This is a genomic window from Streptomyces sp. CA-179760, from assembly GCF_050937045.1.
In the GTDB taxonomy this organism is placed as follows: Bacteria; Actinomycetota; Actinomycetes; order Streptomycetales; family Streptomycetaceae; genus Streptomyces.
Window position 1 is genome coordinate 1 of record NZ_JBNJLZ010000002.1, and the last position, 57671, is coordinate 57671.

The 57671-nt window shown below is 68.4% G+C and carries 44 protein-coding genes, 4 pseudogenes and 1 CRISPR repeat array (1 of these 49 running past the window's edge); of the genes and pseudogenes, 18 read left to right on the plus strand and 30 right to left on the minus strand.

Translation table 11 applies throughout. From position 1 onward, the window contains the following. Positions 1-566 precede the first annotated feature (566 nt). Positions 567-887: a hypothetical protein gene (locus ACQEV8_RS42400; RefSeq protein ID WP_432973528.1), complete on the plus strand. Its 321-nt coding sequence runs from the start codon at positions 567-569 to the stop codon at positions 885-887. Positions 888-2073: 1186 nt separating this feature from the next. Continuing rightward, on the plus strand, positions 2074-2283 hold the full coding sequence (locus tag ACQEV8_RS42405; RefSeq protein WP_432973531.1) for a helicase associated domain-containing protein: 210 nt from the start codon (positions 2074-2076) through the stop codon (positions 2281-2283). 792 nt (positions 2284-3075) lie between these two features. On the opposite strand, the gene ACQEV8_RS42410 is transcribed toward ACQEV8_RS42405, so the two are convergent. Both ACQEV8_RS42410 and ACQEV8_RS42415 read right to left on the minus strand, forming a co-directional pair. Next, the gene (locus ACQEV8_RS42410; protein ID WP_432973534.1) at positions 3076-3885 is read right to left on the minus strand and encodes a hypothetical protein; all 810 of its coding nucleotides are present in this window, start codon (positions 3883-3885) and stop codon (positions 3076-3078) included. Positions 3886-3919: 34 nt separating this feature from the next. After that, positions 3920-5056: a hypothetical protein gene (locus ACQEV8_RS42415; RefSeq protein ID WP_432973537.1), complete on the minus strand. Its 1137-nt coding sequence runs from the start codon at positions 5054-5056 to the stop codon at positions 3920-3922. Positions 5057-5442: 386 nt separating this feature from the next. On the opposite strand from ACQEV8_RS42415, the gene ACQEV8_RS42420 reads away from it, so the two are divergent. Together ACQEV8_RS42420 and ACQEV8_RS42425 are read left to right on the plus strand one after the other, a co-directional pair. After that, a complete protein-coding gene (locus ACQEV8_RS42420; RefSeq protein WP_432973540.1) occupies positions 5443-5796 on the plus strand; it encodes a competence protein CoiA family protein in 354 nt (117 codons plus the stop codon). 18 nt (positions 5797-5814) lie between these two features. Continuing rightward, entirely contained in the window at positions 5815-6627 is an 813-nt protein-coding gene (locus ACQEV8_RS42425; protein ID WP_432973543.1) for a hypothetical protein, read from the plus strand. Positions 6628-6735: 108 nt separating this feature from the next. On the opposite strand, the gene ACQEV8_RS42430 is transcribed toward ACQEV8_RS42425, so the two are convergent. The 3 genes and pseudogenes from ACQEV8_RS42430 to ACQEV8_RS42440 all read right to left on the minus strand — a co-directional run. Further along, positions 6736-7020, minus strand: a complete 285-nt coding sequence (locus ACQEV8_RS42430; RefSeq protein WP_381220067.1) for a hypothetical protein — start codon at positions 7018-7020, stop codon at positions 6736-6738. A 353-nt stretch (positions 7021-7373) separates the two neighbouring features. Then, positions 7374-7715 carry a hypothetical protein gene (locus ACQEV8_RS42435; protein ID WP_190195500.1) on the minus strand — a complete coding sequence of 114 codons (342 nt, stop codon included), beginning with the start codon at positions 7713-7715 and terminating at the stop codon, positions 7374-7376. Positions 7716-7773: 58 nt separating this feature from the next. Beyond that, positions 7774-7914 (minus strand): annotated as a pseudogene (locus ACQEV8_RS42440) (transposase); the annotation flags it as partial. A gap of 62 nt (positions 7915-7976) precedes the next feature. Between ACQEV8_RS42440 and ACQEV8_RS42445 the strand changes: the two are divergent. Next, positions 7977-8189, plus strand: a complete 213-nt coding sequence (locus tag ACQEV8_RS42445) for a hypothetical protein (protein WP_432973548.1) — start codon at positions 7977-7979, stop codon at positions 8187-8189. A 543-nt stretch (positions 8190-8732) separates the two neighbouring features. On the opposite strand, the gene ACQEV8_RS42450 is transcribed toward ACQEV8_RS42445, so the two are convergent. The 5 genes from ACQEV8_RS42450 to ACQEV8_RS42470 form a co-directional block, all read right to left on the minus strand. Next, the gene (locus tag ACQEV8_RS42450; protein WP_432973551.1) at positions 8733-9428 is read right to left on the minus strand and encodes a DUF6308 family protein; all 696 of its coding nucleotides are present in this window, start codon (positions 9426-9428) and stop codon (positions 8733-8735) included. A 328-nt stretch (positions 9429-9756) separates the two neighbouring features. Then, a complete protein-coding gene (locus tag ACQEV8_RS42455) occupies positions 9757-10857 on the minus strand; it encodes a patatin-like phospholipase family protein (protein WP_432973554.1) in 1101 nt (366 codons plus the stop codon). Continuing rightward, a complete protein-coding gene (locus tag ACQEV8_RS42460) occupies positions 10854-13397 on the minus strand; it encodes a ThiF family adenylyltransferase (RefSeq protein ID WP_432973557.1) in 2544 nt (847 codons plus the stop codon). The genes ACQEV8_RS42455 and ACQEV8_RS42460 overlap by 4 nt, the downstream gene beginning before the upstream one ends. Further along, positions 13394-14698 carry a hypothetical protein gene (locus ACQEV8_RS42465; RefSeq protein ID WP_432973560.1) on the minus strand — a complete coding sequence of 435 codons (1305 nt, stop codon included), beginning with the start codon at positions 14696-14698 and terminating at the stop codon, positions 13394-13396. Before ACQEV8_RS42465 ends, ACQEV8_RS42460 begins: the two co-directional genes overlap by 4 nt. A 69-nt stretch (positions 14699-14767) precedes the next feature. Beyond that, positions 14768-14965, minus strand: coding sequence for a hypothetical protein (locus ACQEV8_RS42470; RefSeq protein WP_432973563.1), 198 nt, complete (start codon positions 14963-14965; stop codon positions 14768-14770). 401 nt (positions 14966-15366) lie between these two features. Between ACQEV8_RS42470 and ACQEV8_RS42475 the strand changes: the two genes are divergently transcribed. Genes ACQEV8_RS42475 through ACQEV8_RS42485 form a run of 3 tightly spaced genes read left to right on the plus strand, consistent with a single transcriptional unit; the run spans position 15367 to position 19266 of the window. Beyond that, complete coding sequence (locus tag ACQEV8_RS42475) at positions 15367-15744, plus strand: hypothetical protein (protein WP_432973566.1); 378 nt, start codon at positions 15367-15369, stop codon at positions 15742-15744. Between the two features lie 46 nt (positions 15745-15790). Further along, positions 15791-16936 (plus strand): helix-turn-helix domain-containing protein, encoded by a 1146-nt coding sequence (locus ACQEV8_RS42480; protein WP_432973569.1) that lies wholly within the window; start codon positions 15791-15793, stop codon positions 16934-16936. Further along, positions 16933-19266: a hypothetical protein gene (locus tag ACQEV8_RS42485; RefSeq protein WP_432973572.1), complete on the plus strand. Its 2334-nt coding sequence runs from the start codon at positions 16933-16935 to the stop codon at positions 19264-19266. The genes ACQEV8_RS42480 and ACQEV8_RS42485 overlap by 4 nt, the downstream gene beginning before the upstream one ends. A gap of 215 nt (positions 19267-19481) precedes the next feature. On the opposite strand, the gene ACQEV8_RS42490 is transcribed toward ACQEV8_RS42485, so the two are convergent. The 3 genes from ACQEV8_RS42490 to ACQEV8_RS42500 all read right to left on the minus strand — a co-directional run bounded on the left by ACQEV8_RS42490 (position 19482) and on the right by ACQEV8_RS42500 (position 25163). Next, positions 19482-22664, minus strand: a complete 3183-nt coding sequence (locus ACQEV8_RS42490; protein ID WP_432973575.1) for a WD40 repeat domain-containing protein — start codon at positions 22662-22664, stop codon at positions 19482-19484. 65 nt (positions 22665-22729) lie between these two features. Further along, positions 22730-23713 (minus strand): hypothetical protein, encoded by a 984-nt coding sequence (locus ACQEV8_RS42495; protein WP_432973578.1) that lies wholly within the window; start codon positions 23711-23713, stop codon positions 22730-22732. Beyond that, complete coding sequence (locus ACQEV8_RS42500; protein WP_432973581.1) at positions 23703-25163, minus strand: lipase/acyltransferase domain-containing protein; 1461 nt, start codon at positions 25161-25163, stop codon at positions 23703-23705. Before ACQEV8_RS42500 ends, ACQEV8_RS42495 begins: the two co-directional genes overlap by 11 nt. A gap of 168 nt (positions 25164-25331) precedes the next feature. On the opposite strand from ACQEV8_RS42500, the pseudogene ACQEV8_RS42505 reads away from it, so the two are divergent. Beyond that, positions 25332-25697: pseudogene (locus tag ACQEV8_RS42505) on the plus strand (helicase); the annotation flags it as partial. 419 nt (positions 25698-26116) lie between these two features. Here the strand turns inward: ACQEV8_RS42505 and ACQEV8_RS42510 are convergent. The 4 genes from ACQEV8_RS42510 to ACQEV8_RS42525 all read right to left on the minus strand — a co-directional run bounded on the left by ACQEV8_RS42510 (position 26117) and on the right by ACQEV8_RS42525 (position 30723). Continuing rightward, positions 26117-27040: a hypothetical protein gene (locus tag ACQEV8_RS42510; RefSeq protein ID WP_432973584.1), complete on the minus strand. Its 924-nt coding sequence runs from the start codon at positions 27038-27040 to the stop codon at positions 26117-26119. Between the two features lie 135 nt (positions 27041-27175). Next, positions 27176-27733 (minus strand): telomere-protecting terminal protein Tpg, encoded by a 558-nt coding sequence (tpg, locus tag ACQEV8_RS42515; RefSeq protein ID WP_432973587.1) that lies wholly within the window; start codon positions 27731-27733, stop codon positions 27176-27178. A 12-nt stretch (positions 27734-27745) separates the two neighbouring features. Further along, complete coding sequence (gene tap, locus ACQEV8_RS42520; protein ID WP_432973590.1) at positions 27746-29977, minus strand: telomere-associated protein Tap; 2232 nt, start codon at positions 29975-29977, stop codon at positions 27746-27748. 74 nt (positions 29978-30051) lie between these two features. Then, positions 30052-30723 (minus strand): hypothetical protein, encoded by a 672-nt coding sequence (locus tag ACQEV8_RS42525; protein WP_432973593.1) that lies wholly within the window; start codon positions 30721-30723, stop codon positions 30052-30054. A gap of 521 nt (positions 30724-31244) precedes the next feature. Between ACQEV8_RS42525 and ACQEV8_RS42530 the strand changes: the two genes are divergently transcribed. The 4 genes and pseudogenes from ACQEV8_RS42530 to ACQEV8_RS42545 all read left to right on the plus strand — a co-directional run bounded on the left by ACQEV8_RS42530 (position 31245) and on the right by ACQEV8_RS42545 (position 34912). Next, positions 31245-31508 carry a helix-turn-helix transcriptional regulator gene (locus ACQEV8_RS42530; RefSeq protein ID WP_058846732.1) on the plus strand — a complete coding sequence of 88 codons (264 nt, stop codon included), beginning with the start codon at positions 31245-31247 and terminating at the stop codon, positions 31506-31508. Between the two features lie 161 nt (positions 31509-31669). Continuing rightward, positions 31670-32563: a DUF6083 domain-containing protein gene (locus ACQEV8_RS42535; RefSeq protein WP_432973598.1), complete on the plus strand. Its 894-nt coding sequence runs from the start codon at positions 31670-31672 to the stop codon at positions 32561-32563. Between the two features lie 584 nt (positions 32564-33147). Then, positions 33148-34616 (plus strand): annotated as a pseudogene (locus tag ACQEV8_RS42540) (UvrD-helicase domain-containing protein). A gap of 86 nt (positions 34617-34702) precedes the next feature. Beyond that, on the plus strand, positions 34703-34912 hold the full coding sequence (locus ACQEV8_RS42545; protein WP_432973601.1) for a hypothetical protein: 210 nt from the start codon (positions 34703-34705) through the stop codon (positions 34910-34912). Between the two features lie 471 nt (positions 34913-35383). Here ACQEV8_RS42545 and ACQEV8_RS42550 read toward each other — a convergent pair whose 3' ends face one another. Next, a complete protein-coding gene (locus ACQEV8_RS42550) occupies positions 35384-35707 on the minus strand; it encodes a hypothetical protein (RefSeq protein ID WP_432973604.1) in 324 nt (107 codons plus the stop codon). A 447-nt stretch (positions 35708-36154) separates the two neighbouring features. Between ACQEV8_RS42550 and ACQEV8_RS42555 the strand changes: the two genes are divergently transcribed. Continuing rightward, positions 36155-37708: a zinc-ribbon domain-containing protein gene (locus ACQEV8_RS42555; RefSeq protein WP_432973607.1), complete on the plus strand. Its 1554-nt coding sequence runs from the start codon at positions 36155-36157 to the stop codon at positions 37706-37708. Between the two features lie 16 nt (positions 37709-37724). Continuing rightward, a complete protein-coding gene (locus tag ACQEV8_RS42560; RefSeq protein WP_432973610.1) occupies positions 37725-38030 on the plus strand; it encodes a hypothetical protein in 306 nt (101 codons plus the stop codon). Positions 38031-38154: 124 nt separating this feature from the next. Here the strand turns inward: ACQEV8_RS42560 and ACQEV8_RS42565 are convergent, their stop codons facing one another. Further along, entirely contained in the window at positions 38155-39024 is an 870-nt protein-coding gene (locus ACQEV8_RS42565) for an AAA family ATPase (RefSeq protein ID WP_432973613.1), read from the minus strand. Between the two features lie 514 nt (positions 39025-39538). Between ACQEV8_RS42565 and ACQEV8_RS42570 the strand changes: the two genes are divergently transcribed. Further along, positions 39539-40387, plus strand: a complete 849-nt coding sequence (locus tag ACQEV8_RS42570) for a hypothetical protein (RefSeq protein WP_432973616.1) — start codon at positions 39539-39541, stop codon at positions 40385-40387. On the opposite strand, the gene ACQEV8_RS42575 is transcribed toward ACQEV8_RS42570, so the two are convergent. From ACQEV8_RS42575 to ACQEV8_RS42615, 9 genes and pseudogenes are all read right to left on the minus strand, one after another. Then, on the minus strand, positions 40384-40605 hold the full coding sequence (locus tag ACQEV8_RS42575; protein WP_432973619.1) for a hypothetical protein: 222 nt from the start codon (positions 40603-40605) through the stop codon (positions 40384-40386). The genes ACQEV8_RS42570 and ACQEV8_RS42575 overlap by 4 nt on opposite strands. 46 nt (positions 40606-40651) lie before the next feature. After that, the gene (gene cas6e / locus ACQEV8_RS42580; protein WP_432973622.1) at positions 40652-41362 is read right to left on the minus strand and encodes a type I-E CRISPR-associated protein Cas6/Cse3/CasE; all 711 of its coding nucleotides are present in this window, start codon (positions 41360-41362) and stop codon (positions 40652-40654) included. Continuing rightward, positions 41359-42150 carry a type I-E CRISPR-associated protein Cas5/CasD gene (gene cas5e, locus ACQEV8_RS42585; RefSeq protein WP_432973625.1) on the minus strand — a complete coding sequence of 264 codons (792 nt, stop codon included), beginning with the start codon at positions 42148-42150 and terminating at the stop codon, positions 41359-41361. Before cas5e ends, cas6e begins: the two co-directional genes overlap by 4 nt. Continuing rightward, positions 42147-43340 (minus strand): type I-E CRISPR-associated protein Cas7/Cse4/CasC, encoded by a 1194-nt coding sequence (cas7e, locus tag ACQEV8_RS42590; protein ID WP_432973628.1) that lies wholly within the window; start codon positions 43338-43340, stop codon positions 42147-42149. The genes cas5e and cas7e overlap by 4 nt, the downstream gene beginning before the upstream one ends. A 1-nt stretch (position 43341) precedes the next feature. Next, on the minus strand, positions 43342-44004 hold the full coding sequence (locus ACQEV8_RS42595; RefSeq protein ID WP_432973631.1) for a type I-E CRISPR-associated protein Cse2/CasB: 663 nt from the start codon (positions 44002-44004) through the stop codon (positions 43342-43344). A 63-nt stretch (positions 44005-44067) separates the two neighbouring features. Beyond that, a complete protein-coding gene (casA, locus tag ACQEV8_RS42600; protein WP_432973634.1) occupies positions 44068-45666 on the minus strand; it encodes a type I-E CRISPR-associated protein Cse1/CasA in 1599 nt (532 codons plus the stop codon). 736 nt (positions 45667-46402) lie between these two features. Beyond that, on the minus strand, positions 46403-49264 hold the full coding sequence (locus tag ACQEV8_RS42605) for a CRISPR-associated endonuclease Cas3'' (protein ID WP_432973637.1): 2862 nt from the start codon (positions 49262-49264) through the stop codon (positions 46403-46405). Positions 49265-50128: 864 nt separating this feature from the next. Continuing rightward, complete coding sequence (locus ACQEV8_RS42610) at positions 50129-51826, minus strand: zinc-ribbon domain-containing protein (protein ID WP_432973640.1); 1698 nt, start codon at positions 51824-51826, stop codon at positions 50129-50131. A 217-nt stretch (positions 51827-52043) separates the two neighbouring features. Further along, positions 52044-52879: pseudogene (locus ACQEV8_RS42615) on the minus strand (IS5 family transposase). 295 nt (positions 52880-53174) lie between these two features. Then, positions 53175-53446: a CRISPR direct-repeat array (repeat unit 28 nt; unit sequence GTCTTCCCCACACGCGTGGGGGTCTGTC). Positions 53447-53929: 483 nt separating this feature from the next. Here ACQEV8_RS42615 and ACQEV8_RS42620 point away from each other — a divergent pair. Both ACQEV8_RS42620 and ACQEV8_RS42625 read left to right on the plus strand, forming a co-directional pair. After that, positions 53930-54625: a Mu transposase C-terminal domain-containing protein gene (locus tag ACQEV8_RS42620; RefSeq protein WP_432973643.1), complete on the plus strand. Its 696-nt coding sequence runs from the start codon at positions 53930-53932 to the stop codon at positions 54623-54625. Between the two features lie 116 nt (positions 54626-54741). Continuing rightward, on the plus strand, positions 54742-55710 hold the full coding sequence (locus tag ACQEV8_RS42625; RefSeq protein WP_432973652.1) for a TniB family NTP-binding protein: 969 nt from the start codon (positions 54742-54744) through the stop codon (positions 55708-55710). A 369-nt stretch (positions 55711-56079) separates the two neighbouring features. Here the strand turns inward: ACQEV8_RS42625 and ACQEV8_RS42630 are convergent, their stop codons facing one another. Then, positions 56080-57237 (minus strand): caspase family protein, encoded by a 1158-nt coding sequence (locus ACQEV8_RS42630; protein WP_432973646.1) that lies wholly within the window; start codon positions 57235-57237, stop codon positions 56080-56082. Beyond that, positions 57234-57671 carry the 3' portion of an effector-associated constant component EACC1 gene (locus ACQEV8_RS42635; protein ID WP_432973649.1) on the minus strand. It continues 39 nt past the right edge of the window, so only the last 438 of its 477 coding nucleotides appear in the window; its start codon lies off the right edge, out of view; its stop codon occupies positions 57234-57236. The genes ACQEV8_RS42630 and ACQEV8_RS42635 overlap by 4 nt, the downstream gene beginning before the upstream one ends.

The window sequence follows — 57671 nt, forward strand, 5'->3', positions numbered from 1 at the left end:
ATGCAACGTCGGTAGAGACTATTTGGGAGCTCTGCTCGCGGTTGGAGTTAGGCTCAGTGAGCGCCGAGGATGGACGGCGACCGGAAGACCCGCCCAGGCGTGGCGTCTGGTGGGCCACCGGGCGCCGATGGTCGCGGTGTGCTCGCTGGAGAACGACCCGGTGCTGAAGGAGCTGGGCGTGCGGACCACCACCAACCCGATCCAGCTTGCCCTTTGGGCCGGGTCCCGGGCCCGGTGGTCGTGTTTCGCCACGTACGCCTCCCTGGTGGACCGCGAGGACATCGACGCCACCGGAGGGCCGGCGGAGAGGTGCGCGGGCCGCTGGAGGCCGCTCTGGCGGGCGGAGAGCGGCTGTACGGCCAGCGTATGGCGGGCTTCGACCCTCGCGATCGTGGATGAGGCGCAACGGCACCCGCAGGTGATCTTGGGAGGCCGTGGGCGGCGATCCACGACAATGCCCGCATCCCGGCGGACTTCCGGCTCTACCTGACCGCGACCCCGCGGCATCCTCAGCCGCGGCCCGCCCGCAGAAGGGTGCGGAGGGCCAGGAGGCGGAGATCGCGACCATGGCCGATGATCCGAACGGTACGTACGGCGCGTGGCTCGCAGAGCTCGGGCTCTCGGAGGCGATCGAGCGGGAAATCCTCGCCGGGTTCGAGATCGACGTCCTGGAGATCCGCGACCCCTCCCCCGTCATCGGGGAGTCCGAGGAAGCCCGGCGCGGCCGGCGCCTGGCGCTTCTGCAGACCGCGCTCCTGGAGCACGCCGCCGCGTACAACCTCCGCACGGTCATGACGTTCCACCAGAAGGTGGAGGAGGCCGCCTGCGTTCGCGGAGAAGCTGCCCGAGACGGCTGCCGAGCTGTACGTCAACGACGCCACCGATGAGGACCTGGCCGCCGCCGACAAGCTGCCGAAATCGTCCATCGACGCGGAGTTCTACGAACTCGAGGCCGGCCGCCACGTCCCGCCGGACCGCGTCTGGTCGGCTGGCTGTGCGGCGACCACCTCGTGACCGAGCGGCGCGAGGTCATCAGGCAGTTCGCCAACGGCATCGACGCAGCCGGCCGCCGGGTCCACCGCGCGTTCCTCGCCAGCGTTCGCGTGCTCGGGGAAGGCGTGGACATCACCGGCGAGCGGGGAGTCGAGGCCGTCTGCTTCGCGGACACCCGCGGCTCCCAGGTGGAGATCGTGCAGAACATCGGCCGAGCGCTCAGGCTCAACAAAGACGGCAGCACGAAAGGGTGGCCAGGATCATCGTGCCGGTGTTCCTGGAGCCCGGCGAGGACCCCACCGACATGGTCGCCAGCGCCTCGTTCCCGCCCTCTTGTAGCGGTCCTCCAGGGCCTGCGCAGTCATGATGAACGACTCGTCGAGCAGCTCGCCTCCCGCGCGCTCACCAGCGGCAAGCGCAAGGTCCACCTCCAGCGCGATGAGGACGGGCGGATCGTCGGAGCCGGCGGAGAGGGCGAGGGCGAGGGGCGAGGACCAGGACGACACCGACGCTGCTGCCGAGTCCGCCCTGCTGCACTTCTCCTGCTCCCCGCGACGCGGGCGACGATCGCCGCGTTCCTGCGCACCCGGGTCTACCGGCCGGAAGTCGCTGGTGTGGCTGGAGGGCTACCAGGCCCTGATCCGCTGGCGGGCGAGAACGAGATCACCGGCGTCTACGCCGTGCCCTACGACGTTGAGGTCGAGGTCGGGGCGACGAAGGCGTTTCCGCTTGGGCGGTGGGTGCACCAGCAGCGCAAGGCCCTGCGGGCCGGGGAGCTGGAGGACCGGCGCAAGGTCCTCCTGGACGCACCGGAAGCCGGGATGCTTTGGGAGCCCGGTGAGGAAGCGTGGGGAGGCCAAGCTCGCCGCGCTACGGTCCTACCGGCGGGCAACCGGGCACCTCGCGCCACGTCAGGACGCGGTGTGGGACGACCCGGCCGGCGGCCGGTCCCGTGCCCCTCGGGCAGCACATGGCCAACCTCCGCAGGAAGGGCGCGAAGAACGGCCTGGGCAAGGACCCGGAGCGGGCCGCCGTACGAAGAGCGCAGCTCACCGCGATCGACCCGGACTGGGACTGCGAGTGGCCGCTGGATTGGCAGCGGCACTGCCGCGTGCTCGCGGGATCTGGTCGAGGGCCGACGGCAGCCTGCCCGAGATCCAGCCCGGCGTGCTGATGGACGGCGACGACCTCGGCAAGTGGCTCCAGCAGCAGAAGCAGCCAGCCACGTGGGCCCGGCTCCTGCCCGAGCAGCAGGAGCGACTGGTCCGTGTTGGGCATCAAGCCGTTTGAGGAGCCGTCTGCCGCCCCGGCGGCCAGGCGCGCGAGGAAGGGTCCGAGCAAGGCGCAAGAAGCGTTCCAGCGGGGCCTTGCGGCCCTCGCGCAGTGGGTGGAGCGGGAGGGCGCCGACCGGCCGGTGCCGCGCGGCCACACCGAGGAGATCACCCTTCGACGGCGAAAGACGAGCCGGGTGACGTCAAACTGGGCGTATGGATCTCGAACACGAAATCCAGGAGGGACCGGGCTGAACGCCGACCAGCTCGCCGGCCTCCGGGAACTCGGCATGAAGTGGGCGTGAGGGCCGCGGCTACCGCCTAATCCGCGTCCACCGGACCACGGGCGGCAACTCTGTGCCGCCCGTGCCAACGTCGATAAGGCCGCGCTACGACCTGCGCCAACGGCGGTTTTGCCGGGGCAGGCCAAGCCGGGCCTGGACGGTGCGCTCGAGCCAGTCGACAAACTCGTCAGGCGTGTCCGGCTGGAGGGGCAACACCCAGCACCTCGCCCACTCCTCATACTTCGAACGGGCGCTGGCCGTGTGCTGCCGCAGCCGAGAGACAGCTGCCCCCGACGCGGAAGTCGGGTCGGTCGGGTCCGGCCGGCGTAGCAGGCCATGCCGTCGGCGTTGACGACGATGTACACGGCCCGCTCCTCTCGGCCGCTGTCCTCATCGATGCCGAGGGGACAACACCTGAACTCCTCGAGCCAGGGCCGAGCCAGGTGTGCGAGCGCCGCGTACCGGTCCGGCGTCATGGTGACGACGCCGGACCACACGGGAGCCGTCACCGGTTGCGCGGCTTGCGCTCAGAGATGAGGCGCAGATCGTCGGCCGATGTCGTCGATCTGGTTGAACGACGCCTCGACCTCGACCCACGCGAGCTTGTCCGTGGTGCCGTTCTTCTCGCGCAGCTCGAACAGGTCACGCAGGCGGTCGACGGCGGTGCTGAGCTGCTCCTGGAACACCGTCAGCTTGTCGGCCTCCTGCTCCGCCGGGGTCTTCTTCTCCTTGCCTGGGGCCTTGGCCTTCCAGCCGTGCCGGACGGCGCTGCGGAGCATCGCGTTGTAGGTGGAGCCCCGCCAGTCGGTCTTCTGCTCGACGAGTTCCTGCTTCTCCGTGTCCCACCAGCGCAGGGGCAGGCCCGCGCGTACGCGTTTGATCGCGTCCGCGAGAATCAGGCGTCCTTCCCTCTGGGCGAGCAATCCCTTGGTGATCAGACCGACGCTCGTGCGGGCGATGGTGGTCCCGGCGTGCGCCTCGGCCGAGCCGGCGGCCGCGAGGAGGTGGCCGCTCATCACCAGGGAAATCATGCCGAGTGCGCCGAGCAGCAGCGTGGCCTGGGTTTCTCCCGTGTCCGCGCGGCCGAGGAGTTCGTCGACCTTCGTGTCTGTGTCGATGTTCTCGACGACCCAGGAGTTGTCGACGAGGTCCTGCCACAGGCAGATCGTCTCCAGGGCAGTCCGCGGCGAGTTCGTGGGCATGCTCGCGGAGTAGGAGCGCAGCCCCAGCTCGACGATCGGCCCGTTACGGCGGCTGAGCACGAGGTTGCCCTCGGTTTGCAGCTTGCTGCGCACCAGCGCGTTGAACCTCGGGCTCTTGTAGGTCAGATGCTGCATAACGAGGGCAAACCGCAGGTCGGGAAGCTCGGGGTTAAAGCCGAGTCCCTCCATCGAGGCGGCGACGTCCCCACGGCCCGATCAGGGCGTCACGGGTGGGCCGGGCCTGCGCTTCGGGGCCCAGGAGCCCCTCGTCGTACAGCCCGTTGATGATCTCCTCCGCCTTCACGGCGTTCTTCGCGCCGTCGGCAAACACCTTGCCGCCGGTGTTCATGCGCAGCAGCAGGGAGCGGACGCCGGCGGGGAAGCGCTGCATTCCACGCTGAGCGTTGTCGTCGCGGTAACCCACGATGACCGTGACGGGGATGGTCAGGGCGTTGAGGGCCATGGCCCACTTGTTGCGGTCCCTGATGTCGGCCGAGGAGCCGGTGCGCGGCTCCTTGAGACGGCTGTACGCGGCCTTGATCACCTTGCGGACCAGCTCGCGACGGCGCTCGAGAGACATCCGCATCAGGTGCGAGGGCCGCAGCACCACACGCTTCTTGCTCGCGTCCCCGATCAGGGAGTCGTCCACCCATCCGCGCGGCACGGGCGGGATGCGGTGGTAGCAGAAGGCGAGGCGGCAGTTACCGTCGACGGCGGTGAGGTCGTCAGCGGGCTCGCCGGTCTCGGACTTGAAGGTCACCGGCACCAGCATCAGCGGGCGCTCAACGAGCCGCTCCCCCACTTCCTGAGGGTTGTCGGTCAGTACGCGCTTCGCGGACCGATCGACGGACTCCTCGATGTCCTTGTAGGCGTCGGGGTGGATCAGGACAGCATGCTCGGTGTGGGGCCTGGGCATGGCCAGGGCCTTGCGTACGTCGGCGGCGTGCGGATCGGCCGCGTAGGAGACTTCGGCCAGCAGACGGTCGTTCTCGATCGCGAGCGAGACCATGGGAGAGTAGGCCCGGTAGGAGATGACCATCAGCCAGCCGGTCTCCACCCGGTGCCGCTCGACGCGAATGCCCTCGAGGTCCTGGGGCTCGACGGCACCCTGGACGAGGCGGCGGATTGCCTCATCGGAGAGGTGGACGTCGGGGTGGTTCTGCAGGTACTCCTCCGCGTTCGTCGTCGCGCTCGGCGGAGGAAGCCGGTGTTCGAAGTCGCCGTCGACGTTGCGGAAGTCGGTAACGGGGATGACCTGGATCTCGTTGTCAGCCGACTCGAACTCCGGCATGGAGGTGTCGCTCACGCGACCGCCCTTCTGGATACGGCCGCACACAAAAAAGATGGCGCGGCCTGCGGAAGTACGCGAGGCAGCACCATTCGGAGGAGCTACGCACCCTCGTCGCCGTCGGAGGACCGCAGTCCCACGGGGCGTACTCGGCGTCAGTGTGTAAGCCGTCGGCAATCCGGTTGCCCACCCCAGGGATGGCGGGTGAGGAGACGCGGGTCGTGCGCACGCGGACCGCAGTCCTATGCGCAGGCGTCCGGCCGCTGCATCAACGGCGTCAACTAACCAGGATAGTACTGGCGCTTGTCACGCGGTACCGGAATGCGAGAACAGGGAGGGGCGGCCCGCAGGACCTTGACCGGCCGGAGTCGTGTGAGCTGCTGAACGAGTCGTGGGAGCACCACATGCTCAAGCTGGAGATGGCGGGTGCGATCCGGACGGCCGGGTGGTTCGCGACGTTAGAAGTGCCGGCGGAGGACGGGTCGTGGCGGGCGGACGTCATGGCCTCGTCCACGGACGGGAGCCGGCGCATGGCCTGGGAGGCGCAGTTGTCGCCGATCACTGTGGACGACATCGCCGCCCGCACTGACCGGTACGCCAAGATAGGTATCCGAGTGTGCTGGGTGCACCCGGGCGCGCGGCCGCCGCAGTGGATCACCGCGGTGCCGGCCGTCCGGGTCAGGGCTCCGCAGGAGCGGAATGAGCCGTGGGTGGTGGACGACGGCCTCGCCGGGTTCGTGTACCGAAGCGGGCGATAGAAGTTCCAGGAAGAGCCCTTGGAGCGGTTCGTGCGGTGGGCGCTGGAGGAACAGCTCGTTTCCGCTGAGGTGCTGCCCCGGTACCGGCGGGTGTATCTGGTGGTCGACGGTGAGCAGCGGCGGTTCCGCCGGGATCGGTGGTGGACGTCGCAGAAGTCGATCGCTGACCAGGGCAGGCACGAGGTGATGCGGCAGCGGCAGGATGCCGCGCGGGCGGAGCGGGAGGCGCGGCAGAAGGAGCAGGAGGAGGCTGCGGAGCGGCGCCGCCGGGAGGTGGAGGAGCAGGAGCGGGCGCGGAAGGCCGAGGAGGCTGAGCGTCGACGGCTGGAGCGAGAAGAGGAGGCGCGTCTGCGCCTTGAGGAGGCGCGGCGGCGGTGGGCGGAGGAAGCTGAGCGCCGGGAGCGGGAGAGGGCGGAGCGCGAGGCGCGTCTGGCCCGGGAACAGGCCAAGCGTGAGGAGCAGGAGCGCCAGGACCTGGAGACGGCGCGGGCGTGGTGGGGCCGGCTGTCGCCGCAGCAGCAGACCGAGCTGTTTACTGCCGTCGCTGAGTACGCCTGGCGCGAGTCGAGTGTTCGGGTGGAGGTCCCGGAGAAGCCGATGATGTGGCCGCAGTACGCCCGCGGCGTTCCGGTTCATGTGGCCGACAAGCGGCGGACGCTGTACGGGATCGTGCGGCCCTGCCCCGACCTGGTAGCCGCCTGCCCCACGCTCGCGGAGGAGCTGGTCTTGGCCCGTAACGCTCACGAGGCGCGCGAACTCGCCGCCGTCCTGCCCCAGGGCCGGATCGTCCACCTCGACCTACCCGAACACGAGCAGCTCACCGTGTGCTGAAGCGACCGTCTGGCAGCACTTCAACGGCAGCAGGATCGCAACCACGTGGTGCTGCCTCTTTTCCCTTGGCGCTGGGGTGGGCCCGACCGGGCCCACCGGGCAAGGCCCTCAGGTCAGGGCAGCGTGGCCGGCCTCGGTGGCCTCCATCAGGTCGGGCCGCTCTCCGTTCGCCGGGTGGACGATCCGGATGAGACCGCCGTCGTGCAGGTCGATCGTCGCCTTGTAGAGCCCGAACTGCTTCTCCTGCCATGCCACGCGCCGGGGGTCTTCCTCGGCGGCGCTTCGCTCGAAGTCCGCCGGGTGGATGGTGTGAAAGAAGTCGGAGGCGGCCACGGGCTCTGGTGACTGGGCGATCAGGCGAAGGAGCTCATACTCATCAGCGTTCAGCGTCATGACGGCAGCCTAGAGGGCCAGCTGGGAAGGATTGACGAATCCGGGCTCAGGTGTCGGTGGCTCCGTTACCCCCCAGCTGCCCGCTCCCCGATGGGGGCACAGGAGCCTGCAAGGCGTAGCACGTGTACGGCACGGTGGTCCGGCTCGGCTGGGTCCGCTCCCCGCAGTCGATCGAGGTCCGCTTCGGCACCAGCCAGGCCGGGGCCGTCGACGTCCCGCTCTACACCACCGCCTCCGTCGACTCTGGCTGCCGGCCCGTGGCGGTACCCGGCTTCACAAGGGGGGCGGGACCGCCGCGGAGCCGATGTCGTCTCGTTCACAGCCTGGCGTCTGCGGCGGCAAGCCGAGCGTGACTAGAAGGCACGAAGCTCGACGCCGATCCCCATGCCGTCGAGGTCGCTCACGAGCCTCCAGTAAACGTCGCTCTCGTAGAAGCTCGCTGCATCGCCGTTCCCCTCAGCGGGGTCGATCTTGTCCATCTCTGGGACGTCGTAGGTCACCGTGTACCCGGCCTCCGTGTCGGTCCACTGGACCCGGACCACCATGTCCGCTGTGCCGATGTCGTAGTCGTCGTTCCCGTGGTTCTTAGCGATGTACTCGAACGGGTACGTGAACGTATAGCTGTCGTCCTTCTTGATCGACCGCAGGTAGTCCTGCTCGTTCTCGAAGCCATAGTTGTTCGACTCACTCCACATGGAAGGAGCGTAATGCTCTGCAGCTCTGCCAGAGTCGACACTATGGGCCGGTAGGCAAGCGCTCGTAGACCGTCTGCCAGTCCCGGAACTCCTCCCGTGGCATCTCCCGCCACTGGCTGCCGGTCCGGAACCGCCACGCCAAGCCCTCGAACTGCTCACGCAGCCGCTGCGGGTACGGGCCGTATTGTCCGACCGGCAGAAACGCTCGATCAACTCCCGCTCACTGGTGCCTCTGCGCGGCGGTCCTGGAACACTCGGGTTATGCCGCTCATCCGTGACATCGTCCAAGCCGACTACTCGGTGGTGGAGGAGCTGCTGTACTCGAACCATCTGGGAGACGGCGGGTTCTACGACCCCGAGCTCGAGGGCCTGGACGTGGTCGTGGCCGAGCTCCACGGGTGTGTCGGCAGCCGCGTCACACGCAGCGCCTCTGCCAGTACCGGGTTCACGCCGTGGGTGCCCAGGCGGAGGTAGAAGCCCTTCAGGCAAGGCGCCGCGGTCTTCAACGCACTGTGCCCGTACGGGCGTTTACCCTCCCGCCACGGCAGACCGAACGGCCCCGGGTAGTGAGCTCCTAGAGCTGCCATGTAGTGCCGCAGATCGTCCAGCGACACCGAGCCTGTGTCCAGGCCTGCGAATCGCAGCCACCGCAGATGGTCCACCAGCACATACGCATACGTATGGTCTGTACCCGCGGCGCAGGTACGCAGGAAGCCGTCCGCCTCGGCCACCACCGAACAGTCCGTATCCACGACCGTGTAGGACACACGACCCCCGGCACGGACGATCTCCTGCACCCGTAACTCGCCCACCACCAGCCGACCACCCACCCAGCACCGCCCCCTCCGGACCGGGAACCGCCCCGGTGGCGGCACTCCCGGCCCCGAGTCCACACCCCTCCCCCACACCTATGGCCCACTCCACGCGAACGTCCCACACACCCAGGTGACGGTTGGTAAAGTCCGTCACCCTCACACGCCAGAACGCCCCCTCGGGCCACATTGGCCGTAGGCATCCTCAGGGGCAGGCATGGCCGACGGCCCGGTGGTTCATCCATACCGCCACATCGCACACCCGCAGCGCACTCACCGTCTCGGGTAGCCCCGCGGCCTGTCTCAGTTCCAGCAGTCGGCGGTGCAGGGCTTGGTCGTCCGCGCGGAGCGCGGCATGGAGAGCGAGCCAGAAGGACGGCGGCCGGCCGACGGCACAGCGGACGATTCGGTCGTAGACCGGGAGCAGTCGGGGACGCTTGCGGGCCAGGACCTTCCCGGCGATGACCCAGTTGACCCCATACTGCTCGCAGAGCAGACCCCAAGCCTGATCCGCCGGCGAGCCGTCGGCCACGACGACCGCGTCGGCGTCAACCATGTCGATGTCCCTGGGAATGGCGTGCAACAGACCGGACAGCCGCACGCCGAGGCGGCCCTCCAAAATGTCCAGCGCAACAGGCGCCGGAACGGTGACCGACAGGGTCTGCACCGCGACCAAATCCTCCGCCGTGATCCGGTCAGCGACCTCCGGCCGGTCTCCCCCACCCGCCAGATGCTCGAACCGACTCCCGGTGAACGGCGCCTCACCGGGTGGCATGCCTATGCCGAAGTAGCGCCGAAGGTCGCCGACGACATGCTCGGAACTCAGCAAGACGCGCAACCGCTGCCCCAACGGCGACAACGCTCTATCAGGAACACCGGACGCTGTGGTGGAAGCGGCCATGAGTACTCCGTCCTTCATCGACATCGTGAGCAAGCCAGTCTGTAGCAGGGCGGCCAAGTGGGCGCGCCAACACAGAAGCAGCTGTCTTGCGCCACACCCGTCCTGCCACGACGGCACCGCGCAGGATGACGGCAGCTTGTACTCGCCAGAGGGGCACAACCAGGTTGCGGTCCGTTCGGGCTCTCTCCAACAAACGCTGCATGCCCAAGGCTTGAAGCTCTCGGCGGGACACGGCCGACAGAGAGCCGGGGGTACGGCCGAGGCCTGCGCTGGCTACGCGGTGCCGTGGCCAGCAACCGATCGCAAATTCTTATTCTTCGCTGCTGCCTCAGCGGTGTGCGGGGCGCAGGTACATCGGCAGGACGGTGCGCATGAGCTGTTCGCCGCGGGTGGTGATGGCCTCGAAGTCGCTGCGGGCCATGGCTGCGAAGTTGGTCGGGTAAGAGGCGACCGCGCTGCGCGGGACGAGGTCGGCGGGCGGTGCGGGCAGCCGGTCGTCCTTCATGCCGAGGTACGCGAGGGCGAAGCCATCGATGCGCCCGCTCGCCGCCCACTCGTGCAGGCGAGCGCGGGCGGAGTCCTGGGCCTTGCGGTGGACAGTGGCGAAGGAGCGGTTGAGGCGTCCGAACATGAAGTGGGGTGCTTTCAGCGTAAGTTCGCCCAGGCCGGCGTCGCAGGAGATGATGAAGGGCACGTCGTAGACGTGCTGGGTGTGGTGCGGTGAGCGTCCGGGTTCGAGGACGGACAGGCCGAGGTTGTCGTAGACGCCACCGTCGGTGAGCAGCACGGTGTGCTGCTGCTGGTGTCCGTCGCGGTGCTGGAAGGTGAAGGTGCGTTCCAGGGCCGGCAGGAAGGCGGGGTAGGCGGCGGAGGCGGCGACGGCAGTGGCGACGTGGATGGGTTCGGTGATGCTGCCGTAGCGGGAGCATCCGCTGCGGGTGCTGCCGAAGCGGACGGCGTTGGTGGTGGCCAGGTCGGTGGCGGTGAGGACGACGTCGAGGCCGGGGTGGGTGACGTCGGCCATGGTGGTGGTGCCGAATGCTTTGTGGGTGAGGACGGCGGCCAGGGCGTCGGTGCGGTTGGCGGGACGGGCGAGGCTTACGCCGCGGTCGCGGGAGAGCAGTCTGCGGGTGCCGGCGCGGGCGGCCGCGGCGAGGTTGCGCACGGTCGCGGAGGGTTTGAACGCCTGGCGTGCGATGTCGAGTTGCAGGCCGGAGCGCAGCAGGTCGGTGGTGTGGGCGTCAAAGTCGGCGAAGTCGGCCGGGCCGTAGGCCCACAGAGCGGCGAGCAGGGAGCCGCCGGAGATGCCGGAGACGACACGGATGAGGTCGAGGAGATCGCGGTCGTTGAGGGCGCGCAGGCAGCCCAGGTGGAAGGCGACAGCGCGGGAGCCTCCGCCGGACAGGGCGAGGCCGAGAGTGCGGGTCATGAGCGGGAGCCCTTGCGTGGGAGGGGAACGGGGCCGTGAGGGCGGGCGGCGTAGCCGCCGGGCCACCACGTCACGGGGCCGAGGCGGGCGAGTGGTTGCGGCGAGGGCGGCTCGGCCGCGGCGGGCGCTGTGCGGGTGGCGAGATGGGCGTAGAGGTCGGGGCCGTGACCGGTGGCGAGCCACGTGTGCCAGACCGGGTCCGGCCCCCCGGCGATGAGGACGAGGGCGCGGGCGGGGGCGTCGTCCAGGGGCAGGGTCAGCAGTTCCATGGCCGTGCGGTCGATGGCGCTGGGCTGTGCCGGCGAGTGAGGGTGGGTGTGCCACAGGCCGAGGAAGCGGCTGGTGTTGCCGGTCGCGGTGCGGCGGGCGGCGAGGTGGCGGGTGACGCCGTCCAGACCGTGCTGGAAGTAGGTCTCGGCCAGCAGGGAGTCCGGGGGCGGTCCGGTGGCCTCGTCAACGTAGATGATGCCGGTGGAGTCATCGATGGCGCCCAGCAGCATGCCGCCCGTTTCGACGCGCGGACCGCGGACGCGGGCGCCACGGCGGGCTTCGGCCCGCATCTCGGCGAGCGCGGCGGGGGCGATGCGGACGTCATAGCCGGTGGCCTCGTCGGTGACGATCGTGTCGTTGGGCCAGGTCAGCCAGCGCGGCCCAGCGGGCTGGGCTGCGGTGGGGCCGGCGGGCATGCGGATGATGAGCGTGGCCATGGTGTGCCGGTCGACGGGGTCGGCCAGGGCATGGAGGATACCGGTCACCAGTTGTCCGGCCAGCGCGGCGACGTCGGCGGCCGATCCCGTGAAGGTGGCGTCCGAACAGCCGGGTTCGGGCTGGAAGAGCTCAGTTGGGGGCTGGGCGGGGAAGAAGTCCTCGATCAGGTCGTCGAAGGCGTGCGTGGCGTCGGTGTGCGCGGCCAGCGCGGTGCGGCGCAGCACGTCGGCGCCGCCGCCGGTGGTACCGCGCGGTGAGAGGGCTGCGAGGCCGCGGGTGGCGTGGTGGCCGATCATCAGCGTGGCCAGGTGGGGCCAGGGGGCGGCATCGGTGCGGCGGGCGCATTCGAGTCGGGCACGGACGATGCGGTTGGCGGTGCAGTCCCAGATCAGGTCGAAGGTGTGCAGGTCGAGGCCGGACAGCCGGGTGGTGATGTCGCCGACGAGTGCTTCGACATGGGTGGTGTGGGGGTCGATCCGGTTGAGGCGGTCGGCCAGGACGCTCGCCTTGGGCAGGCCGATGTCGGCATCCGTGTAGGGCTGGCGGGCCAGGATTCCCGGGTGGACGAGCGCCTGGTCAGCGACGGTGAGGTGCGCGGCGCCGGCGCGGGCGCACATGTCGGCGATGGGGGCGCCCAGGGCGCCCGCGCCGAGAACGAGAATGCGTTTGCCGCGCAGCCAGGCGGCGGGGGTGGTGTGGTCGCGGCGGACGGTGACTTCGGGGCGGGCCTCGTAGATGCGCATCCACCGGGTGGGCAGACGGTCGAGCCATTCGGTGCCGAACTGGATGACCTCGTCGCCGAGCTCGGCCAGGTGCGGGCGGCCGCTGAAGGCGGTGCGGGCGGCCAGGCGCCCTACCTGGTCGGCGAAGTCGGGCAGATGCCAGGCCACCAGGTGGGTCTGGCGCGGCCCGTCACCGGCGATGCCCCGTGAGGGGGTGCCCAGCAGCAGGTGCACCGGCGCGGTCGGGGTGTCCTCGTCGTCCTCGTCCGGCACGTCGCCGTCGGGGTGGAGCAGGGTGCGGTTGTGGTCCGCGACGAATCCCGTCAACCCCAGTAGCAGGCGTGGCGTGATGCGGTCGCGGGCCAGGGCCTCGACCAGTTCCCGCGCGGTGAGCGGGTATTCGAACGTCAGGTGCGTCGTGGTGACGACGGCGGGGGCGAGAAACGCGCGGGCGCCGGCCGGGAGAGCGGCGCTCTCCCGCAGCTGCTCCGGGCTTTCGGGCCAGGGGCCCTCGACGGCGAGCCAGCCCACCACGTCGCATCGCGTCTCGTTGACCTGGTGCAATACGGCGGCGCCCAGCCATGGCCCGTCCGGCAGGGCGACGGGCGCGTCGCGGCGGATCACGAGGAGCCCCGCTGTGTGGTCGGTCAGGGCGTTCGGGGGGTGCAGGGGGTCGCCGGGCCGGTCCAGTTCTCCCGCGGCGGCCGCCTCGAACCAGTCCAGGAGGCGGTTGATGAACCCGTACATGCCGTCGGCCGGATCCCACTCGGTCGCCGTCGAGCGGTACAGGCACAGGTGGCGACCCCAGTTGACGTGCGGGGCGCCGGCGAACCGGGTGTGCCGGGTGCGCACGCTGGGAGCCCGGAAGGGAAAGTCCGGGGGGATCAGCAGGGTGACCGCTTCCACGCTGCGCAGCCGCAGGCCGCCCTCGGTGCGCGACAGGTTGGCGCAGCCCACGCTGATGCGGGCCTCGACGTACCCGGGCCGGTCGGCGACAGCGGCCACGTGCGTGGCCGCTACCGCTCCTTGGGAGGCCTGGATGATGCGGTGGAGCTGGTCGAGGGCGAGCTGCTGGCCTTCGGTGAGTTGCAGGGTGGTGCTGTCCTTCACGCGGCACCGAATCCGATCTGTACCGCCGGTTCGGCCTTGTCGCCCCTGGCCTGCTGCACACCGGCGCGGGCGGCGTCCGTGCCGCGCCGGTGCGGGAGGCCGGCTGCGGCAGTGAATGAAGCGGCCGGGAAGCGAGTGGTGCCCATCGCGGCCAGCAGCCGACGTCCCCCGCTGGCGGCCTTCAGCACCTGGGCCTTGTTCTCCAGGTCGGTGACGTCGACGAGTTCGAGGCCCAGGCCCGGCTCCAGAGCGAAGACCACCGGGCGGGGCTCCTCCTTGGAGGGGTACTCCCCCGTGCACAGCACCGGGTAGTCGGTGATCGACTCATAGGCGGTGCGGGCCAGCAGGTGCGGCGGGTCGTTGCCCGTGTCGTCCTTGTCGCGGAAGGGCCGCGAACTGGAGATCACCCGGGCGTCCGCGCCGGCATGCGCCTGGAGCTGGTCGAGGATGTCCTGCTTGAGCTCCTCCTCGCCGTCCTCGCCGTCGGCGTACATGACCTTCTTCGAGCAGTGGTGCGGGGAGAGCAGCACGTCCCAGTCCACCCGGTCCGAGTTGCCTGCGGCCTCACTGTTCTCGAAGATCATCTTGATGATGGGGTAGGCGAGGTCGCCCAGGAACAGCAGTCGGCCGACCGTGCCGTCATCGGCCTTCAACTGCACTTGCAGGGCCAGAGAGGTGTCGTTGCGGTCGCCGGCGCAGTTGTCTTTGAACGGTGCGTGTACGAACGCCTCGAACCGGTCTCCGACGTCCCGGCCGTCGACCTTGGTGATCACATCGCCGGGGAAGGTGAAGTACTCGTCGGGCAGCTGGGCGTAGGAGTGGTCCTCGCGGTCCTCGTCATAGCCGATGATCCGCACCCGGTCCCCGCTCGGGGGCTCCTTGCCGTCCTCGACGGCCTGGAGGGTGGCGTCCACGCGCCGTTCGACCTCTTCCTGGAAGCGGCGGGCGTCCTCGCACATGGGCTTGTCCTCGGAGAGTTCGCGCCACAGCCGGGGCGTCGCCCAGATCTCCCCGATCAGAACGGAGCTCTCCAGCAGGTCACCGAACCCGCAGCAGTGGTCCTTGTCCGCGTGGGTCAGGGCGAAGACCGCCAGGTAGGGCGTCTTGCCGTCGGGCTGCGGCAGGGTCTCCTCGAGGCGGTCGATGACGGCGGCGACCACCGCGTCGTCCTCGTCGGCGGCCTTCATGTCCCGCAGGTCGACCTGCATCACCAGGTCGTCGCCCAGCACGATGGTGGTGGAGTCACCCGTGCCCACCGGCCAGAACACCACCCCCTGCCCGGGAAGTTCCGCCTCGACCATGTCCTACCTCTTCGCTCAATAATGATCAACTAACGGGAAAAGCACACCAGTTCACTGCTCAGGCCAGATCTACCACGCGCCACTGACAACGCCCCCGCGATCGAACGTTGGAGCGTTCAGGCTCTCCTCCTGATGCCCGTGCCCGGCGATCCCCTCCTCGCCGTGGCCGGCGAACGAGTGCTGGTGCCGTCCGGTGATCCGGACCAGAGAGTGCGTGGCCGCGTCGATACCGGCCAGGCCCAGGATCGTGTTCGGCGTCGTGCGCATCGGCACCTCTAGCGACTCACCCGGTCACCGTCTCGTGCCTGATCTTCTGGTGCCGGGTGTCCTCCGTCGTCATGACGACCTCCGCCCCCGGCCCGCCGCGGCATGCCGGGGCATACGAAAGGCGGGCCCGAAGCCCGCCTACTTGCTCTTCTTCGAGCCACGCGACGCGCGCTCGTTCACCGTCGTCGACGGGTGCCTACGCACCGTCGACTGCTTCACGAACCGACCCGTGACCGCACTCCGACCACGCTTCCCACCAGACCCACTCGCCTTACTGGCCTTGCCGGGCATGACGTACCTCCTTCAAGAGGGATCGATCTGACCTGCAAAGGCGCTCCACCGTGCGCGGAGTTTCATGCACCTAGCAAGCCAATGAAACTTCTCTTGATCGAGAGAGTAGCATGGAAGCGACAGGTATACGCAAGAGGTTTCTGGGGCTGCCGGTGGACATCGCCTTCGACGACGCGGAGCTCGCCCGCGTCTGCAACAGCGACGCGGCCCGCCGGGCCCGCTTCGGGCCGGAGGCCGCCGCCGCGCTCCACAGACGCCTCGGCCAGATTGCCGCCGCCGACCACCTGGCCGACCTGCATCGCCTCGCGGCCGCCCGGCTACGGCCTGATCCAGCCGACAGCGGCATCAGCCGGGTCGTCTCGCTCGGGGACCACGGCCACCTCGTCGTACGCCCGCGCGACGACCCGCCCGCCGCCCATCGTGACGGCACCCTTGATGAACACTCCGTACGCGCACTGATAGTCACCGCGATCGCCATCACGCGATGACCGCCCCCGCCACCCCCGCCTCCCCGACCTCAGAGAGGCACCACCCGTGACCCCGCCTCCCGCCCCGCCCTTCGCCTACGCGCCCGACTCCGCCCAGCCGCCCGGCGAGACCCTCAAGGAACAACTGGAAGCGCTCGGCATCCCGCAGGCCGACCTCGCCCGGCGTACCGGCCTGTCCACCAAGCACATCAACCAGATCGTCCAGGGCACCGCAGTCCTCACCCCCGAGACCGCGCTCCTCCTCGAGCGCGCCACCGGCATCCCGGCCTCCATGTGGAACCAACTGGAAGCCGCCTGGCGCACCCACGTCACCCGCCAGCAGGAACTCCAGCAGCTCAGCAAGCGCATCGACTGGCTCGACAACTTCTCACTGACCGAGCTCGTCAAGCGCAGCATCCTGCCGAACAAGGACAGGAGCGCGGACAACCTCCAGCGTCTGCTGGCGTTCTTCGGCGTCGCCGACCCAGGCGTCGCCGAAGACCTCTGGCGCAGCTACCGCACCGCTTTCCGCCGCTCCACCGTCTTGAAGACCGACGACTACGCCACCGCGGTATGGCTGCGCCAGGCAGAACTCAAGGCCCGCGCCCTGCCCTGCCAGCCGTTCGACCGCGCCGCCCTCACCGCCCTCCTGCCCAGCCTGCGCGCCCTCACCCTTGAAGACCCGGCAACCTGGCCCGGCCGGATCACCCAGCTGTGCGCCCAGGCCGGCGTCGCCGTCGTCTTCCTCCCCGCCCCTCCACTGACCAGCGTCTCCGGCGTCACCCGCTGGCTCACCCCCGACAAAGTGGGAATCGCCCTCAGCGACCGGTTCAAAAAAGACGACCACTTCTGGTTCACCGTCTTCCACGAGATCGGCCACACCCTCCTGCACGGCAAGAGACTGACCTTCCTCGACAACACCGACCGCGCCGACGAACGCACACCCGAAGGCGACCGCAGCGAAGAAGAAGCCGACGCCTTCGCAGCCCAGACCCTCATCCCGCCCGAGCACAACGCCGCATACCGACGCCTCGCCCGCAGGCCCATGCCCTTCGACAACGTCAAAGCCTTCGCCCGCCAGGCCGGCATCGCCCCTGGCATCGTCGTCGGCCGCCTCCAGCACGACGGCGCCCTGCCCTGGACCCACGGCAACAACCTCAAACGCCCCGTCCGCTTCCCCCACAACGGCCCCACCGAGGACCAGCCACAGTGACCGACCACCCCCGCAAAGGCACAGTCGCAGCACCGGGCTCCCCCGGCTTCGCCCTGCACACCCTGGGCTGGCGCGCATTCCAGGACCTGTGCGCAGCCGTACTCCGCGAGGTGTGGGCACAGTCCGTACACACCTTCGCCGACTCCAACGACGGCGGACGCGACGGCGCCTTCTACGGCACCTGGCAACAACCACCGGACCCGATCGGCGTCCAGGACGTCCCCGACGGCCCCTTCGTCCTGCAGTGCAAACACACCAAGAAAGCCGACACCACCCTCGCGCCCTCGGATCTCGACGACGAGTTCGCCAAAGTCCAGGCTCTGGTGGAACGGGGCCTGTGCGGCAGCTACGTCCTACTCACCAACGCGCGGGTCAGCGGCACCTCGGAAGCCACCATCCGACGACGGCTGCTCGATGCCGGCGTCGCGTACCCGCTGGTCCTCGACGGCCAGTGGATCTGCGACACCATCGCCACACGCCAGCGCCTGCGGACCTTCGTCCCTCGCGTCTACGGACTCGGAGACCTCTCCCAGATCCTCGACGAACGCGCCTATAACCAAGCCCAGGCCCTGCTCGGCTACCTGCGAGACGAACTGGCCACGTTCGTGGTCACCGACGCCTACCGGCGTGCCGTCCAAGCCGTGCAGGAGCACGGTTTCGTCCTCCTGCTCGGCGAGCCGGGCATCGGCAAGTCCGTCATCGCAGAGACCCTGGCCATGACCGCCCTCGACGCCTGGGGCTGCTTGACCGTCAAGGCGCCCGACGCCGGCGGGCTCATACGCCACTGGAACCCGCACGAAACGAACCAGTTCTTCTGGATCGACGACGCCTTCGGCAGTGTCCGCCACGAGCGGCATCTCACCGACGACTGGACCCGGCGCATGCGGGAGGTCATGACCGCCGTCCGTAGCGGAGCAAAAGTCGTCCTCACCTCACGCGACTACATCTACCGTGACGCCCGCCGCTACTTGAAGGAGTCCACCTACCCGCTCCTGCACGAACAACGAGTCGTCGTAGACGCCGCGCAGCTCTCGCCAGAAGAACGGCGCCAGATCCTCTACAACCACATCAAGCTCGGCGACCAGCCCCGCGAGATCCGCTCGAGCATGAAGTACCACCTGCACGAGGCAGCCGACGCGGACCCCTTCTACCCCGAGGCTGCTCGGCGCCTGGGCCTACAAGCCTTCACCCACCGCCTCCAGCTGAACAGCCGCGGAATCGCCGACTTCATGGCACGTCCCAGCGATTTCCTCCGCGAGGTCTACGACGGACTCGAACCCGACGAGAAGACTGCGCTAGCCCTGACCTACCAGGCCGGTGAGTGCCTGCCCTCCCCTCTGAACCTGGACTCCGCCCAGCACGATGTCGTCACCCGCATGGGAGGAAGCATCGCCGGCGTCAGCCGGGCGCTCCAAACCCTCACCGGCACTTTCTTGAGGCTCGGTTCCCCGCCCGGCGAAAATGCCACCACCGGATGGTCCTTTCGACACCCCACACTGCAAGAGGGCTTCGCCGCTTTCCTGGCTACCGACCCCAACCTCATCAAAATCTTCCTATCCGGCCAAAACTGGCGCACGATCCTCCCGCGAATCGACTGCGATACCGGAGACCAGGCCGGAACCTTGCTCAGAGTGCCACCTTCCCTATATTCCAGGGTTGTTGAACTTCTCCAAATCGCGGATCAGGAAACCAGAGCAAACTTGGCAGGCCAAATGATCTGGCATGAGTTCCTCGCCAGTAGATGCTCCAACGAGTTCCTCACCCTCTACACACAGGCGCAACCCGACGCCGTGATCCGCATGACCTGGTTCACATCGTTCCTGAACGTCATCGACGAACCCCGGGTCCTCGCAAGACTTCAGCAGGCCGACCTCATCGAACCTGCACACCATCAACTCATCGTAGAACGAGTTACGAAGCTCGCCGTAGAGTCACCAGACGCCGGCTGGACATGGCTCCCGGAATGGAAGGTGCTCCTCTCAGGCACCGAGCGAGAACAGTTGCTCAGCCACGTCAAACTGCAACTGCCCTCCCGGTTCGGAAAGATACTCCAGGACTGGCGCAGCAACTACAACCCTGACGAAGCGGATCCGCAGACGCACTTCGAGGAACTGGAAATAGAGCTCAACAAGTACCAAGACGTCTTCGCAGAGGATGCGGATGCGGTTTCCGCCATAGAGCATGCCTTGGAAAAGATGAACGAGGCAATCTTGACCATTGACGACGAATTAGTCCCGCAAGGCCCTCACGCCTCAGCACCTCACGGACACTCCACACTCCCGGACGCACCATACGAGCGAAACATCTTCGACGACGTCGACGACGACTGACGACACTCCAGTCGTCGCCAGCACGAGCCGCATGTATGAACAAGTGCATCACGAAGAGCACATGTCAGCCGCTACCCCTGCACCTCACCGGTCCGTAAAGTCGTGATCATCGTGGCGTTCCTACGCAGGCGGGTGTACCGACCGGAGCTTTTGGCGTGGCTGCAGGAACGGCACCACAGGGCTGAAAGAACAATCTCGCGGTGAGGACGGCCCGTTCACGTCAGATTGATGATCAGTACGCCTTCGTTGCAGGCCACCGCCAAACGGCCATCGGCCACACAGATACCGGTGACGGCAACTCCGATACGGATGACCGCTCGGATCTCACGCTCGCGTGGATCCCAGATCTGCAATTCACCGTTCCAACTGCCGCTGACGAGGAGAGTCCGGGACCCCTCGGCGCTCTGGAATGATGCGATCGCCCCCACGCCGGCGTTGTGGCCGGTCAGGTACAGTTCTCCTCGTTGGTGATTCTCTGGGTCGATAATCCAGACCTTGCCGTCCTTGGTGCCAGCCGCGAGCAGACTGCGCCTGTCTTGCGTAAAAGAGGTCAGCGACAAGACCTTGCTCGGTAGACGGAACGGGTCACCTATCTGAATACCTTCCCTGGGGTTCCAGATCCGGATCGTTCTGTCGTCGCCCCCGGTAGCGAGCTGCATCCCGGTTGGGCTTCGCAACGACGTGATAGCGCGGATACTCTTGCTGTGGCCGGGCATAGCAAAGTTGCTACGGGTATCCAGGTTCCAGATGTGTACCATCTTGTCTGTGCCAGCGCTGGCAAGCAGGACTCTTCTCCGCGATGATGCGGTGAAAGCGGCCAGTGCCAGAACCTGGCGTTGACTTCCTCGCAGCGGCGGTTGCTTCTCATACCCGGTGTTTGGGTCCCAGATTCGGATCTCTCTGTCGTAACCGGCTGTCGCAAGCAGGCTCCCCCGCTCGCCCCTCTTAGGGAAAGAAGTCACCGCGATGATCGGCCTGCGGGATTTTTGAAGACGCTCACCGATCTGCTCGCGCTGCCTCGGGTCCCACAATCTGATACTGCCGTCGCTGCTCGCCGTAGCGATCTGGGCCTGACCATGCTGTCCGTGGAATGTGGTCACCGCATTGACAGGGCGAGGATGTCGGATTGTGCGATCGCGGGTGGGCGGGTCGCCTGTCGGGTCCCAAACTCTCACGGTGCGGTCCCGGCCTGCGGTTGCGAGCAACCTCCGCCCATCCGGGTCTATGTAGAAGTGCACTGCGCGGATTCCTCTGCTGTGGCCGCTCCACGGTTCGTGGCGGATCTGCTCACCTGTAAGCGGGTTCCAGATGCGCAGCATGGTGTCGTTACCGACAGAGGCCAGCAGGGCTGTGCCGTCCGGTCGGGTGAACACCGCAATGTCGTTCACATCCCCGCGGTGCTCGACGAACGGCTCTCTGACTTGCTGGCCAGTGTCCGGGTCCCAGATCCGAACGTCTCGACTCGCGGTGGCCAGCAAGGTCTTTCCCCCACGTCCGGGAAACGCCGTGACTGCCCAGACCCAGTCATCATGGTTGGGCAACTCTCGCAGGGTGGCTTCGGTGTCAGGGTTCCAGATGCGCACCACTCTGTCCCGGCTGGCAGTGGCGAGTAGCTCAGGGCCTTCACCATTTCTGAAGGAGGTCATGCTGAGCACCCAGTTGTCATGCCCCGTCGGTGGTTCGCGGACCAGTTCGCGGGTGATCGGGTCCCAAATCCGTATAGTGCCGTCGCTGCCGCCCGATGCCAGTCGCAGGTGCCCGTCGAGGGTCAAGGTTGTCAGTGCCCGAACGCCCTTCTGCCGAGCCCTGATCTGGCGCAGTGGTTTTCGTCCACCGGTCGGGTTCCAGATGCGGATGAAGTCGTCGTCGCCAGCGGATGCAAGCAACATCCGTCGGTCCGGTCCCTGAAACGCGAGAACCGCACGCACGCTTCCATAGTGGCGCTCGCCTAGGCGGCGGACCTGTCCACCAGTCTCCGGGTCCCAGATCCGCACGTTGGCATCGTCACCGCCTGTGACGAGCAGTTCTCTGCGGCTGCTGGTGTATGAGGTCAACGCGTTGAACTCACCCCCGCGACGGTCCAAGGTCACGTGAGGATGTTGCAAACGCAGCCAGGCCGCATGCACAGACCAAGACCCGGGCGGGGCTGGCTTGTCGTCGAACTGGGTGATGCCGGCATGCCGGGCCATGCCGATCTCGCGTATGCCGCGACGATCGGTGGGTGAGGCGTTGGCGAGTAGGTGGCGCGCGCCGATGACCCCTACGATTTCGTCCGGCACCCCTCGTTCGCCCCAGACGCTGCGCACTGCGTCGTTGCTCAGTGCCCGTGCATTCACCAGATCCAGGGCGTAAGGCCGACGGGCAAGTTCCTGCCAGCCTGTCATCCCGGCCGCGGCGGCGTGTGCTGATAGGTGCTGGGACACATATGGGTGCGGCGGTTGGAGGCCATCGGAGTCGATGAGGCCCGATAGGGCCTGGACAATGCGCCGGTGGCTTTCTCTGGTCGGGTCGCCGTCGGGGGCGAAGAAGTCCTGGAAGCTGCGGTGGGCCAGTCGGTAGACGGTCTCGCCGTCAGCGGTGTCCAGCCTGATGTAAGGCGCCGCGAGCCTCAGGAATGCATCGATCTGCTCGGCGGTCGGACGGGGTGCGTCGGAGAGCGCTTGGGTTACTGCAGCCCAGACACCACCTGAGATCGGCAGTCCGCGGCCCCGAGTGAAAGCCAGAGCCTGCAGGAGTCCATGGTTGACCGCACTCGCCTCGCAGAGCCGATTGACCGCGCGTTCGAAAATCTGGTGGTGGTCCCCGCCGAGGAGCGGGTCCAGCGTGTGGGACTGGTCGAGCACGTGGGGGCGGGCCAGGATCTCGTGGATGGCCAGGCGGGCGAGGAGGAAGTCCCGACTGTTCTTTTTGATCTTTGCGACAACAAAAGGCAGGTGTTGACGGCGGACCTCAGTGTCTGCGTCGCTGTCGGCGTTGAGGCTGCCGCGGGCCGCGGCAGCCTCAAGCCGCTTCGCGGCGTACTCGCCGACGGCTTCGGGTTCCCAATACATCCGGATCTCGGTCGGACTTTCAGCACCGGGAGTCGTGGCGTCTCCAGGCACGCCCAGGGCTTCGAGGAGGTCACGATTGATGGTGGGGACGGGTTGATGGGTCGTGGCTGGTCTGGTGCCAACTACGAGCCGGATGCCGGGTGTGGTGGCGAGTGGGCGCAGGATGCTTTCAGCGATCATCAGCGGTTCCTGCGCTTCCTCCAAAGCGTCTATCAGCAGGGTTATCCCCTGCCTGGATGGCCGCACTCTGCGGGTCAACCAGTCGGCGAGTTCGTAAGGTTCGCGGCCTTTCGGTAGCTTGAGCCTGCGGACCCTCGCGATAGCCGCAACGACCTCTGCTGCACTCATGCCGGTAAGCAGCAGGGTCGCGGTGAAGACGTCGTCCGGTGGCCGCTCAGCAGGCCCAACGGGAGTCAGTAGATCGTGAGCGGCCAAGACCGCGCGTAGCCGAGGTCGGGAGTGGGCCCATAGATATCCCAGGAACGCTGATTTACCGCTTCCCGGGGGCCAGTGACGACAAGCAGGCCGTGATCACGCTCGCGGAGCCAGGAGCAGGCCTCCCTCAACTGCTCCTGACGACCCGTGAAATACCAGGTCAGATCACCATTCTCGGAATCCTGACCGCGCTTGACGAAATGCTGGCGCTCGACCTCGTCGAGCTCATTGAGGACCGCCTCGAGCTCCTTCACCTCGTCTAGTACGCCGCTGACATCAGTGATGGGACGGCGAGAGACCAGGCAGGCCGCCTTAGACATCTCCATTGGGATGTGGTGGGAGCCGGCCAGTTCCCGTGCCAGATCATCAGCCACCCGGATGATCGGGAGGCGGTCGTTGCGGCAGTAAGCGTTGTGCACGGTTTGCTCCAGCACCGTACTGAAGTCACCCAACCGAGTTGCTCCGTCGCCTGAGACACCAAAGAGCAGCACGCAACGGGCTCCGTTCTCCTTCCCCAACAAGTCACGGGCCACGAGTTCGACGAACCGCTTGGAATAGCATCCGTCGATCACAACAAACATCCAGGCGCTCTCGTTCGCGGACTCCCGATCGCTCAGCGCTGTGGCCAGCAGCTCTGGAGTGATCCCGTTCGGACGTGCTTTCCGAGTGCTCGAGACGGCAAGACCTGCGCCGTTCGCATCTTTGAAGCCGTGGCCCGCCCAGTAGAGAATGGTGTTGCGGCTGTCGGCGCGGCCGGTCCACGCATCGAGCCGCGTATCTACCGCATCCTTCCCCCTCTCCGTCATCGGCACCGTCCAGATTTCATGCTCGATTTCGAATAGGTCGAGCACTTTGAGGACACGGTCCAGTTCCGTGCCCACGTCGAGGTTCGGGTAGCCATCGTCGATGTAGTTGCCGATGGGGAAACTGAGCAACAACGGCGGTGTCGGATCATGAGCCATGGCTGTCCAAATCAGCCGCGAGAACCAGCTGGCTTACTGGGCCATCGAGCCCCTGGAGCGCCACCCTGTAGAGCCCAGGCTGAGGAAGCACGATCGGCGCGTACCAATCGTCGTCACGCTGCTGCAGAAAAACGCGTTGCGCCCGAATCGCGCCGGTGACTTCGGAGACCAAGCAATAGGCACCGCGCTGGTGTGCGACTCCTGTAGCGCGGGCGACCCATTCCTCGCCCGGCGCCACGACAGCGTCCGGTACGTCGAGCCCGACCCCCTCTTCGGGGCCCATTGGCGGACCCAACAAGTCCAGGTCCCGCTCACGCAGGATGTGTTGCACGTGCCGGATCGCAGCGTCCGCCTTGGCCAGTTGCTGGTGCTGCTGGTCGAGACGGGTCGGCCGCACACCGCGCAGTTCCGCCGAGCCGGTGGGGACCGTACCGTCCCCCAAACGGTCCGTCCGCGCGGGCGACTGGACGGTGCCACCGAGTTCCTCGAACAGCAATCTCACCACACCGTCATCAATGCGCAGACTCTGCGGGGTGTGCTGGGCCGCACCCACCACCAGCTGGTGATCGACGAGCGCTTCCTCGCTCGCCGACTGCTGCCGGTCGTGCCACGCCTGCGCCTGAATGGCGTCGCCTCCGAGCGCCACCACATCGCCGACGCTCAGCCTGCGGCCGGCCCTGCCGTCATCCACCGAGCGATACGTAGGCAGGAGGTCGTACACCCCGGGCAGAGTGACCGCGAGCGCCCGTACACCCATATCCGGATCCCTTTGCAGCATCGCGCTAGCCGGCCGCCTTGCCGGCAACGGCACAAGGGCGCGGCCCGAATTGAGCAAGGCTGCGGCCTTGGGGGATCCATGGAAAGGTGTGCCGAGGGTGACGCTTACTCTGATCTTTTCAGCCATCTCTAGGGGCAGGTGGCGCACCAGCAGGCCGCCCATCGAGTGCGCCACCAGGACCAACTGCGCGGGACGCTGAGTGGCATGCCGCCCGCGTGCCGCTACATGGCTGGGATGCTCTTGCCAGCGTGTCAGGTGAGCCAGTGCCTCCTCAGCGAGACGTTCGGCGTTATAGGCAACCGGCAGCCGCCAGTCATAGGGGAACTCCAATACGGCGGCCGGATGCACGACCGCGGTATACACGGCGTCAACCAGAGCGGTGTACGGCTCGAACCCGCGGAAGAAGGGAAGCCACGCAGGGAAGTGCAGCAGCCGACTGGCGGTGACGCGCCCATATTCGCCCGCAAGCTCCGCCTCGGTGAGTTGTAGTGCGCGCAGCGTGGACGCAGTCAGCCAAGCCCGACCGTAGAAGCGGGGGTCCAGACCCCACAACACCGATCCAGAGGTACCGTCCCTCAACTCGCTGCCCATGATCCCGGGGATAACGACCACAGCATCATGGGTGCGATCGGGATACAGCACCTCGTCGGAGAGCCGCTGCTGGGCGCTCATACAGTCAACGCTAGTAGCGACACCCAGTGATCGCACCAGCAGCCCCACCAGGCCCAGCGGATCCGTCAGCGCAGTCGCTCACCAGCAGGCACAGCCCTTCGTGCCGCACACGTACGCGATGCATAACCCCAGCTCAGCACCAACGAAAGCAGCCAGACGGGTAAAACGGACGAGGCGCACCGAACATCAGGGCGGCTGGGCAAGCCATGGGCAGTCGTCCACGACAACACCCGCATCCCCGCCCTGCGCCGCCTCTACATGACCGCCACGCCCCGCCTGTGGCAGCTCGACGAAGATCAAGAGCAGCAGGGCGAGCTGGTCGCGAGCATGGAAGACTCCCCCGACTCACCCTTCGGCAAGCGCTGCTACACGCTGACGCTGTCCGAAGCGATCGACCGCGGGATCTGTGCGCCCTACCAAGTGGTGTGTCTGGACGTCACCGACACCCAGCTCCAGGCCGCCATGCTGCTCGGTGCCGAGGGGCGGTCGGACCAGGTGCGCGGAGCCCGGCTCGCCGCGCTGCAGACGGCGTTGCATCGCGAACGTCTTGATCCGTACGGCTCCGGCTGCCAGGAGTGCACCCGGTGCCGCCTTCTTCGATTCGGACTCGCATGCGTACACGTGCCGCGACGGCTGCTGGAGCAGCGTCCGCCGCCCTGCTGTTGGCCCTCTGCGCTTCTCCGTCCGCACATGCGGACGGTCGCCAGTTATCACCAAGGTCGTCGTCAACAAGCGCATGAACATCGTGATCGGGCCCACCACGGTCGCCAAGTTCAGTGCTCAGGTCACCGCCCACCACCCCGGCGGGGTCTCCAGGGCCTCGGTCAACCTGGGGCACGGCGCCGATTACGACAGCGCTGACGGGGCCATGGCCTACGACGTCCCCAAGTGCACCACCAGAGACACAACGGCTACCTGCACCATGAAATTCCGGGTCACTGTGGGCGCACTGCTTATGGTGTTCGCTGGACCAGGCCGGCGGCGAACCACTGCACGAGGGTGGCAGCCAGGTGCACCGCCATCTCGGCCTCGCGCTGGCTTTCGAACCGGGTCGGGTTCTGCGAGCCGTGCCGGGCGGTCTGCCCCTTCCACAGCCGCTGCATCATGGCGGACACGAGCTCGACGTCGTTCTCTCCACTGGGTGCGGGGATCGCCGTGGAGAACCGCTGCGGCGAATTCCTGATCACTCCCAGCATCGACCCAAGCGTCGCCTTGCCGTTGTTCGGTTCGATGACGGACTGGGAAGCCGACTCCACCGCCTTGATCGCTTCGCTGTACGCCTTCGTCGGGTCCGGGTCGCGCCCGTACGCACACTTCCAGGCGGTTGCCAGGTGGTCGGTCGCCGATCCGCTCTGCGGGGCGCGAGCCGCTGCCAGAGTGCTGACGACAGCCCGCTGTGCCGTGGCGTCGACCCGAAGCTCCAGCCCGGTGCGAGCGTCGTTGACGCGGTATGCGGATCCCGCAAGCGTCAGCATGTCCTCCAGCTCCGCGATGGACAGTTCGCGGTCGCTGTTCCCGTGAGTCCCCAGGTATTGCCGCCGGCCGCTCCACGTGCCCGGGTTGGGGTAGTACATCTGCGAAGTCGACGGCGTACTCAAGTGCAGCATCGCGTTCACGACATCGAGCAGCTGCTCCTTGGTGGTGCCTGCGGCAAGGAACCTCGCCGGCGAATACTCCCGGGGGCCGGTGTCGACGCGCAACTTCAGGTGCAGGGCGATCCTCTGTGCGTTGGCTTCATCGTCTTGGAGGAGAGCCATCACCCACTGGCGCAGAGGAATTTCCATGTAGTCCGGGACGCCCTCAGAAGGCGACTCGTCTATCGATCCTCGTAGATCCGCCGCCTGCGGATCACGCCGCTTGCGGCTGCGCATAAACATGAACGAACGGTAGCGCCGCCCATTGACACACGCCGAAGATTTCCCCGCTTCCCGATCTTGGGCGCCGGGCGAGGCTAGAACGAGCAGGTCCTCGGACCAACCGGACCAGGGGACCAAGACGTACGGGAACTGCCACTACAAGTCGAACTCCAGGTGCTCGATGTCCGTGAACCGGACCTCCTCCAGGCTTCCGGCGCGGCGCCCGCCGTCCTGGAAGTACACCTCCTTGAGTGCCTCAGCGGCGAGCTCCTGGAGGCGCTGCTCCGTGGCGCCCTGCTCCTGGGCTTCGAAGAGGCGGGCGGCGTAGCGGGGCGGCAGGGCGACGGTCAGGTGCCGGATGCGGTCCTGGTCCGTCGACCCGATCGGCGCGGTGTAGCCGAGGCGGGCGCGGGTGTCGATGACGATGCCGCCGGTGGTCGCCGCCTGCTGCCGGGCCTTGGCCCGGATCTGCGGCTGCCACCGGGCCTTGACCTCGCGCTCCAGGCGCGCGGCGAGGTCGGTGCGCGGCTTTTTGATCTGGTCCTTCACGTACCGCTCGACGGTGCGCTGGGAGATGCGCAGCATCTGGGCGACCGCCTTGGTGCTCTTGAGCTGCTTGACCAGGTACCGCATCTGCGCGGGCGCGCTCTTGGGCGCTGGGCGGGTGAACGCCTTCTGCACTGCGGCTTCCAGGCCGTCCCCGAACAGGCTCATCGTCGCCCTCTCCTACTCTCCGTTGTCGACGTCGGTGACGGTGCCGTCCTTGATGTACCGGGCGAGGTTGAGCTCGGGGGCGTCGAATCGCTCGCGGACCTCTTCGCCCCACAGGACGCTCTGGGTGCCCTCGTGCTTGACCAGGCCCGGGTTGATGCCGAGCTTGAACCCGCCCGGCAGCGGCTTGCCCTCGCGGTAGGGCAGGAAGTCCAGCGGGCTCTCGCCGTCGGCCGCGTACACAACGCAGTCGGACAGGATCGCGACCGGGTACTGCCTTGTGAACGCCGCGTGCTTGACGATCTTGCGGTGCAGGTTGATGCGCGTGCGGGAGATGACGGCCGCGCGGATGTCGGGCCGCCACGTCGGGCGGGACAGTGCGCGCCACGGCTCGCCTGGCCGCCAGCCCTCACCGCGCGGGCGCTCGCGCAGCTTGCCCAGGCCGCCCTTGACCGTCGCCTTGATCGCCGAGACGACGATCGCCAACTGAGGGTCGCGGGCCTTGTAGCCGTCCATCGCGGCGAGGAAGTCGGCCGGGGCGAGGTCGGCGTCGACGCCGAGGTCGGCCATCGTGGCGAGGTAGGCGTCGCGCAGCCGGTTGTACCAGCCGTCCAGATAGCGGCCGTTCTCGCGCCGCACCCACGCCTCGGTCGGGCGCACCTCGTAGCCGAGCTCCTGGGCGTAGGCGACGGTGGGCGTTGCGTACCAGGCCGGGCCTTCGGGGCGCTCGCCCTTCGGCGTGAACGGGGAGGGGAGCAGGCTGCCGTCCAGCTCCACCAACTCCTTGCCGACCTTCACCTTCGACAGGTCGACGTGGGACAGGTCGACCAGCCAGGAGCCGGGCAGCTTCGGGTCGAACACCGGGTTCGTGACGTGCGTCGGGGCACCGAGGCCGACGTTCAAGCCGTTGGCGCCGGCGGCGAAGGCCACGTTGACGTCAACGCCGACCAGGTGCCGCAGGGTGCACTCGGCATCGGTCATCGGCCGCGCCCAGTCGTAGGCCTCCTCGAACAGCTTCTCCGCCGGGCCGCGCACGTGGAAGCGGGGCAAATCCTTGAGGACTGGGTGGCCGTCGGGGGCCTCGCAGGGCGCCGGGTCGACCGGGTCTTTGCCCAGGGAGCCGGGGTTGTGCTCGGAGTGCCGCTTGCCGTTCTCGTCGGGCTCGGAGGCGCGGGTCGCCGGGTGCAGTGCGGTCATCAGCTCCAGGCCGGTGACGGCGGTCGATCCGCGCGGCGTCATCACGCGGGAGGCGTACACGCCCAGGGCGCGGGCGAGTTCGGCCGGCGGGAGTTGCCCGGCCTCGCCCCAGTGCCGGGTGTCCAGCGCATGCCAGGACGGGATGCACAGCTGGACGCAGGCACGTTCCGAACCGGTGGCGGGGCGGTAGATCCGCGCCCACGGGCCGAACCCGCGCTTCGTGAGCTTCCAGTCCGCGCGTGCGAGCTGCTTGATGACCTTGTGGCCCTCCGGGATCCGCCCGGCGAGCCGCTCCTCCTCCGTGAGGGCGACGGGCAGGCCATAGCGCTCGAGGGCGGACTCAGTGAGAACGAGCAGCGGGTCGGCGTCCTTGCCCGGGCCGGACAGCTTCGGCTGCCCGAGCCTGGCCTCCTTCAGAGTCCAGTCGACCAGGGAGGGAAGGGACTTGGCGGGCACGTCCAGGACCAGGCCGCCGACGCAGTACGCGAGGACCTGGCCGTCGATGTCGACGTCGACGACTGCGAGCGGTCCGTTCTCGAAGCGCGCGTCCGTGCCGCTCGCCGGGGTGCTGGCCGGGGTCGCCTTCCGCGCGCCCGGGCGGTGCGACATCGACGCGCTCCTGGCGGTGCGCGCCGGGCGCGGCGCGGCCTGCTCGGCAACGGCGGAAGCCGGGGCGCTCTGGGTGTTCTTGTGTTCGGTCATGTCCGCAGGCTCGGAAGCCGGGCCTGCGGACAAAGTCTGCCTTTCCGCCGGGGCGGGCTGGCCGGTGAACATGGTCGGCGTCGGGTCCGGTGCGGCGGCGGGCGCCGGATAGAGCTCCGCGAGTTTGTTCAGCAGCCGCGCGTACGCCTCACGTTCGGGGCCGCGCGGCTCAGTCGTCTTCTTGACCGACTCCCAGCCCGACACCGTCGCCCGACGCACCTTCAGCGCGGCAGCCACCTCGTCCAGCGTCAGCCCGTGGGCCTGGCGCAGCCTCTTGCGCTCCTCCGTCGGCGGCAGTTGGGAGCGGGACGCGACCAGCGCGTCGACCGCATCGAACAACTCGGACATGGAACACCTCCCGACTGACACATTACCTAGTTAACCGTACGACTCGCGCAAAGTTCACGTACATATCGCGTACATTATTCGTTCGAAGGCCTCCCTCTGTGCACGAGAGTCCAGTGCAGATCTCCTGAGTCTGGGCAGGCCTGCCATGACCTGAGCAGCCCGGTTGCTGCCAGTTGGTCAAGTAGAGCGGGCAGTTCCGCGAGCGGGACGCCACAGACGCGCCCTATCTGGTCGAGCTCGCTCAGTCCGCTGCCGGCTTGCGGGTCGGCGTTCGCCGCGAGGTAGGCGCTCGCCAGTTGCGGCAGCGGTCCGGTTGTTCCTGCTGTCGAGGAGGAACTGGCGCGCAGTGCCCAGTCGGCTGCGCGCATTCGGTCGGGGCGGGCGGGGGCTTGGCCGAGCAGCGCGGCGTCAAGCAGTTCGGCAACGACCTCGTTGGCCGCGGTCGCGGGGGTGATGCACAGCCATCGCGCGTGCTCCAGCTCGCGCCATGGGTCCTGGACGGCGTTGAGGCGGAGGCTGCGCAGCACACCGTTGGGCAGCCGGACGTGCATTTTGGTGTTCATGCGGAGCGCGCACTGCAGCGCGAGCAGGCGTGCGGCGGCCGAAGTGCCCGGCGGGAGGGCGGCGGCCAGGTAGCTGAGGATTTCGCGTACCCGGGTCTGTTCGCCGGGCCCCTTGGGGCGGCGTCTGCGCCGGCTGGCGGTTGTCGGGTACAGCGGTGGGTGGGTGAGGACGGTGTCGGGCACTACGGCGGCCTGTGCTGTCGCTGCGGCGCAGGCGCTGCAGGCGTCGGCGAGCCGCCATAGTCGTCCGCCGTGTTCGCGTGCGAGGAGGAGGCGGATAGGGCCGGCGCAGCCGCGGTGGCGGGGGTGCCAGTGGCAGCCGCGTTCACGGCATTGGCAGATCCGCAGGTGCGGGGGGAGGAGGTTGCCGCGTGCGTGCCGTGCGAGGTGGGCGAGGGCGGCCGCGCGTGCGGAGGCTGCGGTGATCTGCCCGCTGCCGTGCGGGCATTGCCAGCACACAAGGGCAAGCCCGCCGGAGTGCGGGCGCAGTTCCACGGTCCAGGCGCGTGGTGTCGTCGGACATGTTGGGCGCAGCCTCATGGGCGCGTGTTCCTCCTTGTCACGTCCGCGCCGGTCCCGTTCTTGGGTGGGGGCGGCCGCTAACCGTAGTGCAGACCTCTGCCCTCTCGCGTGCGCCGCCACCTGGGAAAATAGGGCAGAGGTATGCACTGGCAGTGCAGGGGTCTGCACCGTCGGATGGACGGGTGACGATCTTGCCGCCCGACCCGGACCTCACTGCGCTGCGGTTCGAACTCGCGCGCCTGCGGGCCGCGCGCGGGTGGAGCTATGACGAGCTTGCCTCCCGCAGCGGCCTGGCCAGACGCACCGTCATCGAGATCGAGCAGGGCCGCACCATCGGCACGCTCAAGACCTGGCACGCTCTCGCCCACGCCCTGAACACCCCGCTCGACGAGCTCTTCAGCACCCTGTGCCGCGGGCACGACCTGCCCGGCCCGGCCCAAGACTGACTCCCCGCCAGAGTGTCTGCCACAGATCACCCGAACCGGCGAGACCCGCTCGAACGAGCGATCAAGCATTCGCACTCCAGTCGCACCGTATGAGGCTGACCGGACGATCCGGCAGAGCTGCCTGCCGCGGATCCGGCGTGTTGGCTGACAGGTTCGCCCGCATGCGCTCCACACCTCCTCCCCCGGCCCGGCGCTGGGACGGAAGCCCCCTTGCCCACCACGTACGCCGTTCCCTGCACGTTTCCCCAGACGGCGTCAGCCGGCTGCTGCGCTGCGGCCAGGGCGACCGGTGCCGCGAGTGCGGCAACCGGATCGAGTGGTACCACCGCGGCGCCCAGCGGCCCGTCCGTCTCCATCCGCACGAACTTCCGGCCGCCCGGGTGCCCGCCACGTGCCGCTGGCACGTCAGCTCCGGTGTCGCCTACCCGGGCGGAGACGGCAGCAGCTGGTGCCGCCTGCCACACGCCGTCGTCTGTCCCGCCCGCGACACTCCCCCGCCTCCTCCCGAGCTGATGGGGCTGCGCCGGTCGCTGGCCGTAAACACCCGTCGTCTGATCGACGCCGGCGCCCTCACTCCGTGCCCGGCCTCTCCGGGCAGCCCGGCCCAGCGAGGGGACGCGGCGGCCTGCCGCCCGGCCCGCCCCGTCGTGCAGCTGCTGTACGTGCGCTACCTCGCCACCCGCCCGGTCGACGAGATCCAGTGCATCGCCCAGACCCGGCGCCGCCACCGCTGCACCAGCACCCTGATCTCCCCCGATACCCCGGCCGGCACCTGGAGGCTGGTCCCAGCCACCGCGACGAGCGGGCAGCTGGCCCTGCCCGCCGCGGTCATGGCCATCTACGACCTCAGCGCCATCCCGTACGCCGAGCAGTTGCGCTGGCGCGCCCAGCGCTGCCTGCAGCACGCCGCCATCCCCACGGCCGCCGACCTGGCGGTGTCCGACTGGGAGCCCTTCGACCCTCTGCGCCACCACGAGCACATCCACAACCGCCTTCCCACCCGCACCCAACGCCCAGGCCCCACCGGCAGGGTGCACGAGGCAGCTCGCCCATGACGCCCTTCCATGCCCTTGAGCTCACCCTGCCCAGGCCCGCCCCAGGGCGAGCTCCGGCACGCCCGGGCAAGCGTCCGGCCGGCCGCGAACACGGACCGTTCCCGGCTGATGGCGGTGCAGAGCGCGCAGCCTGGGCGGTGCCGTGCACGTGCTACGGCACCAACGGGGCACGCGACTGCCGATCGGCATCCTGACCACGCACCACCCCGCCCCCGCCGGCTCGGCCGGGTTCTGCTCAACATCGCCCTCGGCCCTTCGAGTCGATGCGGCCTCCGCCGGGCCGCAGCAGCTCTGGGGCAGCGGCCGCAGGATGTGCTCGGCCGGTGCGTGGCCTCGAACCATGCCCGGCATGAGCGGGAACTCGCCCGGAGAACCGGCTCGAGAGCCTGCTCGCCCACCACAGCGCCGATGAAGTCCTGGTCTGTACGGCCCGAATCCTGCCCAGCCGGCATCACCACTGCATCCGGCAGCGCTGTGAGCCCATCCTGGGCGCTGCACCTTGCCGGGACGGCAGCCCACACCGCAGACCTCACTCATCACCCCTCCCCCTTCCAATGCTTTTCTTCTCTTTCGCGGAGCTCTTGTTGCACACGCCCACCGACGAACAGGCGCACGCTGCCGACGTTTTCCGGGCCGGTCACCATCTCGTCCTGCAGGCCGGCGCCGGGACAGGGAAGACCAGCACCCTCGGCCTTTTAGCGGCCGGCACTCACCGCCGCGGCCGCTACCTCGCTTTCAACAAGAACATCGCGCAGGACGCCGCCGGCCGTTTCCCCCGCACGGTGCTGTGCAAGACCGCCCATGCCACAGCCTTCGCCGCCGTGGGTCACCGCTACGCCCGCCGGCTCAACAGCCCCCGCCAGCCCGCGTGGAAGACCGGCCAGGCGCTCGGTATCACGCGTCCGGTCCGCATCGGCGCTCACGAGATCGGGCCCCGCGCGCTCTCCCACACCGTGCTGCGCACCGTCACCCGCTACTGCTACTCCGCCGACCGCATCCTGACCCGCCACCACGTGCCACGGCTGCGCGGCCTGGCCACACCCGGCGACCATGCCCGACTTGCCGACGAGGTCATGCCGTTCGCGGCCAAGGCCTGGGCCGACCTGCACAACCCCGATCAGGGTGTGGTCCGTTTCGAACACGACCATTACCTGAAAATGTGGGCCCTGACCGGGCCGACCCTCGAAGCCGACTTCCTTTTCCTCGACGAGGCCCAGGACACCAACCCAGTGCTGGAAGACGTCTTCGCCGCCCAGCGCGGCCATGCCCAACTCGTCATGGTCGGCGACTCCGCCCAGGCCATCTACGGCTGGCGCGGCGCCCGGGACGTGATGACCGGCTTCGACGCCACCCCTCTCACTCTGACCCGCTCCTTCCGCTTCGGCCCCTTGATCGCCGAGGAGGCCAACCGGTGGCTCACACTCGCCGACGCCCCCATCCGGCTGACCGGCAGCGACACCATCCCCACCGACATCGGCAGCCTCGACCGGCCGGACGCGGTGCTGTGCCGCACCAACATCGGCGCCATGACCGAAGTCATGCGTCTGCTCGCCGCCGGCCACCGCGTCGCCCTCACCCGCGGAGGACAGCAGCTGGCCGCGCTCGCCCTCGCGGCCCGCGACCTCAAGGCCGGCCGCCGTACCTCCCACCCCGAACTCGTGCTCTTCCCATCCTGGGGTGAACTGCAGGACTACGCCGCCCACGATCCCGCCGGACGCGACCTCCAGCCCTTCGTGGACCTCGTCGACACCCACGGACCCGACGCCATCCTCACCGCCGTCGATCAGCTCACCGACGAACAGCACGCCGACGTCACCGTCTCCACCGCCCACACCGCCAAGGGCCGCGAATGGCCCACCGTCAAAATCGCCGACGACTTCCCCCGCCCAAGGACACAGACCAGCACGACGCCCAAGGACGCCCCATCCCGGAACCCGTCAGCGACACCGACGCCCGCCTCGCCTACGTCGCCGTCACCCGCGCCCGCCACCACCTCGACCTCGGCGGCCTCTCCTGGATCAACACCCACCGCCCTGCAGCGAGCGCGGGCTGAAGCCGCACAACGGGTAGCGTCATGACCTGCGTTAACGCCCGGCTCCCCGCCGAGCAGCAGGCCCACCGGCCAAAGGAGGCCACACGATGACATTCACGGCCGCGGAACGAGAAGCGATCGCCGCCCACTCCACCGCTCTCGGCCTGTCCGCCGATGAGTACATCCGTCAGACGGCAGCCGCCCGGGCCCTGTCCTGGCAACGCGAGGGGGAAACCTTCCACGCAATGGCGCAGCGACGCGGCTGCACCGCCGACGAGCTGGTGCAGCGCGGAACCCTCACCGACAACAGCCACTAACAGCCCGCACCCACAGCCCCCGGGGACAGCTGCCACGCGAGAGGTGCGGCTCGTCCGACAAGGCCACTGCCGGTGGCCGACCCGCCGGTTCGGCCCGGTTCGCGTGCTCCGCCTTGCCCTCCGGGAAGGCACCGCTGACTGCCGCCCGGACCACACGAGTAAGACCCTCTATCGATAAAGTCGGCCTCGCAGGTCAGCAAGGGGCCATCCCCACGTAAGTAGGGGTCTATCCACGGCCGCACCACCGGCGGCGTCACCACCTGGTTCTTCCCCACGCGGGTGGGGGTCCGCCCTCAACGAACGCGGCCAACCAGCTGCTGAGCAGTAAGCGGGCGCCGGTCGAGTACTGCTTCGTGGACCGAGACGGGGCTCCGGAGCAACCGGCCCGTGTGGGGGCCCTGGCGGGTACAGCCAAGGACGACTTCTCGGAGTTGGCGGGTGCTGAATCGCCGGGTAGGGGCTGCTGGGTAGTCAGCGTTTGATGCGTCCGCGGATGGCGAGTGCTCCTAGGGCGAGGAGGGTGGGTTCGAGGAGACCGGAGGTCATCTCAATGTAGGTGCCGATGGTGGTGAGGTTCTGCCTGGAGGAGCGGAACACCACGGAGTTGACGACGACATGGGTGGCTCTCTCTGCGCGGGTCCAAGACCACCGCTGTGCCCATTCCTCATGTAAGACAGGGCCGGGAGTGCTGGTGTGGAGACTGATCTCGCTGCCGTTCAGGGTGCCGGTCGTAGCAAGATCGGGATCGCGGGTAGGCAGACCGAAGACCATCAGCAGCAGCGCGGTCAGTGACATGGCGGCAAGCAGCCAAGTGAAAGCGCGAGAGGCGCGCAGCCCGTAGCCGGAAGTGCCTGCCGAGTGAGTTCGGCTGGCCATGACGTCGTTCAGCGGCGCTGAGGCTGGCGCGTGAGGCCCAATCGCCGTGCGGGTGACAGGAGGTTGCCCCGCGGCCTGCCTCCCGCTGTCCACCCGCCCCTGCCTCTGAAGCACTCCGGGACAGGCCGGAGCCCCCATCAGACCCAGAGCGCTTCTCCCGTCCGAGTGCACGTTTACAACAGAACGGCGTTCTGGTCAGCAGGTTGCGTTTGGGGCAGGGCGCGGGCAATCGACAGGGAACCACCAGCCGGTTTGTGACTTCTTCGAATTCATTCTACGGTCTGTCTTCAACTTCGTCTGCCCGGCGGCCTCTTGGGTTCGATCCTGAGGGCTGAGGGACTGACTTGCCCCTGAGGAGAAGACACCGTGTTACGCGCATCGCTGCCGAAGACCGTTCGGCGAAACCTGGGCGAGCATCCCGTCGCCAAGGAGTTCCACCCTGAGCGCAATGAGGGACTGACAGCAGAGGAGGTGCCCTACAGCTGGAAGACCAAGGTGTGGTGGCAATGCTCTGCGAACCCTGCTCACGAATGGTCCGCGACGGTCAACAATCGCACCAAGCCGCAGTCCACCGGTTGCCCAGCCTGCCGAGGCAAACGCCTCAGCGGACAGGTGCCCTTTGAGCGAAGCCTGGCCGCCATCTCTCCAGACGTAGCCAAGGATCTCAACCCGGAACGTTCCGGATTCACCGCCTCAGAGGTGCTCAACGGCAGCAAGAGCGTGGCCTGGTGGCGGTGCCTGGCGGGACACCCGGACTACGACATGAGCGTGAACTCCCGGACCAATGCGACCCGCCCGCAGGGCTGCCCGTACTGCGCACGCAAGCGTCTGGCTCGCGAGCACAGTCTCGCCGAAGTCGCCCCCGACGTGGCACTGGAGTTCGACGCGCCGGTCAACGGCACGACGGCCCACGAGATCTTCGCCCAGGACAACCGGGTCCTGGCCTGGTTCTGCCGGAGTCACCCGGAGCACCGCTGGACGGCCAGTCCGAACAACCGGGTCGGCAAGGGGTCTCGATGCCCCTTCTGCAGCGGAGCCCGGGTGTGGGACGTTAACCGCTTGGCGAGCAACCGGCCTGATATTGCCCGCCAGTGGGACCACGAGCGCAACGGCGCGCTCAGCCCGCGCGACGTATCGGTCGGCTCCAGCCGGATCGTCCACTGGGTATGCCCGAAGGGGCCCGACCACCGCTGGCAAGCTCGGGTCTACAAACGAGCCAGTGGGCAGGGCTGCCCTTACTGTGCCGGAAACAAAGTGTCCACCACCAGCAGCCTTCTCGCCATGCGCCCCGATCTGGCCGTCCAGCTCGATCCGGTCAGATCCAAGATCAGCGCAGCAGAGCTGACCTCGGGCAGCAGCATGAAGGTCCACTGGATCTGTCCGATCAACCGGGAGCATGCCTGGATCGCCACCGTCGCAAACCGCACAAGGGGCGGCACGGGCTGCCCCCACTGCAACATCCCGGGAACCTCCGCCCAGGAGGTGCGGCTGGCCGCGGAGCTGTCGGTCGTCCTCCCTCTGGATCCCGACCTCCGCACCATCCGCACCGCCAAGGGCATCGAACGGGTGGACATGTACATCCCGGAACTCTCTCTTGTTCTCGAATTCGACGGCTCGTACTGGCACGAGAGCACAGCCGAGATGGACGCAGCGAAGTCACAACGCCTCGCCGATGCCGTCGACCATGCGGTCCGTGTCCGAGAGCATCCGCTCGAACTACTCAATCCCATAAAAGATGTGAACGTGCCTTTCCTGTCTCCGGCACACGAAGCTGCGGTCATAGTTCTCGAGCACCTCGTCCGGCTCCGAGTCATCCCGCCACAAGTGCTGACTCGCTATACCAGCTCACCAGGCCCCAGGGCAGCCGAAGCCGCCGAAGCCCGCCTCGACGAACTGCGCCGCCGAGCCAGCCAGAAGTGATCGCGAACCGTTCCTGATGTCAGCGATCGGTCATGCCGCGTTATGGGTAGTGCTCGTCTCGGTGCTGCCCGGGGTGCTCCTGGCGGTGACCCGGAGCTTCAACGAGACGCTCGCCGGTATCTCCCGCTTCCGCACGGAGTCGATGCGGCGCCGGCGCGAAGACGAGTTGCTGGGCAAGATCATCGACATTGACGCGAATGGAGGCCTGGGACACATCGAACGGGTACGACACGAGCGCCCACTATGTGCTGCCACGCCCGCCGTTGACCCGGCCCCTCCCACCCCGTCGGGCGACGCCCTGCCGTCCGATTCACCCCCATGATCGCGGAGGCCACGGACAGCGGCCCCGCCTGCCCCTACGAGGCGCCGGGCCTGCTGGCTGCCCAGTTCGGTTTCGGGCAGCACGGCCCCTGGACGGCTACGGTGGGCCATACGTGACAGGGCCTTCAGTCGACGTGGCGTTGGGTGGGGTCGAGGCGACTGAGGACGGCGCGCACCAGGTCCCGGCTGTAGGGAGGAAACGGTGCGGCTGCGCCCTCTGGCGCAGCCGGTTGCGGCGGACCCGCGCTACCGGGCCCCTTCGCGTCGGTGCCGCCGTGCTCGTCCCAGAGCAGGTAGGTGATTTTGGCCCATTGGCGGAAGTTGCCGTGGCAGGCGGCGTCGTCGATCCACAGCAGTTCGTCTGCGGGTACGTTCGCCCACAGCGGGTGGTACTCGGGGATGACGGTGAGGACTTCGGTGGGTGTGAGGGGCTTGTAGCGCTGCCAGACGAGGATGCGGGAGTCCAGCGCCGGACGGTTTTTGATCTTCTGGTAGCAGGTTTCGGCGCCGATCAGGACGACGGCGAGGCGGGTGTCTTCGTCGTCCCAGAGTTCGCGGATGAATTCGAAGGCCCGGGTGTCCAGCCACTGTGCTTCGTCGACGACCAGGACGCGCGGGGTCTCCGACAGTGCTTCCTTGAGGATGGTTTCGCAGCGGGTGCTGTTGAGGGGGGCCTCGCCGGGAAGGTCGAGTCTTTTGTACAGGGAGGCGCGCAGGGCCTGGATTTTGGCGGAGCCGACTTTGATGCGCAGGGTGGTGTGGGGGGCGAGGTCGTCGAGGTGGCTGTTGACGGCGAAGGTTTTGCCCAGGCCGACGCCGCCGTGGACGCACATGATGGCGCCTTTGCCGGCGTCGGCGTTGAGGGTGGTGTGGAGGTTGGCGTAGGTCTCTGCGCTGGCCTGGGTCAGCATGGCGCGGGCGCCGGGTAGGCCCATGTAGTGGTAGTTGGGGCCGGCGGTTGGCTGGTTTTCGGGCGTGGTGGTCGGGTGGGTCACTCGGTGTCCTGGGGTTTGGGGTCGGGCCGGGGTTTGGTCCAGCGGGCGGAGTCGGGCTGGGGCCGGTTGAGGAGGTCGGGCCGGGCTTCGGCCTGCAGGTGACCTTCCGGTGTCTGCAGTTCGCGTAGCTGGGCGGCTGCCTGGCTGGCGGTGAGCCGGTTGAGGGGTTCGGGCGCGGCGGTGACGCTGGTGGCGGCGTAGCGGGGTGAGGCGTTCTTGCGTGCTCGGCGGGCTTTGGCGGCGTAGCGGTCGGCTTCGCGTCGGCGGGCGTTGCGTAGCGCACGGGCTTGGCGGGGCTCATTTCGTCGCTGCGGAAGGCGGGGCCGCGGTAGGTGAGGGTGTCGGCGTCGTAGAGCTCGATGCGGTGGTAGTGGTGGGGTTCGTGGCGCAGGCGGACCATCTCGCCGGCGCTTGAGTGGCCGTGCATCCAGTCGCCGACGTAGTAGGCGCTTTTCCAGCGGACGCCCTTGCTGGTGATTTTCAGGGGTGGGCCGGCGTCGGTGAGGGTGTAGGTGTGCAGGTCGGCAGGGTCGAGGGTGTCGATGGGGGTGAGGTCGGCGTGCCAGGCTTGGGCGGGGGTGCGCCGGTGGAGGCGGGCGATGGTGTGGTCGTTGTTCCACCAGTCCACCCAGTCGAGGACGACGGTGATGAAGGTTTCGTAGTCGAGGAGTTCGTCCAGGGCCCACAGGGGCTGGCCGCGGCGGTCGCGGCGGCTTCGGGGGGTGTGGGCGTAGCCGGGCAGTCCTTTGAACAGCATGTGTTTGGCGGCGCCGTTGATGGCTTCGACGGTGCCTTTGAGGTGGGGGCTGTAGGGCGGCAGGACGATCAGTTCGGTGCCGAATTTTTTGAACGCCTCGTCCACGCACTTGCCCAGGAAGTCACGGCCGCGGTCGGTGCGGATCTTGCGGGGGATGCCGCCGAAGGGCCGGTGGTGATCCGTGCAGAGGATGGCGTCGCGGGCGGCGGCCAGGATGGCGTCCTGGCTGGGCTGGTGGGGGGTGATGGCCAGCCCGCAGATGACGGCGGTGGAGTGGTCGATGAACCAGGTGATCCAGGGTTTGCTGCGGCGTCCGTCGATGTTGACGAAGACGCTGGCTTCGACGTGGTCCGTCTCCCAGACGTCGTTGCGGTTGCCGTGCGGGCGCAGGGCATGGACGTCGTGTCGGCGGCGGGCTGCTTCGCCCCCTTTGAGGGCGGCACGCTGGCCGGGCGTGAGTTCCCGGTCTATTGCGCGGTAGAAGGTTGCCCGGGATACGCGGGGCGGCCTGCCGAAGATGCCGTCGGCGACGAGTTCGCGGTAGGTGGCTGCCGCGTTGCCGTTCCAGCGGGCCAACGTGTCGTGCATTGCCGGGGTGAGGGTTAAGTGGCGGCGGCCTTGGGGGTGTAGGTGCCGTTGTGGGTGGTGGCGTTGTCCATCCAGCGGCGCACGGTGCGCCAGTGGACGGTGAAGGCGGCTGCGACGGTACGCACGTCGTAGTGGGTCAGGCGGTCGGCATTACGCAGGCGCAGTAGGCGGCGTACGGCGGCGGCGCGCAGGGAGGTGGTGTCGTAGGGGCCGTCGGGTGGTGGTGTGGCGGGCACGCGTCGGGGTCCTTCTTGGGGTGGCGCGCGTCGGGGCGCGGGTGGGTCAGGCTGGGGCGAGGGTGAGCAGGCCGGCGCCGTAGGGCTTGCCGCGGCCGATGCCGGTGAGTAGGGCGTGGCTGAGTTGGTCGGGGTCGGTGATGGTGGCCAGGCCGTCGAAGCGGGTCAGTGCGTGCAAGGGGCCGGGAGAGTGGGCTTGTTCGCCGGGCTTGTCGGCGCGGCGGCGTGTGCGGGGGAAGCGGGCGGGGGTGATGTCGGTGGTGGCCAGGGTGAGGCCGGCTTGGTGGGCGCGGCGCTGCCACCAGGCGAGGGCGTCGTCGCCGTAGAGGGCGACGACTTTTCTGCCGTGCTTGTTGTCGACGGGGTGGTGGTCGTCCAGGACGCGGCGGGCGGCGCTGGCGTTGGCGGTGATGCGGTAGCGCACCGCTCGGCCGGGGGTCAGGGCCTGGAACATGGGGTGCAGGGGTCGGGTTTCGGCGGTGCCGTAGTGGTGGGGCAGGCGGGTGAGGTTGGGCGGCTGGTGGGACTGGACGAGCAGGGTGGGTGGGGTGCCGTCGGTGGCGTCTTCCAGACGGAAGAGCAGGCCGGCCTGCCGCCGGGGGTTTTCGCCGAGGTCGTCGGGGGCCAGGAGCATCACGCTCTTGTGCAGCCTGACGGCGTCGGCCAGGTCACGGCGGGCGGCCGGGCTGCGGCGGTTGAGGCGGATGCGGGTCAGTGTCGCTGTGGTGGCGAGGGCGGCGGTTGGGGTGCTGGTCACGGCGTGGCGTCCTGGTGGATGTAGGCGGTCAGTTCGGTGAGTGCGGGGGGTGGGGCGTACAGGGTGGCGGGCAGGTCTTCGGTGGTGTGCCAGGTGCGGCGGGTCTTGTGGAAGCGCCGTGTGGGGGTGAAGTCGTGGGGGACGTCTGCGATTTCGCGTTCGCTGTGCGCGGCGGGTACGTGGGAGGGCGGGTGTTCCCAGACGAAGGCGACGGGCACGGTGGCCTGGTCGGTGCTCGGTGGTGTGGTGAGGCTGAGCGGGACGTGGTGGAGGAGTTCATTGATGGGGTCGGGGTGCGGGCCGCCGAGGACGAGGGGTTCGTTGGGGAGGCAGGCGCGCCGGCCGAGGTAGGGGCCGAAGGCGGGTTGTTCGAGCCGCTTCAGGAGGTGTTCCAGGAACGGGTCGGGTCCTTGGACGGCGAGGGTGAAGACGGCGTCGGCGAGGTAGACCCGTTCGGTGATGAGGGTGGACTTCTCGCGGGGGCGGTAGGCGCCGCTGCTGGTGCGCAGGCCCTGGCGGTGTGGGCGGCCGCCGCCGACGGTGTGGTAGTCGGTGTGCCGGGTGCCGGGGCGGTCGATGCGGACGGTGAACGTCAGGTCGGTGTAGGGGTTTTGGCCGGTGGCCGGGTCGGGGGCGAGGGCTTCGTTGCGGGGGCGTGCGTCGGCGGCGGCGAACAGGCCTATGAGGGCTGAGCGGGAGGGGAAGGGGAGGGTGTCGCGGTAGTGGAAGGCGGCGTGTTCTCCGAACGACATCAGTGGTGCGGCCAGGCGCAGCAGGATGCCGTTCATACGGGGGTCCCGGTGGGCAGGGCCGCGTTTTTGGTGAGGGCGTCGATGAGGTCGTCGAGGCCGGCGTGGGCGGTGCCGAGGTGGTCGACGGGGCCGGGGTGCAGGGTGGCGTAGCCGCAGCCGACGAGGCGGCGGGTGCCCAGCAGCCGGTTCAGCCCGGCGGCATGCTCGGACAGGGCTGTGATGGCGGGATCGGTGTAGCCGCCGCCGGGGGCGTGCTTGACGGGCTGTTCGAAAGCGGCGGCGTAGGAGACGGGGCGGCGGTCGCGGATCGTGTAGTGGACCAGGTGGGGGTAGGTGTGCGGGGCGGTGGAGGTCTTCTTCGCGCCGGGCATGACGTCGATGAAGGCGTCGGCGAACAGGCTCAGCAGGTGCAGGGCCTGGTCGTGGTCGCCGTTCAGGTTGCGGGTCAGTTCGGTGAGGTTGACCGTGGCGTAGCGGTAGAGCAGGCCGGTGGTGAAGAACGCGGTCTGCAGGTGGGCGCTGCCGGCCTCGTTCGGGGCTGCCCAGTCCTCGACGGCGGTGAAGTAGTCGGGCTGGGGTGAGCTGGCATGGACGGTGAAGGCGGGGGCCATCTGCACGGCGCCGTCGACGTGGGCGTCGGGCACCTCGGCGAGCATGCGTCCGAAGAGGTTGATGGTCGCGGTGCGCCGGCGGATCACGGAGGCAACCCTGGGTGTGGGCAGGACGGCCTCCGCCTTGGGCTTCTTCTTGCGGGGTCCCTTGGCCGGGGCGGTCTGTGCGGCGGTTTCCTTGGCGAGGGCTTCTTCTAGGTGCGGGCGGTGTTCGGTGCACAGGTCGGTGAGGTCGTCTAGGACGTCGCGCGGCAGGTAGAGGGTGGCCGAGGTGATGCCGCGCTGGTTTTCCTCGGTCTTGAGGCCTTCCGTGGTGGCCGAGCGCACGATCTGGGTTCCGGCGAAGGCGGCCAGGTCGGTGGGCCAGTCGGCCGCGCGCAGGGCGTCGGCCACCCGCAGGGGCAGCATGCGGGTGCGGGCGGCGTGTTCGTCCAGGACGTCCTCCAGGCGCAGGCGCACGGCCCGCTTCCAGGACTGCGAGGACACCAGGGCGCGGACCACGCCGCCCAGGTTCAGGGTCTTGGGCAGGTCGTCCTCTCCTCGGTTGAGGAGGGAGGCGGGCAGCGGGTGCAGGATGTGGAAGTCGGCGTAGCGGGCGGGGGCGTAGGCGGTCATGTCACTGTTCCTTGGACGTCAGGGTGTGCAGGGTGAGGAAGTAGTTCTCGCGCCATCGGGCCGCTATCTCGAGCTGGTCGTCGTCCCACCAGGCCAGGTCTTCCAGCAGGACGGCGAAGTCGAGGCGGGCGGCGCGGCGGCTGTTCAGGTGGCCGGTCAGCGTCCACAGCCTCGGGTGCAGCAGCGAGGTGTCGAGCCGGGTGAGGGTTTTGACGCGGTTGGTCATGGTGGCTTCCTTGAAGCCGTAGCGGGCCACGGCGATGGCGAGGTGGGTGCCGAGATCGGGACGGCGGCGCCAGGGCCGCTCAGCCGTGCTCGCCGTCGGCGCCGAGCCCGGGGGGTCGGATGCTGGAGCTGTGTTCGCGGTCGGTGTGGTGGCGTCCTGGTCTTCGCCGGGGGCGGGCTGCTCCGGCTGGTAGGGGCCTTCTTGGTGGGGCAGGTCGCGGTGCAGGGCGATGAGTGAGGCCACGGTGTAGTGGGCGCGGCGGGCTCCGAAGCCGGCGATGTGTCGGGTGAGGTGCTCTGGCATCCGGGAGCACTCTGCGACGGGCCGTCCGAAGCCCGAGTTGAGGTCGGCGCGGATGCCGTTGACCGCGCACAGGGTGATGACCTGGTGGACGAAGTCGTCGTAGTGGGCGCGGCGTTGCGTGGTGGTGACGGGCATAGGGGCGGCAGCTTCCGATAAGGCGGCAAGAAGGAGTGGGCAGAGGGCTGTGGTGAGGGCGGGTCAGCGGCTGCGCTGGCGTAGCTGTGCCAGGGCGGTGGCGACGGCTTCGGCGGCGCGGAAGTGCTGGGCGATCGCCGGGCGGGTGGCGGTGCGCAGGGCGTCGATGGCGTCTGCTGCGAACGCCGCGCGGGCGCTGCGGGCGGGTTCGTTCAGCAGGTTCCAGAAGGTGGACTCGGCGCGGGGCCAGTACAGGGTGCGGGCGCTGCGGGTCCAGGGCGGCAGGTGGCGGGGGCTGCCGGAGTTGGTGGTCTGCTTCCAGGCGTCCTGGGAGAGGCGGTCGAGGTGGGTGCCGATCTCTTCGGCGGCCTTGCGGCATGCGGCGATCCGCTCGGCCGCGGCCGGGTCGCATTCCTGCGTCCAGGGCCAGATCGGCGGGGTCAGGGCCGTGTACCAGGTGCGGTTGGTGGTCTTGCCGTCCTGGTCGAATCCGTAGACCCGCACCCGCAGGGCGGCGCGCAGGTCGGGGGGCAGGTCGTTGAGGGTCGTGAAGGCGTCGGGGCGCTGGACGGTGTAGTGGCCTTTGCCGCTCTTTGCCTGGGTGCCTTTGCGGTCGTCCTCGTCACCCGCCAGCAGCAGCGCGTCCAGGTCGCGCCACAGGGCCCGGTCGGCGTCCGCGCGGCGTGGTCGGTGGCGTCGGGTGACCGGTTCGTCGGCGTGGACGTGATGGATGAGATATGGGTCGAGGGCCGGGAGCTTTTTCTGGGTGGCCCAGGTCAGGTAGGCGTCGGTCACGTGGCGTCCGTCCGGTGCCGGAATGAGGAGGACGGCGTGGCGGGAGCGGCCGGTCAGCAGACGGCCCGGTGAGGACACCGGCGGCGGCGCGGCATCGGGGTCCGGGCCCTCGACGGGGTCACCGTCGTCGGGGTCGGGGTCAGGGTGGGGCAGCGGCTCCTCCCACGGGCAGCGGTCCACGGCGTCCGGCCACGACGGGTCGGGCTTGGGTATGCCGGCCAGGAGGGTCTCGTACAGGGTGCGGCCCAGGGGGTGGAAGGACAGACTCGAGCGCAGTGGGCCGGCTTTGGCCCGGTTGAGGGAGCGGTCGCCTACGGTGCGCACGGACCACTGTCCGGCCGCGCCGTAGTAGTGGTGGATGAGCAGGTGCCACAGCGCCTGGGCGCTGGGTACCGGCTGCGGGTCGCTGTCGGAGTGCGGGCTCAGCCAGGAAAGGTTGTTGCCTTCGGGGCGGCCGAAGACGAGCTTGTTGACGCCGGCGCGTTGCGGGCACTGGCTGGCCAGTCTCGGGTCTTGCAGGAATGGCCGCACCGGGTGGAACAGGTCCCAGATGTAGTTGTCGAAGTAGGCGTGGACGGCGTCGGGGTCGAACCCGGCGGGATGCGTCAGTAACTCGCGGCGGCGGGCTGCCCACTGACGTGCTGTCATGCGTCGTTCTCCTCGTGCGTCCAGGCCGCTGATCCGTGCGGCCATCACAACGAGCAGGCGCAGGACGGCGGATGCCGCCGGCGGCACCGGCAGTGCCAGGTCCTTGATGAGGTGGGCGCGCAGCAGTACGTCCCGCCATCCCAGCTCCTCCTGGTGCCCGTCCGGGAAGATGACGGGAATGCACGGTTCTTTGTCGGTCTGAAAGTGCGGTAAGGACACACAGGCTCCATGCCGGACGTGAAGAAAAAGAGGGGTCTGGGAAGGCTTACGTGTGGCGCCAGAATTCTGCGCAGGCCGAGGCGCCAGGGGCGCGGGGCGGCAGAAAGGAATAGCGGAAGGGCGCCCGGGGCGCGTGCCGGGTCAGGCCACGCCAGTGTGCTGCCCCTGCGACGCGGGAGTACCAAGGGTGCGGTGCACACAGCGCAGCAGGCAGGGCGCGCGAGGCCGGGATCGAACGTCAGCCCGGGCTCCGCATTTCCATATTAGTCATAGACAAGCAGCTTCCGAACCACATAGTTCAGCGGGAAATTACCGGTCGGTGCCCCTTTTTTGAACGGAAGTCATTTCCGGTTGCGGCCCTCAATCCGCAACTGCGGCGCAGCGGATGCCTTCTCTCATTTCGATGTCACCGCCAACTCTCGCTCAGATGTCACGTATTTCCGCCTGGTTCAAGCGGCGAAGCAGTGGCATCAAGTGAGAAGCCCTGGCGGCCCGGCACGAGGACTCCCAGCCCCTGTCTTCTGGCGTCGCACTGCTGCGTACCTCGGGCACGGAAAGCCGCCCGGGGCGGCAGGCGTAACCGTGCCGTTCGCGGCGTGGGCTGTCTGGCGTGGCGACCGCGCAGCGCCGCGGCTTGCCCACTCGGTACGGCACACGGCGGGCGTTGGTCCCGTCCAGCAGCAACGGCACGCCTGTGAGAGGAGTTCGGGCGGGCAGTGTGCGGCGGGGAGGCGGTTCAGTCCTCGGTGTAGACCAGTCCCAGGGCGTCGTCGAGGTGAAGACAGTGCCGTCCGAAGCGCGCCGGCCGGGTGGGATCGCCGGCGTCTTGCGGGAGCAGGACGAGGTCGGCGAGGAGGGCGTGGCTGCGCCATGGGGCGGGGACGTGGTGGTCTCGTGCGCGGCCGGCGACCCAGGCGGCGGGGACGGGCAGGGTGTGCTGGAGGATCGTGCGGATCTGTGCGGTGGTCGGTTTGCGGTGCTCGGGCAGCGGCTGAGTGCCGGCCGCGTCCAGGGTGAGGCGGCCGTCGGGTGTGCGGTAGACGGGCAGGAGGCGGCGGGGCATGGCTCCCAGGCGGGTGGCGGCCTCGCGGGGGTGCAGGTTTTGGCGGTGCAGGTCGGACAGCGAGAGGGTGTCGTGCCAAGGGGGCACGAGGTGCAGGGCGCTGTGGTGTTCCTCGGTGCGGGTGCGGGCCTGGTGCAGGGTGTGGCTGCGGCGCAGGGCGGCGTCGGTGCGGGCGAGGGCGTCAGCGTCGCCGTGCACGGCCTCCACCAGTTGCTGCACGTCGTCGGGCAGGGTGAGCGGCTGCTCGGGCCGTCGGGCGAGGTAGGCGGCGGTGGCGAGCGGCAGGAACGGGGAGTCCAACGGGCGCCAGGCGGGCGGCAGGAGGGTGCGGCCGCGATGGTCGGTGGGGTCGAGGACGATCAGGCGGGGGCGGTCGCTGGACAGCCAGGCGGGTCGCTTGATGTGGTCGAAGCGCCACAGGCGGCCCAGGCGCTGCAGGAGGGTGTGCAGGGGTGCCAGGTCGCTGACCATGACGTCTACGTCGATGTCGAGGCTCATGTCCAGGAGGCTGGTGGTGACGACCACCAGGCGCCCGGGGCGCTCGCCGGTCGAGGACAGAGCGGTGCGGATGCGGCGGGTGAGGGCCTCGCGGCGGTAGCCGGGCAGGCGGGCGTGCAGCAGGAGTAGCTGCTCGCCGGGGCCGCCGTCCGGCCAGTCCAGGCCGTCGCGCAGGTGTGCGTAGGTGGTCTGGGCGTCGGCCATGGTGGCGCAGTACACGGCCGCGCAGCCACCTGATCGAGCGACGGGGGCGATCTCCTTGGTGATGCGCTCCAGGCGGGCTTCCCGGGCGGGGGTGTCCTGGGGGTCGGGGCAGGAGGGGTGGTGCACCGGGTGGAGACGAAGGTCGGCGCGGCGGCGGTGGCGGTCGGCGTGGGCTTCGGCCGCGGCTGGGGCGATGCGAGTGAGCGAGGCGTCCGAGGCGGCGGCGTAGAGCCAGCCGGGATAGGCAGGCCGGCAGTCCAGGTGGGCAGTTGCGGAGTGCGGGTGGCCGGCGCCGTCGAGATAACTGCGGACGAGCTGGCTGCTGATGTCGCCGGGCAGAGTTGCGGACAGCAGCACCACGGGGCAGCCCAGGGCGCCCAGCCAGTGCAGCAGCCGGGACAGTGTCTGCCGCATGAACGGGGGCAGGGCGTGGACCTCGTCGACGATGACGGTCCGACCGCACAGGGCCAGCATGCGCAGGGCGCTGAAGCGGACCGGCAGGGCGGCCATGAGGGCCTGGTCGTGGGTGGCGACGGTGAACTGGGCCAGCACGGCCCGGTCCCAGCCGCGCAGCCAGCCGTCAGGCACCGTCACGCGTTCTTCGGGCCGCTCCCCCGCAGCCGGCCTGCCCCCGTCATCGTCGCCGTCGTCGCTCTCGGGCCAGTAGGCGTCGCTGGTGGAGGGTTCGTGGGCGGCCAGGCGGTGGTCAGAGTAGGCGGCGTTGTCGTAGGCGTGGCTGTGGACCAGGGAGACCGGGGCGTGCTCGGGATGGTGGGCCGCGACGTAGGCCTCGAGGAGGTCGTAGGCGGCGTCGGTGGTGGCGATGGTCGGCAGCAGCCACAGGATGCCGGCCGTGTCGCCGGAGGCGTTGAAGATCCGCGCTGCTTCCAGCGCGGTAACGCTCTTTCCGCCGCCGGTGGCGTCGGTGACCACCAGAATGCCGGGCCCCTTCTCCCCCACCACGGCAGTGAGTTGCCTAATCACCGAAGCCTGCAGGTCGTTCGGCCTCTCCAGGCCACCATGGGCCTGGGTGAACGGCACCTCTGGCAGGGTGATGCGGGTCAGCCCGGACTCCTCGACCACGGCGGGGGCGTCCCGGACGGCCTGTGCGTAGTGCTCGCCGGCAGCGAAGGCGGGTGCCTGGGCCCTGGGCAGCCAGTAGTGACGCTGGCTGGCCAGCCGGTCCGCGATGATGCCGACCCCGGTGATCAGCACGGCCGCCCGCACTGACACATCCGAGGGCACCGCGGTGGCGCCGGTCAGATGGCGCAGCAGGGCGAAGTAGCGGCGGCGCAGATCCTGCCAGGCCGGCCCGCCCAGCGTGAGGTTGACCCTGGAGGCTTTGGCCGCGCCGTCGATGTCGACCTGCAGGAACCGGCCATGGTGGCCGCCCAGGATCTGCGCGACGAGCGCTCCGGGGCTGTCGGAGGTGTCCGCCGGATAGCCGGCCTCTGCAAGCAGGTGCAGCACACTGTGCATGGACGCCCGTTCGTGCGGCATACGCCGCCAATTGCGGGTGTCAGCACGTAGAGTGTCGCTGACTCGGGCCCAGGGATGCGCCTCCTGTTCCTGGAAAGCGGACAGCTTGCCCAGATCGTGCAGGCCGGCGATGAACATCATCAGACAGCGCGACTCCGCCAAAGGCAGCCCCAGTCCTGCCGCGATCAGCCGACGCTGACCGCGGGTCAGATACCGGTCCCAGAGCACGCCCGCGAGCGCCGCGACATCCAGCAGATGAAACAGCAGCGGATACACCGCCCGCTCTCCGCGGTCGAACTTGCCCCACGGCGTCAGATCGATCCCGCCGCGCCGGGCATCCTCCCGCACCCCCACCGAATGCTCCCGCTCCGCTCTACGCCAACCCACCCTGGAGTCAAGGGTGTTGCGGCTTATCCTGCCGCATGCAGAGCATCTCCCCCGGTACGCGCCCCTGGGAGGGCAGGGTGTAGCCTACGATCCGATCTCACCAGTTTCCTCATCCCGTGAGGGTGCGCCCCTGCTGGTCATCACGGGCCGCTCAGGAACCTGTGTTTCCCCACACGCGTGGGGATCAGCCGTACAGCAGGGCGGCCGGCTGGACGACATGCGGCCCTCTCCAGACTCGTGGGGGTCTGTCGACCTTTCCCCGGTCGACAACGATCGTCTTGGGATGCTCCCCACAGACACGGGGGCTTCTCTCAGGTCTGGGATGCCGACCACGTGCAGCCCCCGTCTTCCCTACACATGTGGGGGTCGTTCGTTTTCCTACATGCTCCGAGCCTTTATACGGTCGCCCTCCCCACACGCGTGGGGGTCTGCCTCCCGTCGTCGAACAGATTTTCCTGGGCCAGCGGTCTCTTCTCCACGTGCGTGGAGGTCTGTCCAGCGTGTTGATACTGCCGAAGGTCCGCTCGACGTCTTCCCCACACACGTGGGGGTCTGTCAGTGCTGGTCTACTTAAGTCTCGTCCCCGGCGCGAACTCCCCACATGCGTGAGGGTGTATCCCAGGTCTGGGATGCCGACCACGTGCAGACCCCCTCTTCCCTACACATGTGGGGGTCGTTCGTTCTCGTACATGCGGCGAACCTTGATGCGGTCGCCCTCCCCACAAGCGTGGGGTCACTCCTCCCAAGCCAGAACGCGGGTCGCTGACCTTGGTGCTCCCCCCACACGTCGGGGTCTGACGACTCTTGCCGTCAACTCCACCACATCAGGGCTCAGCGCTGGGCCGCCAGCCTCTCCTCTTGCCTGCTTACCCAGTCGCTCACCCGCCCGATTGTCTCGTCCGGCTTCGGCAGCGCTGAGTACACGACGAACTCCGCGTAGTTCGGGTCGTCGATCGACAGCGGTGGCAATGGATACTCGCGCAGCCTGGCCACCAGGTATCCGGCGGCCAGTAGGTCACGGGACTTCTCGATGTCGAGGTCAACCTTGTCCGCGTGCCAGTAGGAGCCGTCGTACTCGATGGCGAGCTTCCGCTCCCCTGCCGTTTCGACCGTGATGTCGACGAGCCAGCTCGCGCGCCGGGCGAATGCCTCGTGCCGCACTGACTGGCCAGATGATGCCCGGCCGAAGGCACGCTCCGCGGCTGCCCAGTGTTCAAGCTCTATGCGGGACTTGCCATGCTCCCGGCACTCGGGGCAGCCGCTGCCGTTAGCCCGTGAGGACAGGGCCGCCTGCCATGCGTGATCCGGGTTTGCGGAGCATATCCAGGCAGGTGTGAACAAGGTCTGGCCGGTCGGGCGCACCTGCCACGCGGACAGCGGATTGGCCGGCGACCACTCCGCCGCCAGATCAGGGAAGTGGTAGGCGAGCGAGTCAAGGATCGTGCGGCACTCCGGACAGCGCAGGCGCTGGCCCTGTTCCCGACGGGCCGGTGTCTCCTGCCACTCGTGGCCGCAGTCTTCATCTCGCCACCACACGAGCTTGCGTGAACCGGGCGACACCTTCGACAGTGGAGTCTTGCCGTTCTTGGTCGGGTGCCACTGTGCGGCGATCTCGGCGTTGAGTCCGAAGGCCTCAGGATCGACCTCGATCGCCTCAAGACGCGACGCGCGTGTGTCCTGGCCGCGACAGGACGGGCAGCCGTTACGTAGATACGTGAGCGGAGACTGGCGACAGCGGTGCCCTCGCGGGCAACATAGCTGACGGTGCCGATAATCCGCGACCATTACGGTCCGGGGATCCGTCTCGTCGTCCCAGGCGGCAAGCAGCTCGGGCAGGTCCGCGACCGGCGTCGCCTGGTAGCGCGCGTGCTCCGCCTCCTGCTCAGCGCGTCGCTTCGGTTCGCACTCCGGACACTCGCGCATGTTGACCATGGCGAAGATCCGTTTCCTGAACCGCAGTCCGCAGTCGGGGCAACGCCAAGCCGCCTCCCGCCGGGCCTTGACGGTGACGGTCTCCCAGGTGGCGGCGTCGTTCTGCTCGTGGTCCCACCAGTCGAGGACGGGCAGTTCGCTGTCCTTGAGGAGGTCACGCTGTTTGGACCCGGCGGGCTTGGTCGTCTGCCGCTCACGCCGAGGGTTGACCTGGCACTGGCAGCCGAATCCGATGTCCCCCAGCCTCGCGGCGCTCAACCGGCCGCAGTAGCGGCACCGGACATGGTGCGGGTCGTCGGAGAAGGAGGGCGCGGTCAGTGCGCTGACGTAGTCGTATCCGTTCTTTTCGGCGTGCTCCCGCGCCTCGGCCTGCGGAACCGGGTTCAGGTCGGCGTACGCGCCCATGGCCTGGCGAGCCTTCCGTGCCCACTGCCGCCAGTAGCAGGCCCGGCACGTCGCTTCCCCATAGGCGTTCTTTTCCAGGGTGTACTCGAAGCGATAGTGCGCCTCGCAGCCGCATGCCAGGCACCGGGTCAGACGCCACGCCTTCGGTTTCGTGAAGGGCTCTAGCGGTTCCAGGCCGCCCTCACGCAGCATCTGCGTGATGTGGGCGTCACACCAGGTGCTCTTCGTACGTGTAGAGAACGCGGCAGGCTGCCCGCAGTCCGCCTCAGAGCACAGTTGGGTCGTCTTACGGGACGGTAGGGAACTCACGTGCGGATTCTCGCAGGCGTGCCAGGGCACGAAGTGACGTAATTGCTTCTTCCTTGCTGACGTCACTCGTCAGCTGCCGCCCAGGGTCTCCTAAGGGGTCCTAACAAAGGCGTTGGACATGCCGGTGGGTGATGAGGCAGGTGGCGAGTCCGAGGAAGGCTTCGTGGATGTCGTCGCGTCGCTCCCAGCGGATCCGCAGTCGGCGGAAGCCGTGCAGCCAGGCGATCGTGCGCTCGACCACGTAGCGGAAGACGCCCAGGCCCGAGCCGTGTTCGACGCCTCGTTCGGCGATGACCGGGCGGATCCCGCGAAGCCGAAGGAGGCGGCGGTACTTGTCGTGGTCGTAGCCGCGGTCGGCGAGGAGTGCGTCTGGCCGGTGTCTGGGGCGGCCGACAAGGCCGGCCACTGCCGGAACCTTGTCCAGCAGGGGCAGCAGCTGGGTGACGTCGTTGCGGTTTCCGCCGGTCAGCGACACCGCGAGCGGGATGCCCTGGCCGTCGGTGAGGACATGGTGCTTGCTGCCCGGCCGTGCGCGGTCGACCGGGCTGGGTCCGCTTTTGGGCCGCGCCGAGCGGCCCGCACGTGGGAGGAGTCGATCACCGCCCGCGACCAGTCCAGCTTCTTCGCGGCCCGCAGCCTTTGCAGCAGCACCAGGTGCAGTTCGTCCCACACGCCGGCCTCGTTCCAGGCGGCCAGGCGCCGCCAGCACGTCATGCCGGATCCGAAGCCCAGCTCCTGGGGCAGGTACTCCCACTGGATGCCGGTGTGCAGCACGAACAGAATCCCGCACAGGGCCTGCCGGTCGGGGACCCGCGGCCTGCCCTCCACCAGCTTGGGACCCGGCTCGGGCAGCAACGGCTCAATGAGCGACCACAGTTCATCCGACACGATCCATGGCCGCGACTGTCGTTTCCCCACGAACAGCCCAACGACCACCCAAGCCGAAAGTCACATGATCAACAACTTCTGTTAGGACCTCTACGCGAAAAGGGTCCGCAACGCCTGCGGTGAGAGGGCCAAGCCCTGTGACGCCCCCACAGCGGCCGCAGGAGGCGCTCCCGCACCACAATCACCGCGCTTCTGGTAATACCAAGCCACCGCATAGTCAGGCAGTTCAAGCAGGACCGCCCCTGACAACCCCCACCAGGCGGCGGCTCCACCAGTGCGGCCAGCTCAGGTAAAGTGAGCAAGAATATGCCCTACCGGTCTCTAGAACCGCAGGTGAGCAAGGGTCTTCCCCACACGCGTGGGGGTCTGTCCAGGAACTCATCCGCGCACTTATGTCACCGGCAGTCTTCCCCACACGCGTGGGGGTCTGTCCTGCCGGTGCGCGACCTGCGTCCGCCAGCCCCTGTCTTCCCCACACGCGTGGGGGTCTGTCTTCCTCGACGTGCTGAATGGGCTGCTGGAGGAGGTCTTCCCCACACCCGTGGGGGTCTGTCCACCCTTCCCCAGCACTCCGGACACGCAAGCTCGTCTTCCCCACACACGTGGGGGTCTGTCCATCACCGACACCGTCACCGCCCGCGCCATGCTCTCTTCCCCACGTATGTGGGAGTCCCCCCGACGGTGACGATCTCGACTTCGGACGCCCTGCCTTCCCCATGCAGGTGAGGGTCTTTCACTACGGACGAACCGTCGGAGCACCGTGCTTGCGTAGTCCCACTCGGTCTCCGGCCCATGAACTCGTCCCGGCCCTCAGCGGGATGGTGATTGATGGTCGACCGGCGGACGGACACAGCAACCAGTAATGCCCGGTCACAGCGCTCGGGTTCATTCGCCCTCAACGGCGGTCTTTGGGGATCTTCTCGACCATCACGCACGGCTCCCACCTAGCAAGGTCAAAGCACAAAACAACAGGTCAGATAGCCACTCCTATGGCCTTCTCGTTTCGTTACGCTGGGGATTCTCACACCGCGTCACCAGAACTTCTCACTAGACGTCACCACTTCTGGACTCTCACCAGTAGAGACGCAAGGCATCCAAATGAGAACAACTGGTGACACCGAAACGAGAAGTCGCACCCCCAACCAGATGTGGGCCGCCCTCGTCGCCGTCGCCGGCCACGTGCCCGTCCCGCTGACCGGCCACGACTATCTCGAACTGCTGCCCGTGCGCTGGCAGGCCATCACCGCCTCCGGCATCCGCATCCACCACCGCACCTACGACGCGGACCTCCTCGCCCCCTACCGCGGCCAGCCCTCCCCCATCACGGCGCGCGGCGGGAAATGGGAGATCCACCACAACCCCCACGACGTCCGTCAGATCTGGGTCCGCCTGCCCGACGGCCACCTGACCGAGATCCCGTGGATCCACCGCGACCACGTCCACCAGCCGTTCAACGACCACACCTGGCAGCACATCAGAACACTCGCCCTGCACGACAACCACAGCGATACAGAACAGTACGAAGCCGACCTCGCCGACGCCCTCGACCAGCTCATGCGCCGCGTCCACAGCGGCCACGCCACCAAACCCGAACAAGCTCTGCTGGCTCGCACCTCAGCCATCCCCCTTCCCACAGCCCGCCATCCGGAACACGACGCGCAGGCCGTCGGCAACTCCACGGACTGGGACGAGGACGACAGCATCGACGACCTCGACGACCTCCCCGACGACGACACCCCCGCGGCCACCGGATTCGGGCTCTACGACGCACACGAGGAAGCCGACAAGTGGTAACCCCCCGCCCGCGCACCGACCACGCCACCCGTGCCGGCGACACCAGCCCGAGCGCCGCCCGGGCCCACACCGCCGCCACCGGCACAGGCGGCGGTGCAGCCGAGCCGTCCTGGCCCCTGACCACCTGGCAGGGCTGGCACCAATTCGTCACCACCGAACCCCTCACCCCGCCCCAGCCCGGCCAGCCACCCCGCAGCCCGGAGGAACGCCTCGCCTACCACTCCGCGTTCGTCACCATCCGCACCCCCGCCATCAGCCAACTCGCCACCCAGGTCCGCACCCTGATGATCCTCGGCCGCCACCAACAGACCACCGCACGGCCCTCGCTGATCGTCACCGGACCCGCCGCAGCCGGCAAAACCACCGCCCTCCTGAGCGTCGGCCGCACCTGCCACCTCGCCCACACCCGCAAAAACCCCACACCGTCCGGATCAGCACACACGGCTGTACCCGTCGCGTACGTCCTCGTCCCGCCCGGCGCCACCGCGAAAACACTCATCACCGAATTCGCCCGCTACCTCGGCATCCCCACCACCCCCCGCATGACCCAGACCCAGATCACCGACGCCGTCTGCCACACCTACACCGCCGCTGGTGTCCAACTCGTCCTCATCGACGAAATCCACCGCCTCAACCCCCGCACCACCACCGGCGCACAGGCCGCCGACCTCCTCAAAGACCTCACCGAACGCCTCCGCGCCACCTTCGTCTACGCCGGCATCGACGTCACCGACACACCCCTCTTCTCCGGCACCCGCGGCGCCCAACTCGCCGGACGCGCCACCCTCATCACCTGCGGCCCCCTCCCCGCCCGCCACGGACCACGCGAACCCTTCCGCGACGTCATCACCGACATCGAAAACAACCTCGACCTCACCCACCACAAACCCGGCACCCTCCCCCGCCACGCCCCCTACCTCCACCAACGCACCGCCGGCCGCATCGGATCCCTCACCAGGCTCATCCGCCAAGCCGCCATCACCGCCATCTGCGACGGCACCGAACGCATCAACAAGCAATCACTCGACGCCATCCGCCTCGACCACCTCGCCGAGCAACACAGCCGCCCCACACCAAAGCGCTGACCGCCCAACTCAGGTGTCGCCCCATTCCCGCAACAGTGCGAAACCGGCCGTACTGAGCTGTTCAGGAAGCGACACGGCCACATCGCTGGGAAACTCTGCCCTGGCAGGCAGTCGCACTGAACGGGGGCGTGTAGCTGTGGCGAGAGCAAAGACGAAGGCGCAGTCCCGCAAGGGCTATTACCGGGCAGCGCACTACGTGAAGCCATCCTCGACGTCCAGCCGATGGAAGAAGCCGTCCCTGGGGCTCATCCTGGGCGCCGCTGTGCTGCTCATCGCCGCATGGAACACCCTGTTCTCAGACGGCTCCGACAGCTCGGACAAGACGCCTCACCCCCAGCCGTCCAGTGTCTCGGCCTCTGCGGTCCCCGGTCAGTGATCCCGCCTGCGGCGCAAGGCCGACAAAGGGCGCTGCCACGCTCTGGCCTTCTCAGGCCCGCCGTCATCGGTGACGTCCGGGCCCGCCGTCTTGGCCGGCAGGTTCTGCGCGCGCAGCTGCTGCCAGGCGGTCTGCCACTGCGTGATCTGTTCATCGGGAACACCGCACGCTGAGAGGTAGAGGGCCGTGGTACCCCAAGTCGTCGGAAGAGTGCTGCGGTTGAGCAGACCGCCGACGGTGCCGGCCGCTATACGTCCGGCCGAACGCTCACTGACCGCCCGATGAGTCAGCCCACTGACCACCCGCACCTCCGCGAGAGCGGTGAAGAACCCCGTCACGGTACGGATCGCGCGCGGATCCGGCCAGGGACGCTCCCCCGCATCCGCACCCGCCGCCCCAGCAGCAATGGGCGCGGCCGGCAGATCCGCGTGGTTACGCCCGAGCGCGACCTGGGCACCACTGTTGCGGTCCCGCGCCTGCGGAACAGGATGCCCGCGTGCCTCCATCGTCAGGCGCAGGTGCCGGTACAGCACCCCGAGGTCAACCAGCGCGGGACCGCCGGGTATGCCCTGCCGCAGGGCCTCCAGCAGAGCCCCGGTGAAGGCCGTGTAGGTCTCCCCCACCGGCGCCAAGGCAGTACGGGTCTCGGCGGCGGCCGCCAGCAGGAAACTGCCCTCCACCGCAGCCTGGTCGGCTAGCCCCGTCCCCGCGCTCATCCTCCCCAAAGCCAGGCCGCTGTAACAGCAGTCCAAAATCACCACATGCCGCTCGGCACGGGAGTCCAGCAGCAGCACCTGGCGCACCCAGTCATAGGGCAGACCGGTCTCGATACGGCCGAACTCGGTATGCGGCAGAGCCAGAACGAGCTGATCCTGGGCATCGACCAGTCCGTGCCCGGCAAAGTAGACGATCAGTGTGTCGCTGGCCTCGGCGGCCGCCTGCCGCACCGCGCCCACCACCGCCTGCGCAGCAACGGGATTCTCCACGACCGTCACATGCCGGGCAGGCAACTGCAACGACAACGGCCCGCACAGCAGACCAGCCAAGGCCTGCACGTTCTGCGAGACAGCCGGCAACTGCTCCAGATGCTCATACCGGCTCGTGCCCACCAGCACAGCCCTTGAGGCCCCCGGATCGGGCAGCACACTCACCGATCCCCGCCTTCACCGCCGCCGACGGCCTCAAGCGCCCGAACCGCCCGCGCGATCTCCTCCTCAGAACCCTCCACAAGGACGATGACCGTCTCCCCGCGCCGGATCTCCACCCGCGGCCGCTGCGGCCGGCTCTGCCGCCACGCCGTGACCGCCAGCACGAACGACGCCGCGCTCCACCCATTGCCCGTCACCAGCTCAAGCACATCCAGGACCGTGCCCATCTCCCCCGGCCCCGGCACACCACCCCGCACCCCCACCGCAACAGACCGGCGCACCACAGGATCCGCACGCAACCAGCCCTGCAGCGAACGCAACTCCCCCGCACCCAGCCCAACCTGCAGCTCTAACCGCACCCCGGCCTCCCCTGATCCGTACGCGCATCCACCGACCATGCACAACCGATCAGGAAACCCGCTCCAGCACAACACCGC

Excerpts from the sequence above, each read along its gene's own strand:
- ACQEV8_RS42400 (WP_432973528.1), top strand. The coding sequence starts at position 567 with ATGGCCGATGATCCGAACGGTACGTACGGCGCGTGGCTCGCAGAGCTC.
- ACQEV8_RS42410 (WP_432973534.1), bottom strand. The coding sequence starts at position 3,885 with ATGCAGCATCTGACCTACAAGAGCCCGAGGTTCAACGCGCTGGTGCGC.
- ACQEV8_RS42420 (WP_432973540.1), top strand. The coding sequence starts at position 5,443 with ATGCTCAAGCTGGAGATGGCGGGTGCGATCCGGACGGCCGGGTGGTTC.
- ACQEV8_RS42430 (WP_381220067.1), bottom strand. The coding sequence starts at position 7,020 with ATGACGCTGAACGCTGATGAGTATGAGCTCCTTCGCCTGATCGCCCAG.
- ACQEV8_RS42435 (WP_190195500.1), bottom strand. The coding sequence starts at position 7,715 with ATGTGGAGTGAGTCGAACAACTATGGCTTCGAGAACGAGCAGGACTAC.
- ACQEV8_RS42445 (WP_432973548.1), top strand. The coding sequence starts at position 7,977 with ATGCCGCTCATCCGTGACATCGTCCAAGCCGACTACTCGGTGGTGGAG.
- ACQEV8_RS42450 (WP_432973551.1), bottom strand. The coding sequence starts at position 9,428 with ATGGCCGCTTCCACCACAGCGTCCGGTGTTCCTGATAGAGCGTTGTCG.
- ACQEV8_RS42455 (WP_432973554.1), bottom strand. The coding sequence starts at position 10,857 with ATGACCCGCACTCTCGGCCTCGCCCTGTCCGGCGGAGGCTCCCGCGCT.
- ACQEV8_RS42465 (WP_432973560.1), bottom strand. The coding sequence starts at position 14,698 with ATGGTCGAGGCGGAACTTCCCGGGCAGGGGGTGGTGTTCTGGCCGGTG.
- ACQEV8_RS42470 (WP_432973563.1), bottom strand. The coding sequence starts at position 14,965 with ATGCGCACGACGCCGAACACGATCCTGGGCCTGGCCGGTATCGACGCG.
- ACQEV8_RS42475 (WP_432973566.1), top strand. The coding sequence starts at position 15,367 with ATGGAAGCGACAGGTATACGCAAGAGGTTTCTGGGGCTGCCGGTGGAC.
- ACQEV8_RS42490 (WP_432973575.1), bottom strand. The coding sequence starts at position 22,664 with ATGAGTGCAGCAGAGGTCGTTGCGGCTATCGCGAGGGTCCGCAGGCTC.
- ACQEV8_RS42495 (WP_432973578.1), bottom strand. The coding sequence starts at position 23,713 with ATGGCTCATGATCCGACACCGCCGTTGTTGCTCAGTTTCCCCATCGGC.
- ACQEV8_RS42500 (WP_432973581.1), bottom strand. The coding sequence starts at position 25,163 with ATGAGCGCCCAGCAGCGGCTCTCCGACGAGGTGCTGTATCCCGATCGC.
- ACQEV8_RS42510 (WP_432973584.1), bottom strand. The coding sequence starts at position 27,040 with ATGTTTATGCGCAGCCGCAAGCGGCGTGATCCGCAGGCGGCGGATCTA.
- tpg (WP_432973587.1), bottom strand. The coding sequence starts at position 27,733 with ATGAGCCTGTTCGGGGACGGCCTGGAAGCCGCAGTGCAGAAGGCGTTC.
- tap (WP_432973590.1), bottom strand. The coding sequence starts at position 29,977 with ATGTCCGAGTTGTTCGATGCGGTCGACGCGCTGGTCGCGTCCCGCTCC.
- ACQEV8_RS42535 (WP_432973598.1), top strand. The coding sequence starts at position 31,670 with ATGCGCTCCACACCTCCTCCCCCGGCCCGGCGCTGGGACGGAAGCCCC.
- ACQEV8_RS42545 (WP_432973601.1), top strand. The coding sequence starts at position 34,703 with ATGACATTCACGGCCGCGGAACGAGAAGCGATCGCCGCCCACTCCACC.
- ACQEV8_RS42550 (WP_432973604.1), bottom strand. The coding sequence starts at position 35,707 with ATGTCACTGACCGCGCTGCTGCTGATGGTCTTCGGTCTGCCTACCCGC.
- ACQEV8_RS42560 (WP_432973610.1), top strand. The coding sequence starts at position 37,725 with ATGTCAGCGATCGGTCATGCCGCGTTATGGGTAGTGCTCGTCTCGGTG.
- cas5e (WP_432973625.1), bottom strand. The coding sequence starts at position 42,150 with ATGAACGGCATCCTGCTGCGCCTGGCCGCACCACTGATGTCGTTCGGA.
- cas7e (WP_432973628.1), bottom strand. The coding sequence starts at position 43,340 with ATGACCGCCTACGCCCCCGCCCGCTACGCCGACTTCCACATCCTGCAC.
- ACQEV8_RS42595 (WP_432973631.1), bottom strand. The coding sequence starts at position 44,004 with ATGCCCGTCACCACCACGCAACGCCGCGCCCACTACGACGACTTCGTC.
- ACQEV8_RS42610 (WP_432973640.1), bottom strand. The coding sequence starts at position 51,826 with ATGCTGCGTGAGGGCGGCCTGGAACCGCTAGAGCCCTTCACGAAACCG.
- ACQEV8_RS42620 (WP_432973643.1), top strand. The coding sequence starts at position 53,930 with ATGAGAACAACTGGTGACACCGAAACGAGAAGTCGCACCCCCAACCAG.